General features: G+C 72.8%; 52 protein-coding genes, 7 tRNA genes and 2 pseudogenes (1 of these 61 cut by a window edge). 38 read left to right on the top strand and 23 right to left on the bottom strand.

Annotated features, from left to right (window positions below):
- A protein-coding gene (locus AB0M76_RS24130) for a 3-hydroxybutyryl-CoA dehydrogenase (RefSeq protein WP_266668698.1) crosses the window boundary here: on the bottom strand, positions 1 to 816 show its 5' portion. 78 nt of this gene lie to the left of the window's left edge; only the first 816 of its 894 coding nucleotides appear in the window; its start codon is at positions 814 to 816; its stop codon lies off the left edge, out of view.
- 154 nt (positions 817 to 970) lie between these two features.
- Here AB0M76_RS24130 and AB0M76_RS24125 point away from each other — a divergent pair, with 154 nt between their 5' ends.
- The gene (locus AB0M76_RS24125; RefSeq protein ID WP_365954824.1) at positions 971 to 2,227 is read left to right on the top strand and encodes a family 10 glycosylhydrolase; all 1,257 of its coding nucleotides are present in this window, start codon (positions 971 to 973) and stop codon (positions 2,225 to 2,227) included.
- A gap of 30 nt (positions 2,228 to 2,257) precedes the next feature.
- On the opposite strand, the gene AB0M76_RS24120 is transcribed toward AB0M76_RS24125, so the two are convergent.
- Together AB0M76_RS24120 and AB0M76_RS24115 are read right to left on the bottom strand one after the other, a co-directional pair.
- The gene (locus AB0M76_RS24120) at positions 2,258 to 2,455 is read right to left on the bottom strand and encodes a DUF1918 domain-containing protein (RefSeq protein ID WP_266630889.1); all 198 of its coding nucleotides are present in this window, start codon (positions 2,453 to 2,455) and stop codon (positions 2,258 to 2,260) included.
- A gap of 61 nt (positions 2,456 to 2,516) precedes the next feature.
- Positions 2,517 to 3,494, bottom strand: a complete 978-nt coding sequence (locus AB0M76_RS24115; protein WP_365954823.1) for a DMT family transporter — start codon at positions 3,492 to 3,494, stop codon at positions 2,517 to 2,519.
- Between AB0M76_RS24115 and AB0M76_RS24110 the strand changes: the two genes are divergently transcribed.
- The 3 genes from AB0M76_RS24110 (at position 3,493) to AB0M76_RS24100 (ending at position 6,370) form a co-directional block, all read left to right on the top strand.
- Positions 3,493 to 4,938 carry a PLP-dependent aminotransferase family protein gene (locus tag AB0M76_RS24110; protein WP_266668701.1) on the top strand — a complete coding sequence of 482 codons (1,446 nt, stop codon included), beginning with the start codon at positions 3,493 to 3,495 and terminating at the stop codon, positions 4,936 to 4,938. The genes AB0M76_RS24115 and AB0M76_RS24110 overlap by 2 nt on opposite strands.
- 31 nt (positions 4,939 to 4,969) lie before the next feature.
- A complete protein-coding gene (locus tag AB0M76_RS24105; RefSeq protein ID WP_365954821.1) occupies positions 4,970 to 5,545 on the top strand; it encodes a histidine phosphatase family protein in 576 nt (191 codons plus the stop codon).
- A gap of 66 nt (positions 5,546 to 5,611) precedes the next feature.
- On the top strand, positions 5,612 to 6,370 hold the full coding sequence (locus AB0M76_RS24100) for an N-acetyltransferase (protein ID WP_365954820.1): 759 nt from the start codon (positions 5,612 to 5,614) through the stop codon (positions 6,368 to 6,370).
- A gap of 80 nt (positions 6,371 to 6,450) precedes the next feature.
- Here AB0M76_RS24100 and AB0M76_RS24095 read toward each other — a convergent pair.
- Positions 6,451 to 6,695 (bottom strand): annotated as a pseudogene (locus tag AB0M76_RS24095) (MBL fold metallo-hydrolase); the annotation flags it as partial.
- Positions 6,696 to 6,987: 292 nt separating this feature from the next.
- On the opposite strand from AB0M76_RS24095, the gene argC reads away from it, so the two are divergent.
- Genes argC through AB0M76_RS24070 form a run of 5 tightly spaced genes read left to right on the top strand, consistent with a single transcriptional unit; the run spans position 6,988 to position 11,893 of the window.
- Positions 6,988 to 8,016, top strand: a complete 1,029-nt coding sequence (argC, locus tag AB0M76_RS24090; protein WP_365954819.1) for an N-acetyl-gamma-glutamyl-phosphate reductase — start codon at positions 6,988 to 6,990, stop codon at positions 8,014 to 8,016.
- Positions 8,013 to 9,173: a bifunctional glutamate N-acetyltransferase/amino-acid acetyltransferase ArgJ gene (argJ, locus tag AB0M76_RS24085; protein ID WP_365954818.1), complete on the top strand. Its 1,161-nt coding sequence runs from the start codon at positions 8,013 to 8,015 to the stop codon at positions 9,171 to 9,173. Before argC ends, argJ begins: the two co-directional genes overlap by 4 nt.
- A complete protein-coding gene (gene argB, locus AB0M76_RS24080; protein ID WP_266630902.1) occupies positions 9,170 to 10,108 on the top strand; it encodes an acetylglutamate kinase in 939 nt (312 codons plus the stop codon). Before argJ ends, argB begins: the two co-directional genes overlap by 4 nt.
- Positions 10,105 to 11,349 carry an acetylornithine transaminase gene (locus tag AB0M76_RS24075; RefSeq protein ID WP_365954817.1) on the top strand — a complete coding sequence of 415 codons (1,245 nt, stop codon included), beginning with the start codon at positions 10,105 to 10,107 and terminating at the stop codon, positions 11,347 to 11,349. The genes argB and AB0M76_RS24075 overlap by 4 nt, the downstream gene beginning before the upstream one ends.
- 7 nt (positions 11,350 to 11,356) lie before the next feature.
- Positions 11,357 to 11,893, top strand: a complete 537-nt coding sequence (locus AB0M76_RS24070; RefSeq protein WP_266668717.1) for an arginine repressor — start codon at positions 11,357 to 11,359, stop codon at positions 11,891 to 11,893.
- Between the two features lie 166 nt (positions 11,894 to 12,059).
- On the opposite strand, the gene AB0M76_RS24065 is transcribed toward AB0M76_RS24070, so the two are convergent.
- Genes AB0M76_RS24065 through AB0M76_RS24055 form a run of 3 tightly spaced genes read right to left on the bottom strand, consistent with a single transcriptional unit; the run spans position 12,060 to position 14,874 of the window.
- Entirely contained in the window at positions 12,060 to 12,737 is a 678-nt protein-coding gene (locus AB0M76_RS24065; protein WP_365954852.1) for a L,D-transpeptidase family protein, read from the bottom strand.
- Between the two features lie 24 nt (positions 12,738 to 12,761).
- Complete coding sequence (locus AB0M76_RS24060) at positions 12,762 to 13,337, bottom strand: pyridoxamine 5'-phosphate oxidase family protein (RefSeq protein WP_365954816.1); 576 nt, start codon at positions 13,335 to 13,337, stop codon at positions 12,762 to 12,764.
- A 43-nt stretch (positions 13,338 to 13,380) separates the two neighbouring features.
- Positions 13,381 to 14,874 carry a hypothetical protein gene (locus AB0M76_RS24055; protein WP_365954815.1) on the bottom strand — a complete coding sequence of 498 codons (1,494 nt, stop codon included), beginning with the start codon at positions 14,872 to 14,874 and terminating at the stop codon, positions 13,381 to 13,383.
- Between the two features lie 16 nt (positions 14,875 to 14,890).
- Between AB0M76_RS24055 and AB0M76_RS24050 the strand changes: the two genes are divergently transcribed.
- The 3 genes and pseudogenes from AB0M76_RS24050 to argH all read left to right on the top strand — a co-directional run bounded on the left by AB0M76_RS24050 (position 14,891) and on the right by argH (position 16,901).
- The gene (locus AB0M76_RS24050) at positions 14,891 to 15,178 is read left to right on the top strand and encodes an argininosuccinate synthase domain-containing protein (RefSeq protein WP_365954851.1); all 288 of its coding nucleotides are present in this window, start codon (positions 14,891 to 14,893) and stop codon (positions 15,176 to 15,178) included.
- Positions 15,168 to 15,362: pseudogene (locus tag AB0M76_RS24045) on the top strand (argininosuccinate synthase); the annotation flags it as partial. The gene AB0M76_RS24050 and the pseudogene AB0M76_RS24045, both read left to right, overlap by 11 nt.
- 108 nt (positions 15,363 to 15,470) lie before the next feature.
- The gene (argH, locus tag AB0M76_RS24040; protein WP_365954814.1) at positions 15,471 to 16,901 is read left to right on the top strand and encodes an argininosuccinate lyase; all 1,431 of its coding nucleotides are present in this window, start codon (positions 15,471 to 15,473) and stop codon (positions 16,899 to 16,901) included.
- 252 nt (positions 16,902 to 17,153) lie between these two features.
- Here the strand turns inward: argH and AB0M76_RS24035 are convergent, their stop codons facing one another.
- Together AB0M76_RS24035 and AB0M76_RS24030 are read right to left on the bottom strand one after the other, a co-directional pair.
- A complete protein-coding gene (locus tag AB0M76_RS24035) occupies positions 17,154 to 18,335 on the bottom strand; it encodes a hypothetical protein (protein ID WP_365954812.1) in 1,182 nt (393 codons plus the stop codon).
- Positions 18,336 to 18,434: 99 nt separating this feature from the next.
- The gene (locus AB0M76_RS24030) at positions 18,435 to 18,950 is read right to left on the bottom strand and encodes an HAD domain-containing protein (protein WP_365954811.1); all 516 of its coding nucleotides are present in this window, start codon (positions 18,948 to 18,950) and stop codon (positions 18,435 to 18,437) included.
- An 85-nt stretch (positions 18,951 to 19,035) separates the two neighbouring features.
- Here AB0M76_RS24030 and AB0M76_RS24025 point away from each other — a divergent pair, with 85 nt between their 5' ends.
- From AB0M76_RS24025 to AB0M76_RS24015, 3 genes are all read left to right on the top strand, one after another.
- Positions 19,036 to 19,587 (top strand): helix-turn-helix domain-containing protein, encoded by a 552-nt coding sequence (locus tag AB0M76_RS24025; RefSeq protein ID WP_365954810.1) that lies wholly within the window; start codon positions 19,036 to 19,038, stop codon positions 19,585 to 19,587.
- A gap of 5 nt (positions 19,588 to 19,592) precedes the next feature.
- Positions 19,593 to 21,140 (top strand): MFS transporter, encoded by a 1,548-nt coding sequence (locus AB0M76_RS24020; RefSeq protein ID WP_365954849.1) that lies wholly within the window; start codon positions 19,593 to 19,595, stop codon positions 21,138 to 21,140.
- 82 nt (positions 21,141 to 21,222) lie between these two features.
- Positions 21,223 to 22,698, top strand: coding sequence for a membrane-associated oxidoreductase (locus tag AB0M76_RS24015; protein WP_365954809.1), 1,476 nt, complete (start codon positions 21,223 to 21,225; stop codon positions 22,696 to 22,698).
- Positions 22,699 to 22,707: 9 nt separating this feature from the next.
- Here the strand turns inward: AB0M76_RS24015 and AB0M76_RS24010 are convergent, their stop codons facing one another.
- Positions 22,708 to 23,337, bottom strand: coding sequence for a lysophospholipid acyltransferase family protein (locus tag AB0M76_RS24010; protein ID WP_365954808.1), 630 nt, complete (start codon positions 23,335 to 23,337; stop codon positions 22,708 to 22,710).
- Between the two features lie 302 nt (positions 23,338 to 23,639).
- On the opposite strand from AB0M76_RS24010, the gene AB0M76_RS24005 reads away from it, so the two are divergent.
- The 3 genes from AB0M76_RS24005 (at position 23,640) to AB0M76_RS23995 (ending at position 26,045) form a co-directional block, all read left to right on the top strand.
- Positions 23,640 to 24,836 (top strand): glycerophosphodiester phosphodiesterase, encoded by a 1,197-nt coding sequence (locus AB0M76_RS24005; protein ID WP_365954807.1) that lies wholly within the window; start codon positions 23,640 to 23,642, stop codon positions 24,834 to 24,836.
- A 149-nt stretch (positions 24,837 to 24,985) separates the two neighbouring features.
- Positions 24,986 to 25,501, top strand: coding sequence for a sigma-70 family RNA polymerase sigma factor (locus AB0M76_RS24000; protein WP_365954848.1), 516 nt, complete (start codon positions 24,986 to 24,988; stop codon positions 25,499 to 25,501).
- Between the two features lie 37 nt (positions 25,502 to 25,538).
- Positions 25,539 to 26,045: a GNAT family N-acetyltransferase gene (locus AB0M76_RS23995; RefSeq protein ID WP_030294460.1), complete on the top strand. Its 507-nt coding sequence runs from the start codon at positions 25,539 to 25,541 to the stop codon at positions 26,043 to 26,045.
- 45 nt (positions 26,046 to 26,090) lie between these two features.
- Here AB0M76_RS23995 and AB0M76_RS23990 read toward each other — a convergent pair whose 3' ends face one another.
- Both AB0M76_RS23990 and AB0M76_RS23985 read right to left on the bottom strand, forming a co-directional pair.
- Positions 26,091 to 26,504, bottom strand: a complete 414-nt coding sequence (locus tag AB0M76_RS23990) for a hypothetical protein (protein ID WP_365954847.1) — start codon at positions 26,502 to 26,504, stop codon at positions 26,091 to 26,093.
- 7 nt (positions 26,505 to 26,511) lie between these two features.
- The gene (locus AB0M76_RS23985) at positions 26,512 to 26,880 is read right to left on the bottom strand and encodes a hypothetical protein (RefSeq protein ID WP_266668746.1); all 369 of its coding nucleotides are present in this window, start codon (positions 26,878 to 26,880) and stop codon (positions 26,512 to 26,514) included.
- A gap of 585 nt (positions 26,881 to 27,465) precedes the next feature.
- Here AB0M76_RS23985 and AB0M76_RS23980 point away from each other — a divergent pair.
- The 8 genes from AB0M76_RS23980 to AB0M76_RS23945 all read left to right on the top strand — a co-directional run bounded on the left by AB0M76_RS23980 (position 27,466) and on the right by AB0M76_RS23945 (position 38,489).
- Positions 27,466 to 28,530: an ATP-binding cassette domain-containing protein gene (locus AB0M76_RS23980; RefSeq protein ID WP_365954806.1), complete on the top strand. Its 1,065-nt coding sequence runs from the start codon at positions 27,466 to 27,468 to the stop codon at positions 28,528 to 28,530.
- Entirely contained in the window at positions 28,527 to 29,195 is a 669-nt protein-coding gene (locus AB0M76_RS23975; RefSeq protein WP_365954805.1) for a methionine ABC transporter permease, read from the top strand. Before AB0M76_RS23980 ends, AB0M76_RS23975 begins: the two co-directional genes overlap by 4 nt.
- Before the next feature lie 127 nt (positions 29,196 to 29,322).
- On the top strand, positions 29,323 to 30,186 hold the full coding sequence (locus AB0M76_RS23970; protein WP_365954804.1) for a MetQ/NlpA family ABC transporter substrate-binding protein: 864 nt from the start codon (positions 29,323 to 29,325) through the stop codon (positions 30,184 to 30,186).
- 154 nt (positions 30,187 to 30,340) lie between these two features.
- Positions 30,341 to 31,033: a GNAT family N-acetyltransferase gene (locus tag AB0M76_RS23965; RefSeq protein WP_365954803.1), complete on the top strand. Its 693-nt coding sequence runs from the start codon at positions 30,341 to 30,343 to the stop codon at positions 31,031 to 31,033.
- 79 nt (positions 31,034 to 31,112) lie between these two features.
- On the top strand, positions 31,113 to 32,327 hold the full coding sequence (gene cbiE / locus AB0M76_RS23960; RefSeq protein WP_365954802.1) for a precorrin-6y C5,15-methyltransferase (decarboxylating) subunit CbiE: 1,215 nt from the start codon (positions 31,113 to 31,115) through the stop codon (positions 32,325 to 32,327).
- 442 nt (positions 32,328 to 32,769) lie between these two features.
- Positions 32,770 to 35,952 carry a nicotinate-nucleotide--dimethylbenzimidazole phosphoribosyltransferase gene (gene cobT / locus AB0M76_RS23955; RefSeq protein WP_365954801.1) on the top strand — a complete coding sequence of 1,061 codons (3,183 nt, stop codon included), beginning with the start codon at positions 32,770 to 32,772 and terminating at the stop codon, positions 35,950 to 35,952.
- Between the two features lie 341 nt (positions 35,953 to 36,293).
- Complete coding sequence (gene cobA / locus AB0M76_RS23950) at positions 36,294 to 37,505, top strand: uroporphyrinogen-III C-methyltransferase (protein WP_365954800.1); 1,212 nt, start codon at positions 36,294 to 36,296, stop codon at positions 37,503 to 37,505.
- A gap of 138 nt (positions 37,506 to 37,643) precedes the next feature.
- Positions 37,644 to 38,489, top strand: coding sequence for an RNA methyltransferase (locus AB0M76_RS23945; protein ID WP_267000418.1), 846 nt, complete (start codon positions 37,644 to 37,646; stop codon positions 38,487 to 38,489).
- Between the two features lie 206 nt (positions 38,490 to 38,695).
- Here AB0M76_RS23945 and AB0M76_RS23940 read toward each other — a convergent pair whose 3' ends face one another.
- Positions 38,696 to 39,943: a serine/threonine-protein kinase gene (locus AB0M76_RS23940; protein WP_365954798.1), complete on the bottom strand. Its 1,248-nt coding sequence runs from the start codon at positions 39,941 to 39,943 to the stop codon at positions 38,696 to 38,698.
- A gap of 563 nt (positions 39,944 to 40,506) precedes the next feature.
- Between AB0M76_RS23940 and AB0M76_RS23935 the strand changes: the two genes are divergently transcribed.
- The 3 genes from AB0M76_RS23935 (at position 40,507) to AB0M76_RS23925 (ending at position 42,344) form a co-directional block, all read left to right on the top strand.
- The gene (locus AB0M76_RS23935; RefSeq protein WP_030294485.1) at positions 40,507 to 40,692 is read left to right on the top strand and encodes a hypothetical protein; all 186 of its coding nucleotides are present in this window, start codon (positions 40,507 to 40,509) and stop codon (positions 40,690 to 40,692) included.
- Positions 40,693 to 40,893: 201 nt separating this feature from the next.
- Positions 40,894 to 41,976: a phosphotransferase gene (locus tag AB0M76_RS23930; RefSeq protein WP_365954797.1), complete on the top strand. Its 1,083-nt coding sequence runs from the start codon at positions 40,894 to 40,896 to the stop codon at positions 41,974 to 41,976.
- Positions 41,977 to 42,041: 65 nt separating this feature from the next.
- The gene (locus tag AB0M76_RS23925; RefSeq protein WP_365954796.1) at positions 42,042 to 42,344 is read left to right on the top strand and encodes a zf-TFIIB domain-containing protein; all 303 of its coding nucleotides are present in this window, start codon (positions 42,042 to 42,044) and stop codon (positions 42,342 to 42,344) included.
- 55 nt (positions 42,345 to 42,399) lie between these two features.
- On the opposite strand, the gene AB0M76_RS23920 is transcribed toward AB0M76_RS23925, so the two are convergent.
- From AB0M76_RS23920 to AB0M76_RS23900, 5 genes are all read right to left on the bottom strand, one after another.
- A tRNA-Val gene (locus AB0M76_RS23920) sits at positions 42,400 to 42,474 on the bottom strand.
- A 40-nt stretch (positions 42,475 to 42,514) separates the two neighbouring features.
- Positions 42,515 to 42,586, bottom strand: a tRNA-Val gene (locus tag AB0M76_RS23915).
- Between the two features lie 19 nt (positions 42,587 to 42,605).
- A tRNA-Val gene (locus AB0M76_RS23910) sits at positions 42,606 to 42,677 on the bottom strand.
- A 1-nt stretch (position 42,678) separates the two neighbouring features.
- Positions 42,679 to 42,752 (bottom strand) — tRNA-Cys (locus tag AB0M76_RS23905).
- A gap of 38 nt (positions 42,753 to 42,790) precedes the next feature.
- Positions 42,791 to 42,863 (bottom strand) — tRNA-Gly (locus tag AB0M76_RS23900).
- Positions 42,864 to 43,043: 180 nt separating this feature from the next.
- Between AB0M76_RS23900 and AB0M76_RS23895 the strand changes: the two genes are divergently transcribed.
- The 3 genes from AB0M76_RS23895 to AB0M76_RS23885 all read left to right on the top strand — a co-directional run bounded on the left by AB0M76_RS23895 (position 43,044) and on the right by AB0M76_RS23885 (position 45,861).
- A complete protein-coding gene (locus tag AB0M76_RS23895; protein WP_365954795.1) occupies positions 43,044 to 44,099 on the top strand; it encodes a chorismate-binding protein in 1,056 nt (351 codons plus the stop codon).
- 16 nt (positions 44,100 to 44,115) lie between these two features.
- A complete protein-coding gene (locus AB0M76_RS23890; RefSeq protein ID WP_365954793.1) occupies positions 44,116 to 44,940 on the top strand; it encodes an aminodeoxychorismate lyase in 825 nt (274 codons plus the stop codon).
- A gap of 96 nt (positions 44,941 to 45,036) precedes the next feature.
- A complete protein-coding gene (locus AB0M76_RS23885; RefSeq protein WP_365954792.1) occupies positions 45,037 to 45,861 on the top strand; it encodes a GNAT family N-acetyltransferase in 825 nt (274 codons plus the stop codon).
- Positions 45,862 to 46,182: 321 nt separating this feature from the next.
- Here AB0M76_RS23885 and AB0M76_RS23880 read toward each other — a convergent pair whose 3' ends face one another.
- Positions 46,183 to 46,686, bottom strand: coding sequence for a DsbA family protein (locus tag AB0M76_RS23880; RefSeq protein ID WP_365954791.1), 504 nt, complete (start codon positions 46,684 to 46,686; stop codon positions 46,183 to 46,185).
- 179 nt (positions 46,687 to 46,865) lie between these two features.
- Here AB0M76_RS23880 and AB0M76_RS23875 point away from each other — a divergent pair, with 179 nt between their 5' ends.
- The gene (locus tag AB0M76_RS23875) at positions 46,866 to 47,342 is read left to right on the top strand and encodes a hypothetical protein (RefSeq protein WP_365954790.1); all 477 of its coding nucleotides are present in this window, start codon (positions 46,866 to 46,868) and stop codon (positions 47,340 to 47,342) included.
- 109 nt (positions 47,343 to 47,451) lie between these two features.
- Positions 47,452 to 47,631: a hypothetical protein gene (locus AB0M76_RS23870; RefSeq protein ID WP_365954789.1), complete on the top strand. Its 180-nt coding sequence runs from the start codon at positions 47,452 to 47,454 to the stop codon at positions 47,629 to 47,631.
- On the opposite strand, the gene AB0M76_RS23865 is transcribed toward AB0M76_RS23870, so the two are convergent.
- Both AB0M76_RS23865 and AB0M76_RS23860 read right to left on the bottom strand, forming a co-directional pair.
- Positions 47,572 to 48,192 (bottom strand): CGNR zinc finger domain-containing protein, encoded by a 621-nt coding sequence (locus AB0M76_RS23865; protein ID WP_365954788.1) that lies wholly within the window; start codon positions 48,190 to 48,192, stop codon positions 47,572 to 47,574. The genes AB0M76_RS23870 and AB0M76_RS23865 overlap by 60 nt on opposite strands.
- Positions 48,193 to 48,457: 265 nt before the next feature.
- The gene (locus tag AB0M76_RS23860; RefSeq protein ID WP_030011909.1) at positions 48,458 to 48,871 is read right to left on the bottom strand and encodes an SsgA family sporulation/cell division regulator; all 414 of its coding nucleotides are present in this window, start codon (positions 48,869 to 48,871) and stop codon (positions 48,458 to 48,460) included.
- Positions 48,872 to 49,048: 177 nt separating this feature from the next.
- Between AB0M76_RS23860 and AB0M76_RS23855 the strand changes: the two genes are divergently transcribed.
- Together AB0M76_RS23855 and AB0M76_RS23850 are read left to right on the top strand one after the other, a co-directional pair.
- On the top strand, positions 49,049 to 49,498 hold the full coding sequence (locus AB0M76_RS23855) for a TIGR02611 family protein (RefSeq protein WP_266668788.1): 450 nt from the start codon (positions 49,049 to 49,051) through the stop codon (positions 49,496 to 49,498).
- 46 nt (positions 49,499 to 49,544) lie between these two features.
- Positions 49,545 to 49,616: transfer RNA gene (locus AB0M76_RS23850), tRNA-Val, on the top strand.
- 64 nt (positions 49,617 to 49,680) lie between these two features.
- Here AB0M76_RS23850 and AB0M76_RS23845 read toward each other — a convergent pair.
- Entirely contained in the window at positions 49,681 to 52,083 is a 2,403-nt protein-coding gene (locus AB0M76_RS23845; protein WP_365954787.1) for a hypothetical protein, read from the bottom strand.
- Positions 52,084 to 52,216: 133 nt separating this feature from the next.
- Between AB0M76_RS23845 and AB0M76_RS23840 the strand changes: the two genes are divergently transcribed.
- On the top strand, positions 52,217 to 52,729 hold the full coding sequence (locus tag AB0M76_RS23840) for an SRPBCC family protein (protein WP_365954786.1): 513 nt from the start codon (positions 52,217 to 52,219) through the stop codon (positions 52,727 to 52,729).
- Between the two features lie 39 nt (positions 52,730 to 52,768).
- Positions 52,769 to 52,840, top strand: a tRNA-Val gene (locus tag AB0M76_RS23835).
- A gap of 61 nt (positions 52,841 to 52,901) precedes the next feature.
- Here AB0M76_RS23835 and AB0M76_RS23830 read toward each other — a convergent pair.
- Complete coding sequence (locus AB0M76_RS23830) at positions 52,902 to 53,627, bottom strand: 3'-5' exonuclease (RefSeq protein ID WP_365954846.1); 726 nt, start codon at positions 53,625 to 53,627, stop codon at positions 52,902 to 52,904.
- Positions 53,628 to 53,816 lie beyond the last annotated feature (189 nt).

Raw genomic sequence — 53,816 nt, 5'->3', positions numbered from 1 at the left:
AGCGGCGTACAGCGGCTCCTTGTACTCCGCGTACATCGAGTCGGCGATCGAGGCGATCGTGTCCAGGCCGATCAGGTCGGAGAGCTTGAGCGGGCCCATCGGGTGGGCGCAGCCCAGCTCCATGCCGTTGTCGATGTCCTCGCGGCTCGCGATGCCGGACTCGAACATCCGGATGGCCGACAGCAGGTAGGGGACCAGGAGCGCGTTGACGACGAAGCCGGACCGGTCCTGGGCGCGGATCGCGTGCTTGCCCAGGACCTTCCCCACCAGGGCCTCGGCCCGCTTGATGGTCTCCTCGCTCGTGGTCAGCGCCGGGATCAGCTCGACGAGCTGCTGCACCGGGGCCGGGTTGAAGAAGTGGATGCCGATGACCTGGTCGGGCCGGGAGGTCGCGACGGCCAGCTTGACCAGCGGGATCGAGGAGGTGTTGGAGGCGAGGATCGCGTCCGGGCGGGTCATCACCTGGTCGAGGACCTGGAAGATCTCCGTCTTGACCTGCTCGTTCTCGACGACGGCCTCGATGACGAGGTCGCGGTCGGCGAACTCGCCGAGATCGGTGGTGAAGGTGAGGCGGGCCAGGGTGGCGTCCCGCTCCTCCTCGCTGATCTTGCCGCGTTCGGCGGCCTTGGTCAGGGAGTTGTGCAGCCGGGTGCGCCCGATCTCCAGGGCCTCGCCGGTGGTCTCGGCGACCTTCACCTCGAGGCCGCTGCGCGCGCACACCTCGGCGATGCCCGCGCCCATCTGGCCACAGCCCACTACGCCGACTCGAGTGATGTCGGAAGGGAGGTCAGTCACTTCGTGCCTTTCGCTGCTCATCCGTCGGCGGGTCCCCCGTGATTCGCAGTGGTAACTGCTTTCCGGCGCCCGCCACGCCCCACGACGTTACCCCCGACCTTGACCATGCCGGGGCGCCGGGGCGGGCATGCTGTCAGACGCAGAGCAATGTCACGCAACGGAACGGAGTCGTCACATGGCGTACATCGGACGGCGGGGGCTGCTGGCGGGGGCCGCCGGGCTGCTGGCCGCGGCGGGTGCGACGGGCGGGGCGGGCCCGGCGCACGCGGTCGAGGCGGCGCGGGGGCGCGGCGGGCGGAGGAAGGCGGCCGCCGAGTTCCGCGCGATGTGGATCGCCTCTGTGGAGAACGTCGACTGGCCCTCCGAGAGCGGGCTGGACGCCGACGACCAGCGGGACGAGCTGACCGGCCTCCTCGACACCGCCGTCGCCCGCCGGCTGAATGCGGTGATCCTCCAGGTCCGGCCGACCGCCGACGCCATGTGGCCCGCCGCCCGGGAGCCCTGGTCGCAGTGGCTGACCGGGGAGCAGGGCGAGGACCCCGGCTGGGACCCGCTGGGTACCGCGGTCGCCGAAGCCCATGCCCGGGGGCTGGAGCTGCACGCCTGGTTCAACCCGTACCGGGTGGCCAACCACACCGACCCGGAGCGCCTGGCCGCGGATCATCCGGCCCGGCGCAACCCCGGCTGGACGGTTCCGTACAACGGGAAGCTGTACTACAACCCCGGTCTGCCCGAGGTGCGCGCGTTCGTGCAGGAGGCCATGCTCGACGCCGTCTCCCGTTACGCGGTGGACGGGGTGCACTGGGACGACTACTTCTATCCGTACCCCGCCGAGGGGCAGTCCTTCGACGACGACGACGCGTACGCGCGCCACGGCGGCGCCTTCGCCTCCCGCGCGGACTGGCGCCGCAACAACATCGACACGCTGGTCCGCGAGATGTCGGAGCGACTGCGGTCGGTCCGCCCGGCGGCGCGCTTCGGCATCAGCCCCTTCGCGGTCTGGCGCAACAGTGGCCGGGACCCCCTGGGTTCGCCCACACAGGCCGGCGTCGAAACGTACGACGACCTGTACGCGGACACCCGCAAGTGGGTCCGGGAGGGCTGGATCGACTACATCGTGCCGCAGGCGTACTGGCAGATCGGCCACCCGGCCGCCGACTACGCGAAGATCGTGCCCTGGTGGGCGGACACCGTCGCCGGAACCGACGTGGCCTTGTACGTGGGTGAGGCGCTGTACCGCTGCGACCGCAACAGCTCCACCGCCGCGTGGCGCGATCCGGCGGAGCTGTCGAAGCATCTGACGTTCGCCCGTGGATACCCCGAGGTCCGCGGCCACGTCTACTTCTCGGCGAAGCAGGTGGTCGCGGACCCCAATGGAGCGATGGCCAGGGTCGTTGCCGACCATTACCCGACGGCCGTGCCGCCGCGCTGAGACTGCGTCGGCCGCGTCGGCCGCGTCGAATCAGTGCGTGGGCTCCGTCGGGTGCTTCACGACGCAGTCGGGCCCCGGGGACATGACTGCCTCATGACCGTCCTGGAAACGGACCCGGTAGGGCGGGGTGCCGTTCTCGCCGAGTACCTGAGTGATTTCACCGACCTTGTCGTGCTGCCCGACGATCCTGCCGTGCTGCACCAACTGGTCGCCCTCGGTCGCGCGCATTGCTGACCTCCTCGGAGGCGGTCTGGATCCGGTGACAGCAGTTTACGGCGGATTGTGCGGTTTAAGCCCGTTGGGTCACGGCGATGCAGACCAGAACCGCGCAGGCGGCGGCCGGGGCGGCGGGGGAAAGGTGCTCGCCCAGCAGCGCCACCGACCAGACCAGGGTCAGCAGCGGCTGGGCGAGCTGGAGCTGGCTGGCCCGCGGGGCGCCGATCTCCGCCATGCCGCGGTACCAGACGTACAGGCCGAGGAAGGTGGAGCCGGCGGCCGCCCACAGCAGACCGGCCAGCCCGTGGCCGGTCAGGTGCACCGGCTCGTACGCGAGCCCCAGCGCGGAACCGGCCAGGCCGAGCGGCAGACACAGCACCAGCGCCCACCCGATGACCTGCCAGCCGGGCATGACGCGGGCGAGGCGCCCGCCCTCGGTGTACCCGGCCGCACAGACCAGCAGGGACCCGAAGAGGTAGCCGTCGCCGGCCGAGAGGGCGCCGCCGCTCTGGGCCAGGGTGAAGCCGAGCACGACGGCGGCGCCGGCGACGGCCGCTGCCCAGAACCGGCGTGAGGGGCGGGCGCCGGTGCGCAGCGCGGACAGGGCGGCCGTGGTGAGCGGGAGCAGGCCGACCACGACGGCGGCGTGCGAGGTGGTGGAGGTGGTCAGCGCCAGGGTGGTGAGCAGTGGGAAGCCGACGACGACCCCGGCGGCGACGACGGCGAGGCCCGCCCGGTGCTCGCGGGCGGGCAGCGGCACGCGGCCGGCCAGCAGGAAGGTGCCCGCGATCAGGGCCGCGAGCACGCTGCGCGCGGCGACGAAGGACCAGGGGCCGAAGCTCTCCAGGCCCCAGGCGGTGGCGGGGAAGGTCAGCGAGAAGGCGATGACGCCGAGTGCGGCGAGTGCGGTGCCTCCGGTGGCCCGGCCGGCGGGAGCGCCCCGGCCGGTGCCGCGGCCGCCGTTGCGACTCAGCCCGCCCCGGCCGAACCGGCGGGGCGAGCGCTCAACCGCTATCGATGTCGGGAGAGTAGCGCTATTCTTTGCTGTCATGTACGAGCGTAGCAGCGTGGCCGAACTGGCAGAATCCCTGCGGTCGGAGCTCAACCGCTACTCGGTGGGTGGAAAGCTCCCGTCGAGCCGAGCACTGGTGGAGCGCTTCCGGGTCAGCCCCGTCACCGTCTCCCGCGCCCTCGCGCAGCTGGCCGCCGAGGGGCTGGTCGTCACCCGGCCCGGCGCCGGGGTGTTCCGGGCCCGGCCCCGGACGGCGGAGCCCGCGCCCGGGGACACCTCCTGGCAGGAGGTCGCCCTCAGCGCGGAGGGCGACGGCGAGATCGTGCCGCGCTCGGTGGACGCCTCGGGGGTGCTGGCCTGTCTGGCCGCGCCGCCGTCCGGGGTGATCGGGCTCAACAGCGGCTACCTGCACCCCTCCATCCAGCCCGAGCGGGCCATGGCCGCCGCGCTCGCCCGCGCCGGGCGGCGCCCCGGGGCCTGGGAACGGCCGCCCATGGAGGGGCTGCCCGAGCTGCGCGACTGGTTCGCCCGGGAGATCGGCGGAGCCGTCGCGGCTGCCGACGTACTGGTCACCGCGGCCGGGCAGAGTGCGCTGACCACCGCCCTGCGGGCGCTGGCCCCGCCCGGGGCGCCGGTCCTGGTGGAGTCTCCGACCTACCCCGGGCTGCTGGCCATCGCCCGCGCCTCCGGATGCAGGCCGGTGCCCGTCCCGGTGGATGCCGAGGGGGTCCGGCCGGAGCTGCTGGCCGCCGCCTTCGAAGCGACCGGGGCGCGGGTGTTCGTATGCCAGCCGCTGTTCCAGAACCCGACCGGTGCGGTGCTGGCTCCCGCGCGGCGAGCCGAGGTGCTGCGGATCGCGCGGGCCGCCGGGGCCTTCGTCGTGGAGGACGACTACGCCCGGGCCCTGGGCCACGACGACGCCGGTCCGCTGCCCCCGACGCTGGCCGCCGAGGACCACGACGGGGTGGTCGTACACGTCCGGTCCCTGACCAAGGCCACCTCACCCAGCCTGCGGGTGGGCGCGCTCGCCGCCCGCGGCCCGGTGCTGGACCGGCTGCGGGCCATCCAGATCGTGGACAGCTTCTTCGTGTCCCGGCCACTGCAGGAGGCCGCCCTGGAGCTGGTCGGGGCGCCCGCCTGGCCCCGCCACCTGCGGGCCGTCGCCGCCGAACTGCGCCACCGGCGGGACGTGCTCGCGGGCGCGCTGCGCCGGGAGCTGCCCGGGCTGACCCTGCCCCATCTGCCCTCGGGCGGATACCAGTTGTGGGCGAGGATGGCCGAGGGCGGCGACGACACGGCCTTCGCGGCGGCGGCCCTGCGCGCCGGGGTCGCGGTCGCCGCGGGCCGCCCGTACTTCTGTGCCGAGCCGCCGGGGCCGTACGTACGGCTCAGCTTCGCCGGGGTGTCCGGCGCGGGGGAGCTGAACGAGGCCGTACGCCGGCTGCGCAGCGGGGCCGGCGACGCCGTCGGTCCAGGCGCTTGACCCCGTGCGGCATGCAGCTCACCATCGCGGCATGAATGTTCGGGTCTCGCTCGTCGCCGCAGCCCGTGGTTCCTCGCTGCTCGCCGAGCGCTTCGACGACGACCGCCCGCTGGACGGGGCGGGCTGGCACGCGGTCGAATCCGCAGCGCGCGGGCTCGTGCCCCTGGGCGCCGCCGAACTCCGCTACTGCTCGCCCAGCCCGCGCAGCCGGGCCACCGGGCAGGCCCTCGGGTACGCGCCGCTCGCGCAGCCGGCGCTGCGCGACTGCGACATGGGCCGCTGGCGCGGACTGACCCTGGCCGAGGTGGCGGAGCGCGAGCCCGGAGCGGTGGACCTCTGGCTCACCGACCCCCTCGCCGCCCCGCACGGCGGCGAATCCCTGCTCGCGTTCATCTCCCGCATCGGCGGCTGGCTGGACACCCGGCCCGCCGACGACGGGGGCGCGATCGTGGCCGTGGCGGAGCCCTCGGTGGTCCGGGCGGCCCTGGTGTACGCACTGAAGGCGGCCCCGCTGACGTACTGGAACGTGGACGTCCGCCCGCTCTCGACGATCACCCTGACGGGCCGCTCGGGCCACTGGCACCTCTCGCTCCAGGCGCCGGCGTAGGGAGTGTCCGGCAAAAAAGCTGGAGCCGCACCGGCCCACTTCCCCGAGACCGCTTAGCCTGCGGCCATGACCGGTATACAGATCACCACCCTCGCGCAGCGCCCCGAACTGGCAGAACGGCTCTGGGACATGAAGGATCCCTGGCCGGAGTTCGCCCAGCACGACTCCGTCGCCTGGCTCCTCTATCCGCGGACGACGCAGGAGCTGTCGGACTACGTCCTGGTCGCCACCGACGGTGATGCGGTCGTCGCCCGCGGGTACAGCGTGCCGTTCGCGCTGCACGCGCCGGGCCGGGACGGGGTGCTGCCCGCGCGGGGCTGGGACCAGGTCCTGATGTGGGCCTTCTCCGACCTGCGGCGCGGGATCGCCCCCGACACGGTGAGCGCCATCGAGATCACCGTCGCCACCGACCGGCAGGGCGAGGGCCTGTCCGCGCGGATGCTGGCCGCGATGCGGGACAACGCCCACGCCCGCGGGTTCGCCGAGGTGGTGGCCCCCGTCCGGCCCAGCGGCAAGCCGGCCGAGCCGGACACCCCGATCCAGGAGTACGCGTACCGCACGCGCGAGGACGGTCTCCCTTACGACCCGTGGCTGCGGGTCCACGCCCGCGCGGGCGCGGTGATCGACTCGGTGGCCCCGCTGTCGATGACGATCACCGGATCGCTCGCGCAGTGGCGGGAGTGGACCGGGCTGCCCTTCGACGCGACGGGCCCGGTCCGGGTGCCCGGAGCCCTGGCCCCGGTCCGCTGCGAGCTCGAACAGGGCTACGCGGTGTACGTGGAGCCGAACGTGTGGGTCCGCCACGCGCTGGACCGGCCGGCGTAGCCCTGGTCCGTCCGGTCAGGGCGTGACGATCGCGAAGTCCGGGTCGGGTTCGGTGAGGTGGTCGGTCAGCTCGGCGAGCCGGGCCGGATGACCAGGACACCGCGCTCGCCCTCCACGAGGGTCATGTTCGAGAGGTCGAACCCGCGCACCTGGTAGACCCCGGGACCACCTCGAACAGCCCGTGCCCCCTGGCCGGCCTGCTCTGGCGCCACAGGCTCGGATGGGCCGTGGGCGGACAGTCCCCGTCCAGGAAGCCGTAGGCGTCCAGATCCCACACCACACGGCCGTCCGCGTCCCGGATCTCGCCCTGTTCGGCCGTTCCCATGAATCCGCGGCGCTCGTTCTCGGGATCGCGGGTGTCGCCGAACGCGAGGTGCCGCAGCGCGGCATCGTTGGCCTCCGCGACGACGGCCTCGGCATCCCCGGACGAAGCGTTCACGGTGCAGTTCTCCCTCTCGGCGGGCCGGGGCCGGCGGACGCCGGTATCGGTGGGTCCTCACCCACCCTCGGCTCCTGCGGCCCGGGGCACCACCGAGCCTGCTCCATTCTTCAGATCCCGGCGCTTTGCATAAAAGTGCGGCGGTACGTATAGTCATGCCATCAAGGAGGAGGGTCCGATGGTGGTACGTGTAGCGGTGGCCGGAGCGAGCGGGTACGCGGGCGGAGAGGTCCTGCGCCTGCTGCTCTCCCACCCCGAGGTGGAGATCGGCGCGCTGACCGGCAACTCCAACGCCGGGCAGCTCTTCGGCACCCTCCAGCCGCACCTCGTGCCGCTCGCGGGCCGGACCCTCGAGGCGACCACGCCCGAGGTCCTCGCCGGCCACGACGTCGTCTTCCTGGCGCTGCCCCACGGGCAGTCCGCCGCCGTCGCCGCCCAGCTCGGCGAGGACGTCCTCGTCGTCGACATGGGCGCCGACCACCGGCTCAAGGACTCCGCCGACTGGGACGCGTTCTACGGCGCCCCGCACGCCGGCACCTGGCCCTACGGGCTCCCCGAGCTGCCCGGTGGCCGCGCCGCGCTGGAGGGGGCCAAGCGCATCGCGGTTCCCGGGTGCTTCCCGACCGCCGTCTCCCTCGCCCTGTTCCCGGCCTACGCCGCGCAGCTGGCCGAGCCGGAGGCCGTGATCGTCGCCGCCACCGGCACCTCGGGCGCCGGCAAGGCGCTCAAGCCGCACCTGCTCGGCTCCGAGGTCATGGGCTCCGTGAGCCCGTACGGGGTGGGCGGCGGGCACCGGCACACCCCCGAGATGGTGCAGAACCTCAGCCCGATCGCCGGGCAGAAGGTCTCCGTCTCCTTCACTCCGACCCTCGTGCCGATGCCGCGCGGCATCCTGGCCACCTGCTCCGCCAAGGCCCTCCCGGGCACCACCGCCGACGCGGTGCGCGCCGCGTACGAGAAGGCGTACGCGGACGAGCCCTTCGTCCACCTGCTGCCCGCGGGGCAGTGGCCGGCGACCTCGTCCGTCCACGGTTCCAACGCCGTTCAGATCCAGGTCGCGTACGACGAGTCCGCACAGCGGATCATCGCGATCAGCGCCATCGACAACCTCACGAAGGGCACCGCCGGCGGCGCGGTGCAGAGCATGAACATCGCCCTCGGCCTCCACGAGGAGCTCGGGCTTTCCACGATCGGAGTCGCACCGTGAGCGTCACGGCAGCACAGGGGTTCACGGCCGCGGGCATCGCGGCCGGGATCAAGGAGAACGGCAACCCGGACCTGGCCCTCGTGGTCAACCACGGGCCCCGGCTGGCCGCAGCGGGCGTCTTCACCTCCAACCGCGTCAAGGCCGCGCCCGTGCTCTGGTCCGAGCAGGTCCTGCGCGGCGCCTCCGTCAGCGCGGTCGTCCTCAACTCCGGCGGCGCCAACGCCTGCACCGGCGCCAAGGGCTTCCAGGACACCCATGCCACCGCCGAGAAGGCGGCCGAGGCGCTGGGCGGCGAGCACAACGCCGGCGAGGTCGCCGTCGCATCCACCGGCCTGATCGGCGTCCTGCTCCCCATGGACAAGCTGCTCCCCGGCATCGACACCGCCGTCGCGGCGCTCTCCGAGGACGGCGGCGAGGCCGCCGCCATCGCCATCAAGACCACCGACACCGTGCACAAGACGGCCACCGTCACCACCCAGGACGGCTGGAGCGTCGGCGGCATGGCCAAGGGTGCGGGCATGCTCGCCCCGGGTCTGGCCACCATGCTCGTCGTCCTCACCACCGACGCCGACCTGGACAGCGGCACCCTCGACAAGGCGCTGCGCTCCGCCACCCGCACCACCTTCGACCGGGTCGACTCCGACGGCTGCATGTCCACCAACGACACGGTGCTGCTGCTCGCCTCCGGGGCCTCCGGCCGGGTGCCGGCGTACGAGGCCTTCGCGGAGGCCGTACGGACCGTCTGCGACGACCTCGCCCGCCAGCTGATCGGCGACGCCGAGGGCGCCAGCAAGGACATCCGCATCGAGGTCGTCGGCGCGCTCACCGAGGGCGACGCGGTCGAGGTCGGCCGGTCCATCGCCCGCAACAACCTGCTCAAGTGCGCCATCCACGGCGAGGACCCCAACTGGGGCCGGGTGCTCTCCGCCATCGGCACCACCCGGGCCGCCTTCGACCCGGACCGGCTGAACGTGGCCATCAACGGCGTCTGGGTCTGCAAGAACGGCTCGGTCGGCGAGGACCGCGACCTGGTCTCCATGAAGGACCGCGAGGTCCGCATCACCGCGGACCTGGCGACCGGCTCCGAGTCCGCCGTGATCTGGGCCAACGACCTGACCGCCGAGTACGTCCACGAGAACAGCGCGTACAGCTCATGAGCGACGAGAAGGCCGGCCAGCCCGGCACCGGAACCGCGCGCAAGCACACCGCGCTGCCCAAGGCGCAGATCCTCATCGAGGCCCTGCCCTGGCTCACCCGCCACAACGGCAAGGTCGTCGTCATCAAGTTCGGCGGCAACGCCATGATCGACGAGGACCTCAAGGCCGCCTTCGCCCAGGACGTGGTCTTCCTGCGCCAGGCCGGCCTCAAGCCGGTCGTGGTGCACGGCGGCGGTCCCCAGATCAACGCCCAGCTCGACAAGCAGGGCCTGGTCAGCGAGTTCAAGGCCGGCCTGCGCGTGACGACCCCCGAGGCCATGGACGTCGTACGGATGGTCCTGGCGGGGCAGGTCCAGCGCGAGCTGGTCGGGCTGCTCAACGAGCACGGGCCGCTCGCCGTCGGCATGACCGGCGAGGACGCCCACACCATCACCGCGACCCGGCACACCCCGGAGATCGACGGCGAGCTCGTTGACATCGGCCGGGTCGGCGAGATCACCGCCATCGACACGGGCGCGATCGAGGCGCTGCTGGCGGACGGCCGGATCCCGGTCATCTCCTCCATTGCGCGCAGCGCCGACGACCACCACGTGTACAACGTGAACGCCGATACGGCGGCCGCGGCGCTCGCCGCCGCGCTGGGCGCCGAGACGCTGATGGTGCTCACCGACGTCGAGGGCCTCTACGCGGACTGGCCCAACAGCGACGAGGTGATCAGCCGGCTCACCGTCAGCGAGCTGGAGAAGCTGCTGCCCGAGCTGTCCAGCGGCATGGTGCCCAAGATGGAGGGCTGCCTGCACGCCGTCCGCGGCGGCGTCAGCACGGCCCGGGTGATCGACGGGCGGGTCCCGCACTCGATCCTGCTGGAGATCTTCACCGACGAGGGAATCGGCACGATGGTCGTGCCCGACGCACAGGGAGGGGTGCGCACATGACGGGCCATCAGGAGACCGGCGGCCAGGGGACCGACGCCCGGGGGACCGGCAATCAGCGGTACGGCGCCCGCTGGCAGGAGACGCTGACCAACAACTACGGCACCCCCGCGCTGGCCCTCGTCCGCGGCGAAGGCGCCCAGGTCTGGGACGCGGACGGCAGGCAGTACACCGACTTCGTCGGCGGAATCGCGGTCAACGCCCTCGGCCACGCCCACCCGGCGATCGTCGAAGCCGTGACCCGGCAGATCTCCACCCTCGGCCACGTCTCCAACCTCTACGCCTCCGAGCCGGTCCTCGCGCTCGGCGAGCGGCTGCTCCAGCTCTTCGGGCGCCCCGGCCGGATTTTCTTCTGCAACTCCGGAGCCGAGGCAGTCGAGGCAGCCTTCAAGATCGGCCGGCTGACCGGGCGGACCCACATGGTCGCCACCGACGGCGGCTTCCACGGCCGGACCATGGGCGCCCTCGCGCTCACCGGCCAGCCCAAGAAGCAGGACCCGTTCCTGCCGCTGCCCGGCGATGTCACGCATGTCCCGTACGGGGACGTGGAGGCCCTGCGAGCTGCCGTCACCGAAGAGACCGCGCTCGTGGTCATCGAGCCGATCCAGGGCGAGAACGGGGTCGTCGTGCCCCCAGCCGGATACCTGACGGCCGCCCGGGAGATCACCCGGGCCACCGGCACCCTGCTCGTCCTCGACGAGGTGCAGACCGGCATCGGGCGCTGCGGCCACTGGTTCGAGCACCAGGCACACGAGGGCGTGGAGCCCGATCTCGTCACGCTCGCGAAGGGGCTCGGCGGCGGTCTGCCGATCGGCGCCGTCGCCGCCTTCGGGTCCGCCGCGGACCTGCTCCAGCCCGGCCAGCACGGCACCACCTTCGGCGGGAACCCCGTCGCGTGCGCCGCCGGCCTCGCCGTCATCGACACCATCGCCGCCGACGGCCTGCTCGACCGGGTCAAGGCGCGGGGGGAGCGGCTGCGCTCCGGAATCGAGGCTGCCGGGCACCCGCTGGTCTCCCATGTCCGTGGTGAGGGCCTTCTCCTGGGTATCGTGCTGACCGGACCGCTCGCACCGCAGGTGCAGCAGGCGGCCCAAGATGCCGGCTTCCTGGTCAACGCGCCCGCCCCCGACGTCGTACGGCTCATGCCGCCGTACGTACTCTCCGAGGCCGAGGCGGACGCGTTCGTCCGGGCCCTGCCCGGCATCCTCGACGCAGCCAACGGGGACGGACACACCGGGGAATGAGACGACGATGAGCCAGGCGCAGGAACACGAGCAGAACGGCCCGTCCGTCCCGCAGACCCGCACCGCCCGCCACCGCCGGATCGTGGACATCCTCAACCGGCAGCCAGTCCGCTCCCAGAGCCAGCTGGCCAAACTGCTCGCCGACGACGGGCTGAGCGTCACCCAGGCGACGCTCTCCCGGGACCTCGACGAGCTGGGCGCGGTGAAGATCCGCAACACCGGCGGCGAGCTGATCTACGCGGTGCCCAGCGAGGGCGGTTTCCGCACCCCGCAGGCCCCGCTCGGCGAGTCGGCGAAGGAGGAGCGCATGCGGCGCCTCTCCGGGGAACTGCTGATCTCGGCGGAGGCCTCCGCGAACCTCGTCGTCCTGCGCACCCCGCCAGGGGCTGCCCAGTTCCTCGCCTCCGCGATCGACCAGGCCGAACTCCGCGAGATCCTGGGCACGATCGCCGGTGACGACACGCTGATGCTGATCAGCCGCGACCCGTCCGGCGGCCAGGCCCTCGCGGACCACCTGCTGAGGCTGGCCCAGAAGGAGAGCTGAGCGGGGACGCCCGGGGCGCCGGAAATCCGGTGCCGGACCCGGCGCCGCCTACGTAGCCTCGGGGGCGTGCTTCGACTCGTCCTCGCCCTATCGGCGTCCGTACACCGCGTACGGGAAGGAAAGGGAGGCCCGGCTGCCCGATCTCCCGCGTATGCCTGACGCGCCACTAGTAGCGCGTGACGGCCAGCGGCCCCTCCTGCGTGCCGATCGCGATGTGCGGGCGTCGGTCCGGGTCCGCCCAGCGCAGGATCGACCGCATGTCCCGCTCGGCCACCGACACGCAACCGGCCGTCGCGCCCTTGCCGTTGACGTGCAAGAAGATCCCGGCGCCGCGGCCGCGCACGGGCCGGTCGTAGTTGAAGGCGATCAGCAGCGCGTGCCCGTACTGCTTCTCGTAGGTGACCAGGTGCTCGGCCTCGGCCGGCGCGCAGTCCGCGGGCAGCGGCTCCACCCAGCGGTTGTACGCGGCCGATGCGTTGTCCTGGCACCACCAGGAGTCCGCGGTCACCCGCCGGTAGCCGTAGTCCGTGCCGGCCGGCGCCCGCCTGATCCCGAAGGCGTACGGCAGCTCGTACAGGCCCGTCGGGGTGGTGTTGGTGCCCTGCGTACGGGTCGCGCCCTCGGTGAGTCCGTTGGCCCCGAATCGGGCGGGCGCGCTGCCGGCCTCGAACCAGTGCCCCGCCCGCCGGTCCCACCAGGTCAGGCTCCCCGTGGTGGATCCGGGCGCGGGCGCGACGGCGGTGATCAGCTGGCTGCCGCCGCCCGTGTCGGCGAGACGGGCCGGCAGCGGCGCAGGCCCGTAGGGGCCTTGCGACAGCAGGCTGGTGACGATCAGTGAGCCGATGACAAGAGCGGTACGCAGCACATGTCAGACGGTACGGGGCGGAAGGGGCAGAGGCAGTGCAGGCAGGCCGTCGAGGCTCACTCCGACCTTCTTCTCGCAGTACTCTCCGAACTCCTCGTCCGTCTTGCGGCCGAAGTACTCCGCGTGGAGGGTGCGCTCGCCCTGGTACTCCATGAAGGGGACGGCGTACCCGCACACATCGGCGATCCGGCGGGCGTGGACCAGGATGACCGCCCGGGCGGACGGCCCGTCGGCATCGCCGAACAGGCCGATCAGCTCACCCCAGCGGGGGTCGTCGCGGAAGACGGCCTCGCCCTCGCCGTGGATGCGCACGATGTTGGGCGGCCCGCTGAACGCGCACCACATCAGCGTGATCCGGCCGTTCTCGCGGACGTGGGCGATGGTCTCGGCGCCGCTGCCGCCGAAGTCCAGGTAGGCGAGGGTCTGCTCGTCGATGACGACGAGCGTTCCCGCGCGGCCCTTGGGGGACAGGTTGACATGGCCGTCACCCGCGAGCGGGGCGGTGGCCGTGAAGAAGACCGGCTGCTCCTCGATGAACTTGCGCAGCCGGCCGTCGATACGTTCGTGAAGCTTTCCCATGATCCGATTATCGGCCGGAACGGCTGGTTCGGGCCGGGGAATCTCAGGCCCACAGGCCTCGGCGCGAGCGCCACAGCCGCCGGTCCTCGTCGTACGACGACCGCGTGAGCAGCGCGTCCAGTTCCGCGCAGTCGTTCTCCTGCAGACCCAGGCGGGCGCGCCACCACCGCAGCCGGTGGACGGGGAGCAGGTGCGCCGCCCTCGCCAGCAGCGCGCCGAGCTCCGCCCGCTCCGCCTGTCCCTCCTGCAGGGTGTGGAGCCAGCCCCACGTGGTCACCGTGGCCGCCGCGACCCGGCGCAGGCCCGGGTCGGGGTCCCCGGACAGGGCCACCGCGGCACGCAGCGCGGCGATTCCGCCCCGGGCGCGCAGCAGGCGGAACGCGGCGCGCCGGGTGTGCACGGGCCGGTCGGGGGCGGTACGGGCGGCCAGCCCCCCGGGGTCCAGCCGCCCGGCCACGGGACGCAGGCAGAGCGCGGCCTCGCGGGCCACCGACGCCGACGGGTCGTCCAGCAGCGGGAGCAGGGCCGCGTCGTCGGGGGTGGCGTCCAGCCGGCGCAGCCCGGTCAGGGCGGCGGCCCGTACCGCCCCGGCGGGATGGTCCAGCAGCTCGCTCAGCAGCGGGGCGTCGGCGCGCGGGGCGCACTCGGAGAAGCCGGTCACGGCATAACGGCTCACGTGCTCCGGGTCCACGAGGAGCCCGAGGTAGTGCGCGTACGGGTCGCCGCCGTCCTGGCGCAGCAGCCGGCGGGCGCAGGCCCGTACGAGACCGGACGGGTCGGTGAGGTGCCGGGAGGCCTCCGCCGCCCGGCCGGCCCGGCGCAGGGCGGTGACCCTGGCGGCCCGGACCATCGGGATGCGTCCGCCGAGCAGGGAGTCGACCGCCTCGTCGTCCGGCCCGTCGGCGGTCATCGCCGCCAGGGCGGCGTCGGTGAACATCCGGCACGTCCACGGGTCGTGCTCCGCGGCGGCCTGCCGGGCGAGCTCCCGTACGCCGAGCCGCCCGTCGGCGAGGGTGAGGCGGACGGCGAACCGCCGGGCCGGCAGGGCCGGCGTCCTGCGCAGGTGGTCCAGGATGCCGGCGCGCTGCTCCCCGGTCAGGGAGCTCCAGCTCCACGTCGTCGAGGGCCGCCCGGGGTGCCACCACGCGGTGAGGAGGGAGTACCTGCCGCTCAGCGCGGCCTCCAGCTGTTCCACCGCCCAGGCGCCGTGCTCGCGCCGGCCCAGTCGCAGGGCGAGCGGGGTGAGGGCGATCAGCATGCGCTCGGGGTCTCTGGCCACGATCCTGCCGAGCACCCGCCGGGCGCGCTCCCGTACCGCCGGGACCCGGTCGGCGCACCGGATCAGGACGAGCAGGAGCGGCGGGTTCCGCCACGAGGCGAGCGCGGACGCGCGGATCCGCCCGTCGGGGTCGCAGAGCCGGGCCTCCAGCCGGTTGTTGCGCAGGGGCTCGTACGGGCGGGAGGCCAGCCGCCGCACCTCCTCGTCGAAGGCGATCCAGGCGTCCGGCCGGTGCCAGAGGAGCCTGCCGGTGAACACGTCGGTATGCCCGCTGATGGTAGGTGGCCGAACACGGGTCCGGCGCCTGATATCCGGGCTGGTCAGCGGCGCGACGACGCAGTCGATTGACGAAACATACGGAGTACTGCATAGTTATGCCTACGAGGATGCACCGTGTAAGGAGAAACCTGTGACCGAGCGCGTCGTACTCGCCTACTCAGGCGGTCTGGACACCTCCGTCGCCATCGGCTGGATCGCCGAGGAGACGGGCGCCGAGGTCATCGCCGTCGCCGTGGACGTCTGCCAGGGCGGCGAGGACCTGGACGTCATCCGTCACCGGTGACATCCGGATGACCCTGCACGGTGGCCGAGCCGTCGTCACCGGCCGTAAGTCGGACGAGTCGCTGTACGACTTCAACCTCGCGACCTACGACTCGGGCGACACCTTCGACCAGTCCAACGCGCAGGGGTTCATCGAGATCTTCGGCCTCTCGTCGAAGATCGCGGCACGCCGCGACCTCGCCTGACGGACCAGCAGTACGAGCAGTACCCGGCTGCCTCCCCGTTTCCTCCGCGGCGGGGAGGCAGTTTCACATCCGAAGCCCATGCACATGCAGTCTTGAGGAGCAGTAGCTGTGAGCAGCAACAACGGTGGTGACGTCCGGCTCTGGGGCGGCCGGTTCGCCGACGGCCCGGCCGAGGCCCTCGCCAAGCTGTCCGCGTCGGTCCACTTCGACTGGCGCCTCGCGCCGTACGACATCGCCGGATCCCGCGCCCACGCCCGGGCCCTCGCCAAAGCGGGCCTGCTCACGGCGGACGAACTCGACCGCATGATCACCGGCCTCGACCAGCTCGAAGCCGACGTCGCCGACGGCTCCTTCACCGGCACCATCGCCGACGAGGACGTGCACACCGCCCTGGAGCGGGGCCTGCTGGAGCGGCTCGGCGCCGACCTCGGCGGCAAGCTGCGCGCCGGCCGGTCCCGCAACGACCAGGTGGCCACCCTCTTCCGGATGTACCTGCGCGACCACGCCCGGATCGTCGGCAGCCTGATCGCGGACCTCCAGGACGCACTGGTCGGCCTCGCCGAGACGCACCACGACGTGGCCATGCCCGGCCGGACCCACCTCCAGCACGCGCAGCCGGTGCTCTTCGCGCACCACGTACTGGCCCACGTGCAGTCGCTGTCCCGGGACGCGGAGCGGCTGCGGCAGTGGGACACCCGGACCGCGGTCTCCCCGTACGGCTCGGGCGCGCTGGCCGGCTCCTCGCTGGGGCTGGACCCGGAGCAGGTCGCCGCCGACCTGGGCTTCGAGCGCGGCTCGGTCGGCAACTCGATCGACGGCACGGCCTCCCGCGACTTCGTCGCAGAGTTCGCCTTCATCACCGCGATGATCGGGATCAACCTGTCCCGGATCGCGGAGGAGATCATCATCTGGAACACGAAGGAGTTCTCCTTCGTGACCTTGCACGACGCCTTCTCGACCGGGTCGTCGATCATGCCGCAGAAGAAGAACCCGGACATCGCGGAGCTGGCGCGTGGCAAGTCGGGCCGGCTCATCGGCAACCTGACGGGCCTGCTGGCCACCCTCAAGGCCCTCCCGCTCGCGTACAACCGCGACCTCCAGGAGGACAAGGAGCCGGTCTTCGACTCCTGCGACACCCTCGAGGTCCTGCTCCCGGCCTTCACCGGGATGATGGCCACCCTCACGGTCAACCGGGAGCGGATGGAGGAGCTCGCTCCGGCCGGGTTCTCGCTCGCCACGGACATCGCGGAGTGGCTGGTCAAGCAGGGCGTGCCGTTCCGGGTGGCGCACGAGGTGGCCGGCGAGTGCGTGAAGGAGTGCGAGGGGCTCGGGATCGAGCTGGACGAGCTCACGGACGAGCAGTTCGCGAAGATCTCGGAGCACCTGACGCCGGAGGTCCGTACGGTCCTCAACGTGCCCGGCGCCCTCGCCTCGCGCAACGGCCGGGGCGGCACCGCCCCCTCGGCGGTCGCCAAGCAGCTCGCGGAGCTGAAGGCCGACCTGGTCATCCAGCACGCCTGGGCGACCCACAAGCACTAGTGCCGCGTCAGGCGACGTTTGCCGGTCAAGGAGCGGCGTCCGGTGCGTGCTCTCGGCGTGCCGGACGCAAGCGCTCGTACTGGACGTACTTGAGCTTTCGGCCGGTGCGGCGAGAGGGCGTGCCGGGCGTCGCGACGGGGCGAACGTCGCCTGACACGGCACTAGCAGCCGACACGCCCGCGGGGGCGGCGGGAGCACAGGCTCCCACCGCCCCCGCGGGCATGTCCGTACGGGCTGGTGCCGCGTCAGGCACTAGCCCACCGGGTGCTCCGGCTCGTAGTTGGTCAGGACGCAGCCCTCGACCTGGGACTTCTCCAGCCGGTACCCGGACGGGGCGGAGAAGCCGGGGACGCAGTTCAGGTAGAGGAACTGCCGCTGGTACAGGTCGAACCGGGACGACGGCTTGTTGGTCTCGACCGCGATGTTCTCCCCGACGAGCAGCATGCTCGCGGTCGCCCTCAGCTTGCCGTCGTCCTTCAGGTCGGCCTGCTGGGCGGCCTTTGCCTTGGTCTGGAGCTTCTTCATGTCCCCGACGGTGTCGAGCCAGCTCAGGTTGACGGCGCGCTGCGCCCCCGCGGGCTGACCGCACAGCGCGCGGCCCGTGATCCCCCAGTCCAGCGCGTTCCCCTTCACCGCGGGCTGGTAGTCGATGGACTCGATGGCCACCGCGTCGGGGTCCGTGGAGAAGTGCTTCTCGCAGTCCATGCTGTTGCCGACGAGCTTGCGCAGCTCGGCGATGCTGCCCGCGCGGGGGAGCCCCAGGCTGCCGGTCTTCGGCTGGCCGAGTTTCTCGCCGCCGCCCGCCGGGTCCTGCGGGGTCTCGAAGTTCGGGCTGCCGGAGCCGTCCTCGGTGGCGAAGAAGTCGGTGAGGCCGCAGCCCTCCACCAGTGGCTTCTCCCGCTTGTATCCCTCGGGCACCCGGCCGCCCGGGTTGCAGACCAGGACGCGCATGTTCCCCTGGAGCAGGGCCATGGCGCTCTTCGAGTTGGTGGGGAAGGCGACGAAGCCCTTGCCGACCAGAACATTGCTGAAGAGCCCGTAGGCCCCGTCACCCCCGGACATCTTGTCCATGACGTACTGCTTGTAGCCCGCCTGGAACGCCTTCATGTCCTTGGGGACGGCGATGGCGATGTTGCCCTGCCGGCGTCCGTCGCGGCAGACGCCGACCTCGGTGACCGACCACTGCCCGACCTTGGGGAAGTCGCCGCTCGGCAGCCTCGGGTCGTCGGGCTTCGAGCCCAGGTCCTCGCACCCGGTGAACTCGCGCATGTACTGCTGGGCCTCGGCGAGCGAGCCCGCGGCGGCGGCGCCGGCCGGGGCCGCGGACGAGGCGGGCGCGCCCGATGGGGCCGCCTGACCGCCTCCCTTGCAGGCGGGGAGGACGGCGAGACAGGTGAGGGCGGCGGTCGTGGCGAGGATCCGCTTGATGCGCATGGGTCGCTTTCGTTGGACGGCAAGATCACGGGGGGTGGCATGCGCATGCTAGTGCCGGGCCGGTGAGCGTGATCAAAACCGCGGTCCGGCGCCGTCCCGTCATGCCACCCAGCCGGCGAGCCGCTCGAAGTCCCCCCGGACCAGCCCGATCCGCTCGTCGATGCGCAGCAACAGCGCCCGAGCCGGGTGGCGCTGGTCCACGTACTCCCGGTCCATCGCCGTGATGTCGTCGTCGATCCACGCGAACTCCCGTGCGCCCGCGTACTCCAGGATGTACTGCGTCTTCCAGAAGGTGCCGCGCGGGGCCCGCCCGTGCATCTGCGGCCAGTCGATGAACGGGAGCCGCGGCAGACCCAGGTGCGGGCCTATCCAGTCGTTCGCCTCGTCCTTCCAGGTGGTGGCCCAGACCAGCTCGTACGAGCGCGCCAGCGCGAGCAGCTGCGCACCGTGGGTGTGGTTCAGCCAGACCCGCAGGGGCCGCCGGCTCTCCGCCTCGGTCCAGCCGGTCGGGCGCATCCGGTGGGTGGAGTACCCCTCGGGGCGGCGCTGGGCCTGGGCCCCGTAGGGGTTCAGCGGGCCGTCCACGTCGATCAGCAGCAAAGCCTTGGGCGCCATCCCGGCAGCCTTCCGTTCCGGGTGCCCCGGGGCACCCCATTTATTGAGTGAGACATGAACGTCTCATTCGGGGTATGCTTGTCTCATGGCCATGGACCGTGACCAGGTGCTCCGCGACGCCGCAGCCCTGCTCTCCCGCAAATCGACCGCCACGATGGACGAGGTCGCCCGCGCCGCAGGCATCGGGCGCGCGACCCTCCACCGGCACTTCGCCGGGCGCGACGCCCTCGTACGGGCCCTCGAGGAACTCGGCATCCGCCAGTTCGAGACAGCCTTCGACAATGCCCGCCTGGACGAGGGCACGGCGGTCGAGGCACTGCGCCGGCTCGTCGCCGAGGCCGAGCGCGATGCCCAGCTGCTGGCCTTCCTCGTCACCGAGAACCAGCTCTTCGAGGGTGACCAGGTCAACGAGGGATGGGCCCGGCTCGACGCCCGCGTCAGCGCGCTCTTCCGGCGCGGCCAGGAAGAGGGAGACATCCGGATCGACCTGAGCCCCGCCTGGCTCACCGAGGCCCTCTACGGCCTCATCGGCACCTGCGCCTGGGCCGTCATGGACGGCCGGGTCGCCGCGAAGGACTTCCAGTACATGATCACCGAGCTGCTGCTCGGTGGCGCCCGACGGAGTGTGGAGAAATGAGCCGCATGGAACAGCTGACCCAGGAGAAGGGAACGGAGGCGATCACGGGCCGGGAGAGCTGGGGCCGCTGGCTGGCGCTCTGCGTGCTCGTCCTGGCCGTTCTGCTGGTCGCGGTGGACGCCACCGTACTCGGTCTCGCCACGCCCTCGCTCAGCGAGGACCTCAAGCCGTCCGGCACCCAGCTGCTGTGGATCGGCGACATCTACTCGTTCGTGATCGCCGGCCTGCTCGTCTCCATGGGCTCCCTCGGCGACCGCATAGGCCGCAAGAAGCTGCTCCTGGTCGGCGCGACCGCCTTCGGCGCCGTCTCCGTCCTCAACGCCTACGCCACCAGCCCCGAGATGATGATCGTGACCCGGGCCCTGCTCGGCGTGGCCGGCGCGACGCTGATGCCGTCCACCCTCGCGCTGATCCGGAACATCTTCCACGACCCCAAGGAGCGCAGCCTCGCCATCGGCATCTGGGGCGCCACCGCCTCGGCCGGTGCGGCCATCGGGCCCGTCGTCGGCGGAGCCCTGCTCCAGCACTTCTGGTGGGGCTCGGTCTTCCTCATCAACCTGCCCGTGATGATCGCCCTGGTCCTCGTCGGCATCAAGCTGCTGCCCGAGTCCAAGAACCCGGTCGCCGGCCCCTGGGACCTGGTCAGCGTCGCCCTCTCGCTCGTCGGCGTCATCGGTGTCGTCTACGCCGTCAAGGAAGTCGCCACCCACGGCGTCACCTGGGGCGTCGGGGCCGCCGCCGTCATCGGCGCCGCGTGCCTGTACGCCTTCGTCCGCCGTCAGTTCAGCCTGCCGTCGCCGCTCCTCGACATGCGGCTCTTCAGGCACCGCGGCTTCTCCGGCGCGGTCCTGGCCGACCTGCTGACCGTCTTCGGACTCTCCGGCCTCGTCTTCTTCCTCTCCCAGTTCCTCCAGCTCGTCCAGGGCCGCGACCCCCTGGAGGCGGGCCTGGCCGAACTGCCCGCCGCCATCGGCGCGGTGGTCACCGGCCTGGTCGCCGGCCGGTACGCCCGCCGGTACTCGGTGCGGTCGATCGTCACCGGCGGCCTCGCGGCCATCGGACTCGCGCTCGGCGCGCTCACCCTGGTCCACAAGGAGAGCGGCTACCCGCTGCTCGGCGCGGCCCTGCTGGTCGTCGGCCTCGGCGCAGGCTTCTCCTTCACCGTCACCGCCGACGTGATCCTCTCCAGCGTCCCCAAGGAGCAGGCAGGTTCGGCCTCGGCCGTCTCCGAGACCGCGTACGAACTCGGCGCGGCCCTCGGCATCGCCCTGCTCGGCTCCATCGTCACGGGCGTCTACCAGGGCTTCACCGCCCCGGCGTCGGTCTCCGGACCGGTCGCCGACGCCGCGCACGAATCGCTGGGCGGCGCCGTCGAGGCCGCCAAGGCCGTGGACCCAGCGACCGCGCAGACCATGGTCGCCGCAGCCCAGGAGGCCTTCGTGGACGGCCTGCGGTTCGCCTCCGGCGTGGGCGCGGCCGTGCTGCTGGCCACCGCGGTGGCGGCCTGGTTCCTGCTCAAGGGGCAGAAGCTCCAGGACGGCGTCGCACACTGACGGCCTCGAGCGCTGCGCCCCCAAGGGGTGGTGTCCTGCACAGAGTTGACAGTCCGTTGACGCGCAGGACACCATCCCCGCGATGGAGATCAACGAGCTGACCCCGGCGGAACGCCGCGTATGGGACGCCTTCCCGCGCGGCGAGGGCGTCGATTTCCGGGACGACCCCGGCGAGAACGGTTTCGACGGCGCGCAGTGGGGGCCCGAGCGGACCGTGCGCGCCGAGGTGCTCAGCGCCCTGCTGCTCAGCGGTGTCACGGCCAACGGGCAGGTCCCCGGGCTCAACGTCCGAGGCGCCCGGATCACCGGCAAGCTGGACCTCAAGTACGCGGTCATCGAGCATGGGATCCGGCTCCGCGCCTGCTGGTTCGAGCGCAAACCCCTGCTCTACGGGGCCCGGTTGCGCGCCCTCGTGCTGTCCGACTCGGCGCTGCCCGGCCTGACCGCCGCCACCCTCGGCGTCGACATCGTCCTGCGGCTGTCCTGCTGCCGCATCACCGGGCCGGTGAGACTCCAAGGGGCCCGGATAGCCGGCGGCCTCTTCCTCCAGCGGGCCGTCATCGGCAACCCGGACGCGCAGCAGGAGGCCGAGGAGCCCTCGCTCCAGATCAACCACGCCTCCATCGGCACCGACGTCATCGCCATGGACCTCATTGTCCACGGCCAGACCCGGATGAACGGCGCCACCGTCGGCGGCCAGATCCAGCTCGACGGCGCCCGGCTGCTCGCCCCGGGCGGCATAGCCCTGCACGCCGAGACGCTGAGCGTCGGCACCGACCTGCGGGCGAACCGGCTGCAGGCCCGGGGCATGGTCAACCTCACCGGCTCCCGCATCCCAGGCCAGGCCATCCTCAGCCGTGCAGACCTCGCCAACCCGGGCGGAACCGCCCTGCGCGCCTCCAGCTGCGCCATGGGCGAGATGTGGCTGCGCCGGTGCCTGCCGATCCAGGGCGAGGTAAACCTGCGTCGGGCCACCTTCGACATGCTCCACATCGAGCCCGGCTCCTGGCCCGGGCAGATCGGCATCGACGGCCTGACCTACCGCACCCTCGCCCCGCACCTGCCGCCCGAGCAGCGGCTGCCCGCGCTCGAGCGCGAGGAGTCCGGGTACCTCCCGTACGCGTACGAGCAGCTCGCCGCCGCCTACCGTACGGCCGGGGACGAGGCGGGCGCCCGGACCGTGCAGCTCGCCAAGCTGCGCGAGCACCGGCGCACCCTGCCCCGGCACGCCAGGCTCTGGGGGCTGCTCCAGGACGCCACCGTCGGCTACGGCTTCCGGCCGCTGCGCGCCGCGGGCTGGCTGCTGGCGCTGCTGCTCGTGGGCTCGATTGCATACAGCCTGCACGCGCCCCGGCCGTTGAAGGCGGGGGAGGCGCCCGACTTCAACGCCGTGTTCTACACCATCGACCTGATGCTGCCGATCATCGGCTTCGGCCAGGAGTCCGCGTACGCGCCGAGCGGCTGGTACCAGTGGCTGTCGTACGTGCTGATCGTGACCGGCTGGGTCCTCGCCACGACGACCGCGGCGGGCGTCAGCCGGTCACTTCAGCGGCAGTAGCGGGCGCGGTCAGGCCGCCTTGGCTTTGGTGGCGTACATGTCCACGTACTCCTGGCCCGAGAGCCGCATGACCTCCGCCATCACCGAGTCGGTGACGGCGCGCAGCACGTAGCGGTCGCGGTCCATGCCCTCGTAGCGGGAGAACTCCATCGGCTTGCCGAAGCGGACGGTGACCCGGCCCGGGCGCGGCATGCCCGCGCCGCCCGGCTGGAGCTTGTCGGTGCCGATCATCGCGAAGGGGATCACGGGGGCGCCGGTCATCAGGGTCAGGCGGGCGATGCCGGTGCGGCCGCGGTAGAGGCGGCCGTCGGGGGAGCGGGTGCCCTCGGGGTAGATCCCGAAGATCTTGCCCTCCTCGAGGATCCGGCGGCCGGTCATCAGAGCGGCAACTCCGCCGTTCGCGCCGTCACGGTCGACCGGGATCATGCCGGCGCCGGTGAAGAACCAGGCCATGGCGCGGCCCTTGATGCCCTTGCCCGTCACGTACTCGTCCTTGCCGATGAAGTGGACCGTGCGGTCGCACACCAGCGGAAGGATCATGGAGTCGATGAAGGTGAGGTGGTTGCCCGCCAGGATCACCGGCCCGGTGCCCGGAATGTTCTCGATGCCCTCCACACGGGTGCGGAACATCATGCGCATGACCGGTCCGACAGTGGCTTTGATGAGCGATGTACGGAACAACGTGAGCCCTCCGGCATCGAAAAGCGGTTTTCGCACCACACGGCGGTAGTGCAGGTGAGGACGATACTCGTGGGTCAGCTCCGAGTGCACATCGGGTTCACGAGGTGGATACGCAGTGTTGACGCACGTTTCCGCCATGTTCCCCGCGGGCCCACCCCCGCGCCACCGGCTGCTGCCTACGATCGCCAGGCCGAACGGGGCCGCAGGAACCCGGAGACCCCGGGTGCCGCCGGCCCTTCCATACGACAGGAGTGGCACTCATGACGCAGGGTGGGGCAGCACGGCGCACGGTCCTGGGGGCGGCCGTCCTGGCAGCGGGCGGCGGCATGGCCGGACTCTCGGCGGGATCCGCCTCGGCGGCGCAGGCGGCGCAGACCGCGGAATCGGCGGAGGCGGCCTTCGCGGCCGACGCGCGCCACGGCGGCGGCTACCGGGACCTCCCCGTCCCGCTGGTCATCGGCCACCGCGGAGCCTGCGGCTACCGGCCCGAGCACACCCTCGGGTCGTACCGGCTCGCCCTCGACCTGGGCGCGGACGTCGTCGAGCAGGACCTGGTGCCCACGAAGGACGGCCACCTGGTGTGCCGCCACGAGAACGAGATCGGTGGCACCACCGATGTCGCCGACCACCCCGAGTTCGCCTCCCGCCGTACGACCAAGTCGATCGACGGGGTCGCGGTCACGGGCTGGTTCACCGAGGACTTCACCCTCGCCGAGCTGAAGACCCTGCGGGCGAAGGAACGTATCCCCGCCGTCCGCCAGCGCAACACGCTCTACGACGGCCGGTGGGACGTGCCCACCTTCGAAGAGGTGCTGCGCTGGGCCGACCGTGAGGGCAAGCGGCGCGGCAAGCACGTCTGGCTGCACGTCGAGACCAAGCACCCCACGTACTTCCGGTCCCTGGGCCTGGGCCTCGAGGAGCCCCTCGCCAAGCTGCTGCGCCGCTACGGCCGCGACGGCCGGAACGCACCGCTCTTCCTCCAGTCCTTCGAGCCCTCCAGCATCCAGCGGCTCTCCAAGCTCGTCTCCGCGCCGCGCGTGGTCCTGCTGTCCGCGGCGGGTACCCGGCCCTGGGACTTCGAGCAGGCCAAGGACCCGCGGACGGTGACGGACCTGGTCAAGCCCGAGGGCCTGAAGTGGATCGCCGGATTCGCCCAGGGCATCGGCCCGACCATGGACCTGATCATCCCGCGCGACGCGGCCGGGAAGCTCGGCACCCCGACGACACTGGTCAAGGACGCCCACGCCCGAGGGCTGGTGCTGCACCCCTACACCGCGCGCAACGAGAACAGCTTCCTGCCGGCCGAGTACCGCAAGGGCACCGACCCGGCCGCCTACGGGGACGCCTTCGGCGCCTTCAAGACGTACTTCGAGCAGGGCATCGACGGCATCTTCACGGACAACGCGGACACCGCACTGCTCGCGGCGGAAGCCTTCCGCCCGGGCCGCGGCCGCTAGGGGGCGTCTTGTCGGTCAGGCCGGGCTCGCGGCGGCCTTTCGGACAACGCCCGGGCCGCCGCGCGTCAACTGATAAGCGGAACATCACGTACGGGTGGGCTGTGCCGGGCGGGGAAACCGCCGGGCACGGCCCGAGCGTCCCGCCCGGCATGGACCTGCTGAAGGACTCCGACCTCCTGAAGGAACTGGGCCCGCTGCTCTCCGCCGAGGCGGCCGCGGAAGCCCCGGGCGCCGGCGTGGAAGCGGCCGACCTGGAACAAGCCGTCTGGGTCAGGCTGCTGGAACACGACCCCGCCCCCGCCGAACCGGCGCGCTGGCTGCGCCGGGCGGTGCGCGCCGAAGCCCGCCTCGCCCGGCGCCGCGCCCGCCGCGAGATCCCGTACGGCGGCCGGCCCGGGAGCGCGGGCGCCGAACCCGAAGACGCCCTGCTGCACGGGGAGGAGAACCGCGCCCTCCGGTCGGCGGTCGCCCGATTGCCCGGACGGTGTCCGGAGCTCATGAGGGCACTTCTTTCGCCCAGAGACCTCACCTACCGTGAAATCGCAGGAGAGTTGGGTATCTCACAAGGAAGTTTGGGACCCGTCCGTTCCCGATGCCTGGGATGTCTGCGCAGAATGCTGGCGTCAGAGGTTGCGGCCCCTCGCCTTCGGGGAAGGGAGCGGTAGACCAATGGGCTACCAGGTGAGCGGGAGGCATGCGCACATGGGCATGAGCGTGACCATTTCGGCGGCAGCTGCCGAGGACACTGAGCAGATCCTCAAACTGCAGTACCTGGCGTTCCAGCGCGAGGCCGAGCTGTACGGCAACTACCGCATCCAGCCGCTCACCCAGACCCTGGACTCCCTCAAGGCGGAGCTGGAGTCGGACACGGTACTGGTGGCCCGGCTCGGCGACGAAGTGGTCGGCACCGTGCGCGGCAAGGTCGACGAGGACGGCACCGGCAAGATCGCCAAGCTCTGCGTCCACCCGCGCCTGCAGGGACACGGGCTCGGCGCCCGGCTGCTGCGCGCCGTCGAGGAGGCCCTCGCGGGCCACGGCGACACCACCCGCTTCCGCCTGCACACCGGCCACAAGAGCGAGTCCAACCTGCGCCTCTACCGCAAGGCCGGCTACGTACAGGTCGGCGGCCGTACGGCTTCCGACGGCGTACGCCTGGTGATCCTGGAGAAGGAGGCCACCGACGCGGCCGACTTCGCGGTCAGCGCCTGACGCTCGGCGCCTCACGCCCGGCGCCTGACGCCCGGCGCAGGACGCTCAGCGCTTGGCGCGCAGCCAGAGCATCCCGGTGATCGGCAGGATCACCGGGATGAACAGGTAGCCCATCCCGAACTGCGACCACACCGTCGCGTCGGGGAAGGACTCGGGCCGCACCAGGGTCCAGGTGCCCACGACGAGGACCCCGGCCAGCTCGGCGGCGCAGCACGCGCGCGCCGCCCTGCGGGCCGTCTCCCCGCCGCGCACCAGTGAGTACGTGATGAAGCAGTAGACGAGTGCGGCCAGGCCGGTCAGCGTGTAGGGCAGCGGGGCCCGGTCGAACTCGGTGGTGATCTGGTAGATCGAGCGCGAGACCGCGCCGACCGTGATCACCCCGTACAGCCAGACCAGCAGCAGCCCGGGCCCGGAGACCAGCCGCTTGCGCTCGGCAGGGGTGGCGGCCGTGTCGTCCATCTGCGTGTCAGGCACCGGGGGTTCCCCAAATGTCATAGAGGCGCACTTCGAGCACGGCGAGGACGAGCGCGCCCGCGGCCACCGTCACCGAGCCCCACTTGGTCCGCTCGCTCAGCGACAGCAGCCCGGCGGCCGGGACCGCCGCGAAGGCGCCCACCAGGTAGGCCACGAAGATCACCGTGCCCTCGTCGGGCTTGCCGCCCTGCGCCAGCTTCACCACGCCGACCACCAGCTGGGCCAGGGCCAGCAGGGTCACCACGCCCATGCCGATGAAGTGCCAGTCCTTGGTCGGCTGGTCCCGCAGGGCGGCGTATCCGCACCAGGCGGCGAGGGCGAGTGCGGCCGCCCCGAGGGCGACGGTCAGGGCGTCGAGCATGCAGCGAGGGTATTACGGGCCGCCGGACCGGCCGCGCGCACCCCTGCGGGCGGGCGGCCCTGCGGTACGCGTACGTCGTGGCCTTGGCCACAGCGGAGGCTCCCGCCCGGCCCCGCGTGTACCACCGCGTACGGGCTTACCGGGCCGTGTCCGCGCAGGTCAGCATGGCCGACAGGGCCTTCGTCGCGGATGACCGGCCCTGAGCGGTGCTGTCCGGAATGCGGGCGGATTCCGTCCGCTATGCGGACATCGTTGATCGGTGAAGGGATAGGTCTGCTTTACTGGGGCCCATGACCACGACGAGCAGCCGCACCCTTGCGACCGAGGCGACGATGACGCCCGGTGCTCGTTGTATGTGTCGAATGTGCGCCTTCTGAGGGCCCCTCTCCTTGCAGTCTCGCGCCCCGAAGCGAGACCGGCCGAGCCCGTCCGTACGCCGCCCCGCAGCAGCACCGGATCGCTCCCTGCCCCGCGCACGCGTCGTCAGCGTCATTTTCCGATGATCTGACCCGTATCGCGTCCCCAGATGTTTGCCCCGTGCCCGGCACCCGCTTGCGCCGCGCACTCGACAGCGACGGAATTCCTGTGATCACCACATCGGGCCTCACGAAGGTCTACCAGTCCCGTGGCCGCGAGGTCACCGCCCTGGACGGCGTCGATCTGCACGTCCGCGAGGGCGAGGTCTACGGAGTCATCGGCCAGAGCGGCGCCGGCAAGTCCTCCCTGATCCGCTGCGTGAACCTGCTCGAGCGCCCCACCACCGGCACCGTGACCGTCGACGGCGTCGACCTCACGGCCCTGGCCGGCCGCGGCCGCCGCGCCGGCAAGGAGCTCCGCGAGGCCCGCAGCCGCATCGGCATGGTCTTCCAGCACTTCAACCTGCTGTCCTCGCGCACCGTGCAGGGCAACATCGAACTGCCCCTGGAAATCCTCGGCGTCTCCGGCCGCGAGCGCTCCCGCAAGGCCCTCGAACTCCTCGACCTCGTCGGCCTCTCCGACAAGGCCAAGGCCTACCCCGGCCAGCTCTCCGGCGGCCAGAAGCAGCGCGTCGGCATCGCCCGCGCCCTGGCCGGAGACCCCAAGGTGCTGCTCTCCGACGAGGCCACGAGCGCCCTGGACCCCGAGACGACCCGCTCGATCCTCCAGCTCCTGCGCGATCTCAACCAGCAGCTCGGCCTGACCGTCCTGCTCATCACCCACGAGATGGACGTCGTCAAGACCGTCTGCGACTCGGCAGCCCTGATGAAGCAGGGCCGGATCATCGAGTCCGGAACCGTCGCCGAACTGCTCGCCACCCCCGGCTCCGAGCTCGCCGGCGAACTCTTCCCCGTCAGCGGCGCCGCCACCGGCCCCGATCGCACGGTCGTCGACGTCACCTTCCACGGGGACGCCGCCACCCAGCCGGTCATCTCCCAGCTGGCGCGGACGTACAACATCGACATCTCGATCCTCGGTGCCGCGATGGACACAGTCGCCGGCCGCCAGATCGGCCGCATGCGGATCGAGCTGCCCGGCCGCTACGAGGACAACGTCGTTCCGGTGGGCTTCCTGCGCGAGCAGGGCCTGCAGGTCGACCACGTCGACGAGCCCGAAAACACAGAAGACGCCGACGCCGAGCTCGCCCAGCTCGTCAAGGATGGTGCCCAGTGACCTGGTCCGAGATGCAGCCCCTGCTCACCCAGGGCACGTACGACACCCTCTACATGGTGCTCTGGTCCACCCTGGTGACCGTCCTCGGCGGACTGCCCATCGGCATCCTGCTCGTCCTCACCGACAAGGGCGGCCTCCTGCAGAACCGGCCGCTCAACAAGGTCCTCGGCGTGATCGTGAACATAGGCCGCTCGCTGCCGTTCATCATCCTGCTGATCGCCCTGATCCCGGTCACCACCGCCGTCGTCGGCACCTTCATCGGCCCCACCGCCATGATCGTCCCGCTCGCCATCGGCGCCATCCCCTTCTTCGCCCGCCTCGTCGAGACGGCCGTCCGCGAGGTGGACCACGGCCTGATCGAGGCCGTCGAGTCCATGGGCGGCGGCGTTCCCACCCTCGTCGGCAAGGTGCTCCTCCCGCAGGCCCTGCCCTCGCTGGCCGCCGGCGTCACCACCACCCTGATCACGCTGATCGGCTACTCCGCCATGGCGGGCGCGGTCGGCGGCGAAGGGCTCGGCTCCAAGGCCATCACCTACGGCTTCCAGCGCTTCGAGACCGGCTTCATGCTCGCCACCGTCGTGGTCCTGGTCGCCATCGTCACGGTGATCCAGCTGATCGGCGACGGCGTGGTCCGCCTCCTCGCCCGCCGCGGCCGGACCGCCTGACCGGCGCAGGCCGACACCCTCAGACTTCTCCACCCCGGAAAGCCCGCACTTGTCGTGCTTGGGCCGCCACCACCCGCAAGAACCGCGCAAGACCTGCGCACTTGCATCGCAATGAAAGGCACTCTTCGTGCGTAAGAACATCAAGGTCACCGCCCTCACCGCCGCCTCCGCCGCGCTCGCCCTCGGCCTCACCGCCTGCGGCAGCTCCTCGGACCCGTCCTCCACCAAGGCCGACGGCGGCAAGGTCGACGAGAGCAAGCCGCTCGTCATCGCGGCCTCCCCGAGCCCGCACGCCGACATCCTGAACTTCGTCAAGGACAAGCTCGCGGCCAAGGAGGGCCTCAAGCTGGAGGTGAAGGAGTTCACGGACTACGTGCTCCCCAACACCGCCACCGAGCAGGGCCAGGTCGACGGCAACTACTTCCAGCACAAGCCGTACCTCGACGACTTCAACAAGAAGAACGGCACCCACATCGTGCCCGTCGTGAACGTGCACCTGGAGCCCCTCGGCCTCTACTCCAAGAAGGTCAAGGCCCTCACCGACATCAAGGCCGGCCAGACCATCGCCGTCCCCAACGACACCACCAACGAGGGCCGCGCGCTCCAGCTGCTCGCCGCGAACAACCTGATCACCCTCAAGGAAGGCGTCGGCACCGCCGCCAAGCTGTCCGACATCACCGACAAGAAGGGCCTGGAGTTCAAGGAGCTGGAGGCCGCCACGGTCCCGCGCGCCCTGAACGACGTGGACGCCGCGGTCATCAACGGCAACTACGCCCTCGAATCCAAGCTCTCGCCCGCCAAGGACGCGCTGGTCCTGGAGAAGGCCGAGGGCAACCCGTACGCCAACTTCCTCGCGGTGAAGGCCGGCAACGAGAAGGACCCGCGGATCGAGAAGCTCGCCAAGCTCCTCAACTCCGACGAGGTCAAGAAGTTCGTCGAGGACAAGTACCAGGGCTCGGTCGTCCCCGCTTTCGGCGCCCCGAAGGCCTGATCGTCCCAGCCGTCCGGCCCCGTACGCCCCGGGTGGGTGTGCGGGGCCGAGCGCTGCCCGCTTCCGGGCAACCCGGCCGCCACATCCCGCTGTCGATGCTGCATGCTGTGCCTACGACCCGCACAAACGGTCCAGCAACGGCATGGAGCTGCGCATGACTACCACGTTCCCGGACGTCACCATCAGCACGGACCGGCTGGTGCTGCGCCCCTTCGACGGGGAGGACGTCACCGCGCTCGCCGAGATGATGAACGACGAGCACGTCACCGCCTGGACCTCCGTACCGCACCCCTACACCCAGGCCGACGCCCAGGCCTGGGCCACCCGGGTCTCCCACGCGGAGCGCACCGAGGGCAGAGGCATCGTCCTCGCCGTCACCGAGTTCCTCACCCAGCGCCTCGTCGGCATCGTGCACCTGCAGAACACCAACTGGCGCATCCGCAGCACCGAGGTCGGCTACGTCACCGCCCCCTGGGCCCGCGGCGAGGGCTACGCCAGCGAGTCCGTACTCGCCGTCGTCCAATGGCTCTTCCGCGACCAGGGCTTCGAACGCCTCGAACTGCGCACCGCCGCCGACAACACCGCCTCGCAGCAGGTGGCCCAGAAGATCGGCTGCATCAGCGAAGGCGTCCTGCGCAACGCAGGGACAGTGCGCACCCAGAACCCCGACGGCTCCTGGGCGGACACCCGCACCGACCTCATCGTCTGGAGCCTGCTCCCCGAGGACATCGACGACATCGCGGACCCGGACGGTTACGACGGCTACAACAGCCACGACGACTACGGATACGGCCGCGGCGCACAGGCGGGCGCGAGCGGCTACGCCATCGGCGCCGACTGGAGCTGACCTGATGACCAGGTAGTCTCACCGTGCCCGCCCCTGCCGACGAAACCTCGCCCGCCCCCACCCCAGGAGACTGACGACGATGGCCGACCGGGTCACGGTGATCGGCTGGGACGGCTCGCCCCTGACCGCGGCCGCCCGGTCCGCGCTCTCCGCAGCCACCCTCGTGGCCGGCGCCGCACACCACCTCGCACTCCCCGAGGTCCCGCCCACCGCCGAACGCATCCGCCTGGGCAGCCTCGGCCTCGCCGCCCGCCGCATCGCCGGCCACCGCGGCACCGCCGTCGTCTTCGCCGACGGGGACCCCGGCTTCTTCGGCGCCGTACGCACCCTGCGCGCCCCGGAGCACGGCCTCGAGGTCGAGGTCGTCCCCGCCGTGTCCTCCGTCGCCGCCGCCTTCGCCCGCGCCGGCATGCCCTGGGACGACGCCCAGGTCGTCGTCGCCCACCCCCGCACCCTGCGCCGGGCCGTCAACGTCTGCCGGGCCCACGCCAAGGTCGCCGTCCTCACCTCGCCCGGCGCCGGCCCCGCCGAGCTCGCCCTCCTGCTCGGCGGGGTCCACCGCACCTTCGTCATCTGCGAGGAGCTCGGCACCGCCAAGGAACAGGTGACCGTCCTGACCTCCGACCGGGCCGCCGACCACAGCTGGCGCGACCCCAACGTCGTCATCGTCATCGGCGGACAGGCCTCCGCCCTCTCCTCCTCCGCCACCGCCGAACCGGCATGGCTGCTCGGCCAGAGCCCCGCCCAGACCGGCGCCCGCGGCTGGGCCCGCCCCCTGGCCGACGCCGGGGAAGGCGAGTCGGCCCAGCTGCGCGCCGCCCAGCTCGCCCGCCTCGGCCCGCGTACCGGAGACCTCGTCTGGGACATCGGTACCGGCTCCGGCGCCTTCGCCGTGGAGGCCGCCGCGTTCGGCGCCGCCGTCATCGCGGTGGACGCCGACCCGCGCGCCTGCGAACGCGCAACTGCCGCCGCCCGCAAGCGGGGCGTACAGCTCCAGGTCGTCGCCGGCCGCGCACCGCACGTACTGGAAGACCTCCCCGAACCCGACGTCGTCCGCATCGGCGGCGGGGGAGCCGAGGTCGTCGCGGCCGTCGCCGACCGCCGCCCCGAACGGATCGTCAGCCACGCCTCCACCCGCGACGAGGCGGAGGCGATCGGCCGCGCGCTCACCGAGGGCGGCTACACCGTCGAGTGCGCGCTCCTCCAGTCCGTGGGCCTGGACACCCGTACGTGGGGTGAACAGGACCGTTCCGTCGTATTTCTCCTGGCAGCCGAACGCCCCGTGAACCGCTAGTGCCGCGTCAGGCAACGTTCGCCCCGTCGCGACGCCCGGCACGCCCTCTCGCCGTGCCGGCCGAAAGCTCAAGTACGTCCAGTACGAGCGCTTGCGGCCGGCACGCCGAGAGCACGCACCGGACGCCGCTCCTTGACGGGCAAACGCTGCCTGACGCGGCACTAGCTCAGACGCCGCGGTAGGCTGGCCGATCGTCGTACCGCCCTGCTGTGTCCGGGGGTGACGGCACCGCCCGATGCGCGACGTGGCGCAGTCCACAGCGGACCATGGCAGTTATGGCTGCCGTGGTGGCTAACGGGCGCGACAATGCTTACTGGTTGTCGCGCAGGGCGTGCGAGAGACGAAACGCATCGCACGGCAACCCCACGCGGCAACGCCGCCCGGCGGGCTTCGTGGGCGACCGGGCGATCGAAGAGGCACAACCGATGGGCGAGGGGTACGCATGACTGACACCGGCCAGGTACCGGGCGAGGGTCTCCCGGACAACGCGGGCATGGTGGATCAGCAGGGCATTCCCGCTCCGGTCCAGAACCCGGGCCCCGTCCCCGCTCCCGTCCAGGGCTACGCCTTCCAGGACCTCGTGGACAACCCGGCCGAGCCGGAGGACGAGGAACTGCTGCTGATGCCGAGCGGCCAGGGTGCGTGGAGCGACCCGCAGGTCGTCCCGCCGGCGCCCGTCTTCCCCGTCGAGACCTCGTACGGCGACGCGCCCTACGCCGAGTACCCCGAGGCGCCGGCCGCGTACGCGGAGCCCGGGTTCCCCGCACAGCCCGCGTTCCCCGATCCCTCCTACGGCGACGCGTACAGCGCGGGTGCGCACGAGGCCGGCGGCCGCGACACCGGCGCGCTCGACCTCGGCGGCCTCGTGGTCCCGCCGCAGGCCGCCGCCCCGATGGCCACGGCCGCGCCCGTCGCCCCGGCCGTACCCGCCCGTCGGCCGCTGCACATGGGTCCGCCCGTGCCCGAGGCCACCGGCGGAGTCGTACGCTCGCTCGCCGACCGGGGTCCGGCGGCCGCTCCCATGGCTGCCGCGGCGCCCGTCGCACCGGTCGTGGCCGTCGTCGCCGCTGCCGTGAGCGCCCCGGCGGCTCCGATTCCGGTGCAGGTGGCCGGGCCGCCGACCGCCGGTCCCGAGTACCTGGACGTCCCGCGCCCCGAGGCCGCCGCCGTACCGGCCGCGCCGCAGCCGGGCGAGACCCCGCCGCAGGCCGGCGAGCCGTGGACGGCGGAGCCGGCGCCCGTGGCAGCTCCGGAGCCCGTGGTGGCCGCCGAGCCCGTGGCCGCGCCGGAGCCCGTCGTGGCTGCCGAGCCGGTCGTGGCCCCTGAGCCCGTCGTGGCCCCCGAGCCCGTCATGGCACCCGTGGCCGCCGAAGTCCCCGAAGTCCCCGAAGTCCCGGAAGCCCTTCAGCCGGAGCCGGTCGCCGTGCCGGAGCCCGCCCCGGTCGTGGAGGCCGCGCCGGAGCCCGTCGCCGAGACGCCTGCGCCTGTTGCCGCGGAGCCTGCCGAGGCCCCGGTGGCGCCCGCCGTCGAGCCGGAGCCGGTCGTGGCCGAGGCCGCGCCGGTGGACGTACCGGTGGCGCCCGCAGCCGTGGTGGAGATGCCGGCCGCCGCGCCGGAGCCGGAGGCCCTGCCTGCAGAAGCGGTGGTTCAGGCCCCCGAGGCCGTCGAGCCCGTCGCCGAGGCGCCCGTCGCCGCCGAGCCGGTCGCTCCCGAGGCCCCGGCGGCTCCCGTCGCGCCGGAAGCCGTACCGGAGCCCGCTCCGGAGGCCGTGGCGGTGCAGCCCGAAGCGGCTCCCGAGACCACCCCCGCGCCGGTTGCCGAGCCGGAGGCCGAAGCAGTGGCCGAGCCGGTCGCCGAGGCCGCGCCCGAGCCCGTCGTGGAGCCCTCCGCCGGCGAAGCGGCCCCCGCGTACACCGACGCCGAGCGCGAGGCCGTCCTGCGCGTCATGCGCGAACGCCGCGACATCCGCAACGGCTTCCGCACCGACCCGATCCCGCACGAGGTGCTGCTCCGCGTCCTGGAGGCCGCGCACCACGCGCCCAGCGTGGGCCACTCCCAGCCCTGGGACTTCGTCGTCATCCGCTCGGCCGAGACCCGCCGGTCGATGCACGAGCTCGCCCAGCGCCAGCGCGAGGCCTACGCGAAGTCGCTGCCCAAGGGCCGGGCGAAGCAGTTCAAGCAGCTCAAGATCGAGGCCATCCTCGACACCCCGGTGAACATCGTCGTCACCGCCGACCCCACCCGCGGCGGCCGTCACACCCTCGGCCGGCACACCCAGCCGCAGATGGCCCCGTACTCCTCGGCCCTCGCCGTCGAGAACCTCTGGCTCGCCGCGCGCGCCGAGGGCCTCGGCGTCGGCTGGGTCAGCTTCTTCGACGAGCGCGAGATGGTCCGCGAGCTCGGCCTGCCGGAGCACCTCGAGGTCGTCGCGTACCTGTGCGTCGGCTACGTCGACGAGTTCCCGGAGGAGCCGGAGCTGGCGCAGGCCGGCTGGTCGCAGCGCCGGCCGCTGGCCTGGGTCGTGCACGAGGAGACGTACGGCCGCCGCGCGCTGCCCGGCGAGGAGCCGCACGACCTGCTCTCGGAGACCGTCGCCAGCATCCGCCCGCTCGACGCGAAGGCGCTGGGCGAGGCCTGGGAGCGCCAGAAGCGCATGACCAAGCCCGCCGGAGCCCTGGGCATGCTCGAAATCATCTCCGCCCAGCTCAGCGGCCTCTCCCGGGTCTGCCCGCCGCCGATCCCGGAGCCGGCCGCGGTCGCGATCTTCGCGGGCGACCACGGGGTCCACGCCCAGGGCGTCACCCCGTGGCCCCAGGAGGTCACCACGCAGATGGTCGCCAACTTCCTGGGCGGCGGCGCGGTCTGCAACGCGTTCGCGAACCAGGTGGGCGCCGAGGTCTGTGTCATCGACGTCGGTGTCGCCGGCGACCTCCCCGCCACTCCGGGCCTGCTCCCGCGCAAGGTCCGCCCGGGCACGGCCGACCTCTCCACGGGCCCGGCGATGACCCGCGAGGAAGCGATCGCGGCCATCGAGGTGGGCATCGAGACGGCCCGCGACCTCGTTGCAGCAGGCAACAAGGCCCTCCTGACCGGCGAGATGGGCATCGCGAACACGACGGTCTCCGCAGCCCTGATCTCGGTCTTCACCGGGGTCGACCCGGCGGAGGTCACCGGCCGCGGCACGGGCATCAACGACGAGACGCACGCCCGCAAGGTCGAGGTCGTACGCCGCGCGCTGGAACTGCACCAGCCGGACCCGGCGGACCCGATCGGCGTCCTGGCGGCCATCGGCGGCCTGGAGCACGCGGCCATCGTCGGCCTGCTCCTCGGCGGAGCGTCCCTGCGCACTCCCGTCATCCTGGACGGCGTGAGCGCGGGCGCGGCAGCCCTGGTGGCCCGGGCCATCGCCCCCGAGTCCCTCTCGGCCTGCATCGCGGGCCACCGCAGCGCGGAGCCGGGGCACGTGGCGGCCCTGAACAAGCTCGGCCTGCGCCCGCTGGTCGACCTGGACCTCCGTCTCGGCGAGGGCACGGGCGCCCTGCTGGCCCTCCCCTTGGTCCAGAGCGCGGCCCGCGCGATGCACGAGGTGGCCACGTTCGACGCGGCGGGCGTCACCGAGAAGTAGCCACGGTCCGCTGCGCGGGGCCTTTCCCCCACCCCACCCCGCCCCTTCCCGAAACCGGGGGCAAGCCCCCGGCCCCCCGACGGGCGCTCCGCGCCCGTTCGCTCAAACGCCGCGCGGGTCCGGGCGGAGCCCGGGGAACAGGCGAAGGACGGGTAGAGGACAAGCCCCGCGCAGCGGTCCCACCGTCCGGGGCCGGGGGAGTCCGGGGGCGGAGCCCCAGGGGTGGGGGCACGGGTCGTATCGTGGACCCGGACAGGGAAAGCGCACGTCACCCCACCCGACCCAGCCGCTCCAGCGCAGCAGCGGCCTGCAGACACCGCCGCATCAGGAGCCGCACCGCTATGGCCGAACACCCCGCGTACCCCGTAGGACTCCGCCTCGCCGGCCGCCGCGTCGTCGTCATCGGCGGCGGCCAGGTCGCCCAGCGTCGGCTGCCCGCGCTGGTCGCGGCCGGCGCCGACGTCCTGCTGATCTCCCCCTCCGCCACGCCCTCCGTGGACGCCATGGCGGAGACCGGCGAGATCCGCTGGGAGCGCCGCCGTTACCAGGACGGCGATCTCGACGGCGCCTGGTACGCGCTGATCGCGACCCGCGACCGGGCCGCCAACGACGCGGCCTCCGCCGAGGCCGAGCGCCGCCGGGTCTGGTGCGTGCGGGCCGACGACGCCGAGGCGGCCACCGCCTGGACCCCGGCCACCGGCCGCGTCGAGGGCGTGACCGTCGCCGTCCTGAGCGGCAACGACCCCCGCCGCTCCGCCGCCGTCCGTGACGCCGTCGTCGAGGGGCTGCGCGACGGCTCCCTCGCCACGGCCCGCACCCGCACCACCGGCGTCTCCCTCGTCGGCGGCGGCCCCGGCGACCCCGACCTGATCACCGTCCGCGGGCGCCGCCTCCTCGCCGAGGCCGACGTGGTCATCGCCGACCGGCTCGGCCCCCGCGACCTGCTCGACGAACTCCCGCCGCACGTCGAGGTCATCGACGCCGCGAAGATCCCGTACGGCCGCTTCATGGCCCAGGAGGCCATCAACAACGCCCTGATCGAGCACGCCAAGGCCGGCAAGGCCGTGGTCCGGCTCAAGGGCGGGGACCCTTACGTCTTCGGCCGCGGCATGGAGGAGCTCCAGGCCCTCGCCGAAGCCGGCATCCCCTGCACCGTCGTCCCCGGCATCTCCAGCTCCATCTCGGTCCCGGGCGCCGTCGGCATCCCGGTCACCCACCGGGGAGTGGCGCACGAGTTCACCGTGGTCAGCGGCCACGTCGGCCCGGACGACCCGCGTTCCCTCGTGGACTGGGCCTCCCTCGCCAAGCTCACCGGCACCCTGGTGATCCTGATGGGCGTCGACAAGATCGGCCTGATCGCCGAGGCCCTGGTCCGCCACGGCCGCTCGGCCGACACCCCGGTCGCGGTCGTCCAGGAGGGCACCACCGCCACCCAGCGCCGCGTGGACGCCACCCTCGCCACCGTCGGCGAGACCGTACGGGCGGAGGAGATCCGTCCGCCCGCGGTCATCGTGATCGGCGAGGTCGTCAACGTCGGTACCCCGACCGCCTGAAGCATGGGGGGTGTCGTGCCGATCAGACCGGGCTCGCGTCGCCCTCCCTGATCCGGCCCGACCGACAAGACACCAAGACACCCCCCAACGCCCGGCAGGGCCGTTGGCACCACACCCCGGACAAGGCAGTATCACCCTGTGGCTGATCTCATCACCGTCGAAGACCCCGACGACCCGCGCCTGCGCGACTACACGGGCCTGACCGACGTCGAACTGCGGCGCCGACGCGAGCCCGAAGAAGGCCTGTTCATCGCCGAGGGCGAGAAGGTCATCAGACGCGCCAAGGACGCCGGGTACGAGATGCGCTCGATGCTGCTCTCCGCGAAGTGGGTCGACGTCATGCGCGACGTCATCGACGAGCTCCCGGCGCCGGTCTACGCCGTCACCCCGGAGCTCGCCGAACGCGTCACCGGCTACCACGTGCACCGCGGCGCCCTCGCCTCGATGCAGCGCAAGCCGCTCCCGACCGCCGACGAGCTGCTCGCGGGGGAGGGGGCGGGCAGCCGCATCGCCGTCTTCGAGGGCTTCGTCGACCACGCCAACCTGGGGGCGGCGTTCCGCAGCGCCGCCGCCCTCGGCATCAGCGCGATACTGCTGTCCCCGGACTGCGCGGACCCGCTCTACCGGCGCGCCATCAAGGTCTCGATGGGGTCCGTGTTCTCGGTACCGTACGGGCGCCTCGACAAGTGGCCCGCCGACCTCGAGAAGGTCCGCGAGGCGGGCTACCGGATCCTGGCCATGACGCCGAGCCCGAAGGCCACGCCGCTGGACCAGGTCCCGCCGGAGCGCTTCGAGCGCTCCGCGATCATGCTCGGGTCCGAGGGGCACGGCCTGTCCACGTACGCGCTGCGGGCCGCCGACGAGTGGGTCCGCATCCCCATGGCGGAGGGGATCGACTCGCTGAACGTGGCCGCGGCCTCGGCGGTCGCCTTCTACGCGACCCGCCCGCCCCAGTCCCCGGCGCCCACCCCGCCCGAGCTCTGAGCGGTTTCGGGGAAGTGGGGCACGCCCCCGCGCCGCCCGGCACGGCACCTCGCCGCGTTGTCTCGGCACCCGAGTACGCCCGGTACGGGGGCGCCGCTCCGCCGTGCGATCCACCGCGCCGCACGACGCGGAAACGCCCCCCACTTCCCCGAGCCCGCTTAGAACCTCAGGACGTCAGAACTCCACGAAGTCCGAACTCCAGTACGTCAGAACTTCTGGGCCGCGGCGATGCCCAGCGCGACGATCAGCGTCACCACGACGAACACGATCAGCCGCTGACGCATCAGTCTGGGGTCCGGCCGCGACGGCCGCCGCCCCGTGCCCGTCGTACGCGGGGCCGGGCGGCCGCCCGTACGCCCCGCCGTCGGCCGGGACGACGGGCCGCCCGGGTTCCGTGAGGACGAGGGCCGCGAGGACGGAGGCCGTGCGCCGGAGGGCCGGGCGTGCGGTCCGCTGTCCGGGCCCTGGCCGCGGCCCTGTCCCTGGCCCTGGTTCGGCGCCTGGGGCACGGGCGTACCGCCCGTACGGCGCTCCGTGCGCTGGTCGGCGTACGCATCGCCCCGCTCCGCCAGCCGCCCGGTGGGCCGCTCGGTCCGCGCGCGCTGCACCGGCGGCCGCCCGTCGGACAGCCCCTGCGCCTCGCGGGCCGCGATCTCCTTCAGCCGCATCGACAGCTGCAGCGTGCTGGGCCGCTCCTCGGGATCCTTGGCCAGGCAGGCCTGGACGAGGGGCGCGAGCGCGTCCGGGACCCCGACCAGATGCGGCTCCTCGTGCACCACGCGGTAGAGCATGACCTCGGAACTGCCGTGCCCGAAGGGCGAGTCGGCGGTCGCCGCGTAGGCGAGGGTGGCGCCCAGCGCGAAGACGTCGGTGGCCGGGGTGACGGCCGCCCCGCGCACCTGCTCGGGCGCGAGGAAGCCGGGGGAGCCGACGGCCGTGCCCACATGGGTGAGGGTGCTCGCACCGGTGGCCCAGGCGATCCCGAAGTCGATGATCCGGGGGCCCTTGGGAGACAGAAGAATGTTCGAGGGCTTGAGATCGCGGTGGACGACCCCCGCCTCGTGCACGGCGACCAGTCCCTCGGAGAGCGCGGCGCCGATCGCGGCGATCTGCGCGGCCGTGAGGGGACCCTCCTCGGCCACCTTGTCGTGCAGGGACGGGCCGGGCACGTACTGGGTGGCGAACCACGGCCGCTCCGCGTCCAGGTCCGCGGCCACCAGGCGCGCGGTGCACCCGCCGCGGATCCGCCGGGCGGCGGACACCTCGCGCGCGAAACGCGAGCGGAACTCCTCGTCCTCGGCCAGATCCGGCCGGATCACCTTGAGCGCGACACGCTGGCCACGCCGGTCGGATCCCAGGTAGACCACGCCCATACCGCCGGCACCCAGCCGTCGGTGCAGCCTGAATGAGCCGACGACACGCGGGTCCTCGCGCCGGAGCCGCATCATCGCCATGTCCACCCCGCTGACCGGTCGTCCTGTTGACGTGCCACAGCTTACGGACCATCCGCCACGCGCGCTCAGAGGCCGCGCCCTCGCCCGAGGATTCGATTGTCAGTGCGGCACAGCCCACTTGAGGGTTCCTCACCCACACGGACCCATGTCCGTACGGCACTTGCCGGTACGGCCAAACGGCCCTGGCGCCAAGGGGATTGAGGCACTCGGAAGGGTGGTGCGCCAGGCACACGGCGGGCGGGGGGCGCGTGCGCGGGGCCGGCGGGCAGGGGGATCTTGTGCGTACCCCGTCGGCGGACACGCATGCGCGGGGAGTGACGGAAGTGAGCGAACTCACTACCCTCCGGTCATCCCCTCCGGGAAGACCCCCAGTACGGGGGAGCGGTCTCCACCCAGGGGAGTACACGAGAGGTGGCCCCGTCATCCTCCTGGAGGCCTGCCAAGGGGTACGAGGGCAGGAGGCCAGGGGCCGTGCGCCCGCCTAGTGTTGAAGACAAGCGGCGGGTGGCGCACTCGTCCCCCGAGGTCACGAACCCGCCGCTGCAACCGACAGGGAGAGGACCATGGCGGACATCGCACGGCAAGGACGCAAGGCATTCGCGTTCAACGGCCATGAGTCCGGCACGCGCCATCCACTGGTGGCCGCGGCCATGGTGCTCCCCCTGGCCGCCCTCCTGCTCTTCCTCTTCGGAGGGTTCGACCAGGTGGCGGTACAGGCGTCGTCCGTGGGCGTGATGCTGGGGCGCTGAGCGGCGCCCCGGGTCCGGGAGAGCGGCCCGGACCGGGACATCGGCCTGTTGCACCCCGTGGGGACGGGGGCGCGACGGACGGCAGGAGAAGGGTGCTGCCCGTCCGACTGGGGAGTCGGACGGGCAGCACCCTTTTTCATGCCGTCCCGCAGTTCCGTAACCTGCTCCCGAGACGCCAGCGACGGGAGCCGTGGAGCCGCGATGAACCAGGAGCCACTGCCCGCCGCCCTCGCGGCGTACGCCGGCGCGGGGGAGCAGGACGCCCCGTACGAACTCCTCGCCGAGCGGGAGGACGGGACCGTCGTGCGCTGCGGCGAGATCGTGGCCAAGGCGCACGCCGGGGACAGCGACCGCGAAGGCCTCGCCGTGCGGATGCGGATCGCCGCGGACGAGGCGCTGGCCGGGGTACTGCTGGCCCCGCTGCGCCCCGAGGTCGGCTACCTCGGGGGCCGGCCCGTGTCCCTGTGGCCGTACGGGGCCCCGGTCGACCCGGAGCGCCCCGAGGACGCCCCCTGGGAGGCCGCCGGCCGACTGCTGGCGGCCCTTCACCAGGTGCCCGTGCACCGGCTGCCGGGCCCGGTCCCGCCGATGCGCGGTCCGGCCAAACTGGCCCGGGCCCTGCGCCGCCTGGCGCGGGCGACGGCTCCCGGCCGGGCTGCCGGTGCCGCTGCCGTCGGTTTCGCCGGGGCGGCCGGGCCCGTGGGCGTCCCCGCTGCCACCGGTGCGGCCGGTTCCGGAGGCGCGGCCGGGTCCCGTACCGGTTCCGCCCTCGTGCCCAGCCCGGCCGAGGGCCGTCCCGCCGGCGACCTCGTACGGGCCGCCGCGCGGACCCTGCCCGCCTGGGTGCGGGGGGAGGCGCCGGCGCCCCGGGGCGGGGCGCTGTGCCACGGGGACCTGCACCTCGGGCAGTTGGTCCGGGGCCCCGGACCCGACGGGGGCTGGCGGCTCATCGACGTCGACGACCTCGGGATCGGGACCCCCGCGTGGGATCTGGCCCGGCCCGCCGCCTGGTACGCCGCCGGGCTGCTCGACACCGGCACCTGGGTCCGCTTCCTCGACTCCTACCGCGCCGCCGGAGGCCCGGCGGCCGGGCCGGCCGGCTCCGACCCCTGGCCGGAACTGGACCTCGCCGCCCGGGCCCTGACCGTGCAGACCGCAGCTCTGGCCCTGGCCAAATCGGTAGAAAACCACCGTCGACTCGACGACCTGGAACGGCTGATGGTGGACTCCTGTGCCCGAATCGCCACCCTCCCGCCCGACTTGGAGCCGCAGGCTCCGTCGTAGGGTGAGGCTCACGCCACCGGGCATGCATCCGGTGTCGAAGCAGACGGCGAGGAGTTGATCCGGTCATGCAGTGTCCGAAGTGTCACGCGATGATGCACACCTACAACCGCAACGGTGTCCAGATCGAGCAGTGCAGCAACTGCCGCGGCATCTTCCTCGACTACGGCGAGCTGGAGGCGCTGACCCGCCTGGAGTCCCAGTACACCGGCGCCCAGTACGGCCAGGTCCCGCCGCCCGCCGCGCCGCCGGCCCCGTACCCGGCCGCTCACGCGGCGCCCGCCCCTGCCTGGGGCGCCCCGCACCACGGCGGCCACGGTCACCACGGCCACCACAAGGGCGGCTTCGGCCGGATGCTCTTCTCCTCCTGAGCCGCCTCGACAACGCGGAAGCCCCGGCCGTCGAAACGGCCGGGGCTTCCGGGGGTGGTGCGCGATACTGGGATTGAACCAGTGACCTCTTCCGTGTCAGGGAAGCGCTCTCCCGCTGAGCTAATCGCGCGGGACCGCGGTACGAAACCGCAGGTGGTGCGTGTACTGCGTGCGCGATACTGGGATTGAACCAGTGACCTCTTCCGTGTCAGGGAAGCGCTCTCCCGCTGAGCTAATCGCGCGGGGATCCTTGCGGACCAGTGGACGATACTGGGATTGAACCAGTGACCTCTTCCGTGTCAGGGAAGCGCTCTCCCGCTGAGCTAATCGTCCTTGGAGGTGGAGACGGGATTTGAACCCGTGTAGACGGCTTTGCAGGCCGTTGCCTCGCCTCTCGGCCACTCCACCTGGAGCTGCAGGGGTTCTCGGGAAGATCCCCCACTTCGAGCGGACGACGAGACTCGAACTCGCGACATCCACCTTGGCAAGGTGGTGCTCTACCAACTGAGCTACGTCCGCAGGTCACCGTGTTCGCTCCGGGGTTCTCCCCCTTCGCTCCCTGGCGACGTGTTGAACTCTAGCGGATTCCCGGGCCAGCTCAAAAACGCGTTTCCGCAGCGTGCTGCCGCTCGATCACCACCGGTCACCCGGCAGTCACCTCACCGGCGCCGCGGCGTCACCGGTCATAGACTCGCAGCCGTGCACGACCTGCTCCCCCTGGCCCGCTTCGGCGGCCTCCTCGCGACCGACCTCCGAGACGTCACCAGCGACCCCTCCGCCCTCGACTCCACCGGCTTCTGGGCGGTGTCCGCAGACTTCGAGGGGCGTCTGGTCTGCGCCCGCTTCGGCGACATACGCCCCGACCCCGTCCCGGCGCCCGTCGCGGGAGCCTGGCGCGGCCCCGCCGCCGACCGGTGGTCCTCCTCCCTGGACCGCGCCGCCTACACGGCCGGCGTACGCCGCATCCGCGAGTACATCGCCGCCGGCGAGGTCTACCAGGCCAACCTCTGCCGCGTGATGTCCGCGCCCCTGCCCGACCCGGACCGCGCCGACGTCGACGCCCTCACGGCGCTGCTCGCGCGCGGCAACCCGGCCCCGTATGCAGGAACGATTCGCCTCCCTGCTCACGGCGTCGAGATCGCCACCGCGTCCCCCGAGCTGTACCTGCGCCGGGCCGGTCGCCACGTGGAGTCCGGCCCCATCAAGGGCACCGGCCGGACCGCCGCCGACCTCCTGCCCAAGGACCACGCCGAGAACGTGATGATCGTGGACCTCGTGCGCAACGACCTCGGCCGGGTCTGCGCCACCGGCTCCGTCGCCGTCCCCGAACTGTGCGCCGTCGAGGAGCACCCGGGCCTGGTCCACCTCGTCTCCACCGTCAGCGGCGAACTCGCCGACGGCGCCGGCTGGCCCGAGCTGCTCGCCGCCACCTTCCCGCCCGGCTCCGTCACCGGCGCCCCCAAGTCCTCCGCGCTGCGGATCATCGAAGCCCTCGAGACCGCCCCCCGCGGCCCCTACTGCGGGGGTATCGGCTGGGTCGACGCCGACCGCGGCACCGCCGAGCTCGCCGTCGGCATCCGCACCTTCTGGATCGACCGCCAGGGCCCGGGCGGCCCGCGCCTGCTCTTCGGCACCGGAGCCGGCATCACCTGGGGCTCCGACCCCGAGCGGGAATGGGCCGAGACCGAACTGAAGGCCGCCCGGCTGCTCCGGGTAGCGTCAGGAGCCCATGAGGTGACTGGTACCCATGGGTGAGCGGAGGGATCGTACGGTGAGGATCTGGCTCGACGGCGCGCTGCGGGACGCCGACAGCGCACAGGTGTCCGTGTTCGACCACGGGCTGACCGTGGGCGACGGTGTGTTCGAGACGCTGAAGGCGGAACTCGGCACGGCCTTCGCGCTCACCCGGCATCTGGAGCGGCTGACCCGCTCGGCCCGCGGTCTCGGGCTGCCCGATCCCGACCTGGACGAGGTGCGCCGGGCCTGCGCGGCCGTCCTGGAGGCCAATCCGATGCCGCTCGGCCGGCTGCGCATCACGTACACGGGCGGCGTCTCCCCGCTCGGCTCCGACCGCGGGGAGTCCGGCCCCACCCTGGTCGTGGCCCTCGGCGAGACCGCCCGCCGGCCGGACACCACGGCCGTGATCACCGTGCCCTGGGTGCGCAACGAGCGCTCCGCCGTGACCGGCCTGAAGACCACCTCGTACGCGGAGAACGTCGTCGCGCTGGCCGCCGCCCACCGGGCCGGGGCCTCCGAGGCCCTGTTCGCGAACACCGTCGGGCGGCTCTGCGAGGGCACCGGCTCCAACGTGTTCGTCGTACTCGACGGGGAGCTGCACACGCCTCCCGTCGCCTCCGGCTGCCTGGCCGGCATCACCCGCGCCCTCGTCGTGGAGTGGGCCGGGGCCAAGGAGACGGACCTGCCCTTCGAGGCGCTCGAGCAGGCCGAGGAGATCTTCCTGACCTCCACGCTGCGCGATGTGCAGGCCGTCCACCGGGTCGACGACCGTGCGACGGGCGCGGCCGTGCCCGGACCGGTCACGGCCGAGGCGATGCGGATCTTCGACGCGCGCTCCGGCGAGGACCTGGACCCGTGAGCCCCGTGCCGTCTGTGACGCCGTGAGGTTCGTGGCACCCGGACTGCCCCGTTAATGGCTGTCGCACGGGCCGCAGGGCGGGGTAGAACTCGACTGATGACCACCACCCTGCGGCCGAGCGGGCCGCTTCAGCAGAGCACCGGGGGCGCGCGGTCGCGCCCGTACGAGATCCGGGTCAACAGCAGGCGCGTCGGCGCGCTGCTGGTCGCCTGCGACACGCCCTTCGGGCCGACGGTCGGGGAGATCCGCGACCTCGCCGTCGACGAACCCGACCGGCGGCGCGGTCGGGCCACGGTCGGGGCGCTCGCCGCCGAGGAGGTGCTGCGCGGCTGGGGCTGCCGCCGCGTCCGGGTCTCCGTACCCGCCGCCTCGGCGGGCGGCCTGCGGATGGCGCAGGCGCTCGGGTACGCCGAGTACAGCCGCATCATGGCCAAGGAGCTCCCCGCGGAGCCGCCCGGGCTCCGGGAGGGGGTCCTCGGCCGCCCCATGACGGAGGCCGAGTACGAGGTCTGGCTCGTCGACGCGATCGACGGCTACACCGCCGACTGGACCAGCCGGGGCATGCCGGAGGAGGCCGCGCGGGCGAAGTCGGTGGCCGACCACGAGCGCCAGCTCCCCCACGGACTGGCCACGGAGGGCACCACCCTCGGCGTCCTGGAGGCGGCGGGCGCCCCGGTCGGCCACGTGTGGGTGGCGCTGGCCGGGGAGGGCGCGTACGTCTTCGACGTCGCGGTCGCCGAGGAGCACCGGGGCCGTGGATACGGCCGCGACCTGATGCTGCTCGCCGAGCGCGAGGCCCTCGCCGCGGGCCACCGCACCCTCGGCCTCCAGGTCTTCGCCGGCAACACCCCGGCCCTGCGGCTCTACGAGTCCCTCGGCTACCGGACGACCGGCGTCAACTACGCCAAGGACCTGCTCTAGTGCCGCGTCAGGCGACGTCGCCCCGTCGCGACGCCCGGCACGCACTCTCGCCGCGCCGGCCGAAAGCTCACGTACGTCCAGTACGAGCGCTTGCGGCCGGCACGCCGAGAGCACGCACCGGACGCCGCTCCTCGACGGGTAAACGTGGCCTGCCGCGGCGCTAAGCGGCCTCGGGGAAGTGGGGCACGCCCCCGCGCCGCCCGGCACGCCGCCTCGCCGCTGGTCGCAGCGCCCTGGTACGTCCAGTACAAGCGTGCCGCTCCGCCTTGCGATGCACCGCACCGGACGACGCGAAAACGCACCCCACTTCACCAAGGCCGCTTAGCCGTTGCCGGCGGCCAGCAGGCGGTCCGCGATCTCCTCGATGCGGGCGCGCAGGCCCTCCTGGCTCTTGCCGCCGTCGAGGCGCTCGCCGCCGATCACGTACGTCGGGGTGCCGGTCACGCCGATCGCCTTGCCCTCGGCCTGGTCGGCGTCGACGATCAGGATGTGCCGGCCGTCGATGAGGGCGGTGTCGAACTCCTCGGCGTCGAGGCCGAGTTCACGCGCCACGTCCAGCAGTACGGCCTCGCCGCGCTCGCCGAGCTCCGCGGTGCGGGCCAGTACGGCCTCCACGTACGGCCAGGCCCGGCCCTGCTCCGCGGCCTCCTCGGCGGCCTGCGCCGCGGCGAAGGCGTGCTTGTGCTTCTCCAGCGGGAAGTGGCGCAGCCGGATGTCCAGCCGGTCGCCGTAGCGGGCCCGCAGGGCGTCTACGTCGCCCAGGGCGCGGTGGCAGTCCGGGCACTGGAGTTCGCACCAGACGTCGAGGATCACGGAATCGGTCATGCGGACAGTCTCCCAGCCGCCGGGCGCGGCCACCGCAACGGACCTCCCGACGCCCCTGAGGAGGAGGCGCGACCCCGAGATCTCCCGGAGATCGGTCCGGGATCCGCTCGGGACATGGCCGCTGCGGCGGTGCCCGGTGCAGGATGGAAGGGACAGTTCGCCCACCCCTGGAGGACCGCATGCTTGCCGAGACCATATGTTCCGCGGTGTCCGCGGCGGGCCTGGGCGTCGCCGCGGTGACCGCGTACCGCAAGCGCTTCCTCGCCGCCGCGCGCATCGCGGCGTACGCGCTGGTGCCGGTCGCCCTGGTGATGACGGGCTTCGTGGAGTGGGTGTCCGGGATGGTCTTCAACCCGACCGTCTGGGCGGGCTTCGGACTGCTCGGGCTGTCCTGGGTGCTGTTCATGACCACGCGGGCCGTCGAGCGCCGCAGCCTCGGTGCCGGGGAGAAGCCGGCCAAGGCGGTCAAGCCGGCGAAGGCCGCGAAGGCCGCGAAGGGGCGCCCCTCGCAGGAGGCCGTGGCCCCGGCCGCGTCCGCCCCCTCGCTCGGCCCGGGTGCCCGTCCGCAGCCGGAGCCCCGCAGCAGCGCCGCCCCCGCCACTCCTGCGGATGACTTCTCCGACATCGAAGCGATTCTGAAGAAGCACGGCATCTGAGGTCCGCGCACGAAATTCCCGCGGGCTTGACGAGAAGGGGTGAACTCCCGCGTCAACGCTGGCGTGTTGAAGGCCCGATCGGTGCACCTTGGGCCATCATCGCCCCGACATGCTCGAGACATCGCAGGGTGAGCCGACGATTCCCGCGTCGGCCCCGGTCCCCGCCCCCGTTGCCGAGGAGCCGCGAGGCTGCCTCTTCGCGCTTTCCCAGCCGCCCCTGATGATCTTCCTAGGGGTGATCGGCACCCTGTTGCTGCTGGCCGCCGTGCATGACCTCTTCCTGCTCTGACGGTCCCGCGTCGGCCTCCTTGCGCCGGGCCCGGTACGCCGCCACGTGCAGCCGGTTCCCGCAGGTCCGGCTGTCGCAGTAGCGGCGCGAACGGTTCCGCGAGAGGTCCACGAAGGCCCGCCGGCAGTCGGGGGCCTCGCAGCGGCGCAGTCGCTCCTGCTCCCCGGAGACCACGATGAAGGCCAGCGCCATGCCGCCGTCGGCCGCGAGGTGGTCGCCGAGCGAGGCCCCCGGCGCGAAGTAGTGGACATGCCAGTCGTAGCCGTCGTGGTCGGTCAGCTGCGGGGTGGTGCCGGCGGTCGCCACCAGCTCGTTGATCAGTCCGGCCGCGGTCCGGGGGTTGGCCGCCCCGAACACCTGGGCGAATTTGCCGCGGACCGTCCGCACTCCGGCGAGGTCGCGGACACCGAGATCGCCGACGTCGCTGATTTGGTACTCGCGTACGAACTCGCGCAGCGAGCCGACGTCCGCCAGCCCGTCGGGGTGGTCCGTCTCGGCCGTGGTGTTCACCAGCGCGACGACGACGTCGAGCGCGCGACGGGTGTCGTGGGGAATCTGCACGGTGGTCGCTCCCTGGGGGCCGGGCCTGCGGCGACGGACCAGTGCCGCCGCTGGGGGCCGACTCTAGTCGTCCCCGGGCGGCACCGGGAGGTGCCTCAGCTGCGACTGCGTCACGCACACCGGCGCCGTCCTCGCGGGTGGCTTCCGCAAGAACAGCGCCGGCACTGCCGTATGTGGTTTTTGTCCAGCCCGCACCGTCGCCCCGAGTCGGACGGTGCGGAGTGGCTCCCGGCGCAGGCCGGGAGGTGCTCCCTGCGAGCCTGGTTCAGCTTTCGGCCAGGATGTGGGAGAGCTCTTTGTCGAGGTCGAAGTGCCGGTGTTCGGTCCCGGGTGGAACCGCTGCGTCCGTCCGCTTGAGGAACGACTCGAGTGCGCGGGCGGGTGCTTCGAGCAGTGCTTCTCCCTCCGGTGAGCTCAGGGCGATGCAGACGACGCCCTGACCGTGGCTGCGGGACGGCCAGACGCGGACGTCTCCGGTTCCGGTGGGCCGGTGGAGGCCCTCAGCGAGGAGGTCTCGGGCGAATACCCACTCGACCGTCTCCTCGGCGCCGGTGTGGAAGGTGGCGTGCACGGCGTAGGGATCGGCCGTGTCATACCGCAGGCCCGCCGGGACAGGCAGTGAGGACTCGCTCGACACAACGAGGCGCAGGTGCAGCTCGCAGCTGACCGTGGTGTTCATAAGCGCCAGGGCCTTTCGCTCAGTGTGCGCTCGGGGATTCGCACGTCGGCGAAATCGACATGCCACCTACGGTGCCGTTGTAAACCCCTCTGACCGTTTTGCGGACCTCTGGGTCCCTCGGACGGCGGATCCAAACCACCATTCACGTGTGCTTCCGGCTCCGGTAGATTCGGGCCCATGAATACGGGGAGTGACCGCGGGACCGAAGCGTCCGCAGCCGACGACACCAGCACTCAGCAGACCACGGAAGAAGCGCCGCACGTATCGAAGGCTCCCGCCTTCATCAAGTCGCGTCGCACCCTGCACCTCAGCTGGCAGGTCGGCGTCTTCATCGTCGGCCTCGCCGTCATCGGTGCCGGTGTCGCCATGCTCGTGCTGCCCGGGCCCGGCTGGGTCGCGATCTTCGCGGGCCTGGCGATCTGGGCCACCGAGTTCGCCTGGGCCCACCTGGTGCTCCGCTGGACCAAGCGCAAGGTGACCGAGGCCGCGCAGAAGGCGCTGGACCCCAAGGTCCGCCGCCGCAACATCATCCTGACCAGCGTCGGACTCTTGATCGCGGGCGCGCTGATCGGCTTCTATCTCTGGAAGTACGGGCTCACGCTGCCCTGGGACCTCAAGGACCAGTGATGGTCGGGAACCACCGCTGACATGGGGTAATGTTTGCGGTGCGTCCGGGCGATTAGCTCAGTGGGAGAGCACTTCGTTCACACCGAAGGGGTCACTGGTTCGAACCCAGTATCGCCCACCCGGACCAAGGGCCCGGAGACTTTCACCGTCTCCGGGCCCTTGGCGTTTCCTCGTTCCCGCCGCTACCTCAGCCGGCCGAGGGCCGCCCGCAGCCGGCGCGCGTCCCGCAGCCGCTTCTCGTACGTCGCCCCCACCACCAGGAGCAGCAGCCCCGCCAGCGCCGGCGGCAGCCAGCGCGGCAGCGCGTCGACGACCTGGACCACGTACGGGGCCAGCTCGTGCAGGGCCACCGCCGCGAGGGCGGCGCCGCCGAGCAGCAGCGGGGCCTGGAGCCGCCGGCGCGCGCCGAGCAGCGTCACCGCGAGCGCCGCGAGGCCCAGCAGCAGCGGCCGCAGCCAGTAAGGGTCGCCCCAGGCCGCGACCAGGCTCGGCAGCAGCGTCGCCCCCAGCCCTGGCCCGTACGCCGTCCACGACGAGGCTTCAGGGCCCGTCTCGCCGATCAGGCCGGGCCCGCGGCCTGCAAGACGGGCCCTCGCATCCCTCCGGCGGCGCACGAAACCCACCGCGAGGGCGAGCGCCGTCACCGGCAGCGTGTACGCCTCCGGCGCCGCCACCCCGGACGCCGCGAGCCGGATCCAGGTCGCCGCCACGAACAGGGCCCCGGCCGCCCAGCCGAGCCCGCGCCGGTCCGCCCGTACCGCCGCGCCCGCGCAGACCACCCCGGCCAGCGCGCACACCAGTGCCGACAGCGCCGGCTCCCGGACGGGGAGGAGCAGCGCCACCGCGCCGACCACGGCCGCCGCGATCTCCGCCGGGATCCGCACCCGGCCCAGGCGCGGGCCGAGCGCCGCCACCGCGGCCGGGACCGCCAGCAGGGGCAGCGCCCACCAGGACACCGCGAGCCCCCGCACCGCCCCCAGCGCCGCCACCGTGCCCGCCGCGTACCCGACGGCCAGCACCGCCCCGCCGGCCCGTGTGGGCAGCGCGGCGGGCCCGTACGCCGCCCCTGCCGCGCAGCCCGCGCCCAGCAGCCCGAACACCGCGAAGGTGGCCGTACGGCCGTCCAGCGCGGCCACCGACAGGTTCAGCGCCCCCACCGCGGCACACACCGCAGCCGCGTACCCCGGGCCGCGCGCGATCCGCAGCGCGCACACCCCGGCCGCCGCCGTCACCGCCAGCTGGGCCGCGAGCACCGCCGCGACCGGCAGCCCGTACGCCATCGGCGCCGTGAACAGCCCCGCCCAGGCCAGGACCACCGCGATCATGCCCGGCTCCGGGCGGGGCAGCACCCGCGCCAGCCACCCGGCGGCCCCCGCCGCGACCAGCAGGGTCACCGCGGCCGCCGGGCCCGGCCCGTACGCGTCCCGGGGCGGGGTCGTCGCCGCCCACACCTCGCCCAGCACCCCGACCCGGAACACCAGCGAGCCCGCCGCGGGCAGCAGCGCCGACACCGCGGCCGGGGCCGCGACCCCCGCCCCGGCCCGGGCCAGGCCGCGGCGGACCGCCGCCGGGAGCGTGCCGGCCCGTACCGCCGCCAGCAGCGGCAGGGCGAGCAGCAGGAACACCACCACGGTCCACTCCCGCGACAGCACGGGACGGGCCAGGTCGCCGAGCGCCGCCACCGCCGCCAGAGCGCCGGCGATCGCGGCCGCCATCGCCGAAGGCTCCCGCCAGGCCACCCCGACGCCCAGCACCGCGCAGGCCGCCAGCAGCAGCGCAGGACCGGCCGCCGCAGTCGCCGAGCCGGCCTGCAACGACTCCGACAGCCCGGCCAGCAGGGCCCCCGCCGCGAGGACGGCCGCGCTCGCCGCCGCCGGACCGAACACCGACGCCCGCGCGCGGACCCCCGGCGCCGACAGCACAAGCGCCGCGTCCAGCGCCGCCGTCGCCAGCAGCGCCCAGCCGACCCCCACCGGGTCCGCCGCCGAGGCCACCGCCGCCAGCGGCAGCGGGAGCTGCGCCGTCAGCACCGCCGCCGGCAGCGGGATCAGCAGCCCCGGCAGCACCCGGGCGTACCCCGCCCACAGTGCCGCCAGTACGGCCGCCGCCCCCGCCGCGTACGCCGTGCCGTCGGTGTCCGGCGCGGCGACCGCGTACACCGCGTACGCGTCCAGCACCGTCAGCAGCAGCCCCACCGCCGCCACCGACTCGGCCGTCGACCGCAGCCCCCGGCGCAGCAGCAGCGCCGGCGCGCCCAGCGCGGCCGCCGTCACCACGGCCAGCACCGCACCGCGCCCGGCGATCCCCATGGACCCCCAACTGACCAGCGTGAACGCCAGCGCAGCCACCGCCAGCAGCACCGCGCCCAAGGTCAGCAGCACGTTCTGCGCACTCGGGGCCGAGGCCTCCTGCGGACGGGCGGGGACGCCCGGCGTCACCCACCCGCCCGGTGCCGGAAGCCGCAGCAGCCACTCCCGGCGGGCCAGCAGATATCCGCGCCGGGCGTCGAGTTGGGCCAGCTCACGGTCGATGAGCACGAGCTCCCGGTCGGGCGGGAGGGGGGTGCCGGGTGGTGGAGTCGCCATGTTCCGGAGTGTGGTGCCCGTCACGCCGTCAGGACATGGGTGTGCGTACTCAGATCCGCCCTGAGTACGCACGGAAGGAGTGGATGTACGAGAGCGGGGCCCGCGCGAAGGTCCGCCGGTCCAGACTGGAGGCATGGACCGCAGCCGCGCAGGGAACACGGACCGCCGCCACCGGGACCGCTGGAACCGCTACCGCTTCCGCAGCGTGTGGGACCTCGACGCCCCGCCCGCCCGGGTCTACGCCGTGCTCGAACAGACCGGGGACTACCCGCGCTGGTGGCCCCAGGTCCGTGCGGTCGAGCAGATCGACGGACACAGCGGCACCCTGCACATCCGCTCCGTCCTCCCGTACGAGATCCGCATGACCGCCACCGAACTCCTCCGCGACCCCGGCCGGGGCCTCCTGGAGGCCGCCCTGCACGGCGACATCGAGGGCTGGGCGCGGTGGACCGTACGAGCCCGCCGAGGCGCCGGCGGGCGCGCGACACGGGCCCTGTACGAGCAGGAGGTCGAGGTGCGCAGCCCCCTGCTGCGCCGCCTCGCGGTCCCCGCGCGGCCCGCGTTCCGGCTCAACCACGCCCTGATGATGCGGGCCGGCCGGCGCGCCCTCGCCGCCCGTCTGGCGGCCTCACCGGAAGCGGTTTGAACCAGACCCCGTGCCTCTTGTATGGTTCAACTCGTTCCCGGGCGATTAGCTCAGCGGGAGAGCACTTCGTTCACACCGAAGGGGTCACTGGTTCGATCCCAGTATCGCCCACCGGGTCAGGCCGGTCCGTCACGCGACGGACCGGCCTTCCGCATCTCCGGGGGCCGTTGCCCTACGCGGCCGCCGGCAGCTCCGGCCGCAGCGGCCAGTGCGGATCCACCGACTCCGGCGTCCCCTGACGGGCGAACCACGCCTGCAGCCCGCGCGCCTGCGCCGCATGCCACACTGCCTGCAGCGTGTGCAGCTCCGCCGGCGTCAGCCGCTCCAGCCGCGCCGCGAACCGGCGCCCCACCGCCCGTACGACCTCCAGCGAGGCCAACGCGTCCGCACCCGCGTCATGTGCCCCCTCCAGCTCTATCCCGTAGTGCGCGCACAGATCCGTCAGCGTCCGGCGGCCCTTGCGGTACCGGTCCAGGTGCTTGTCCAGCACCCGCGGATCCAGCACCGTCAGCGGCCGGTTGTCCAGATAGCGCGCCAGCGTCGACGCCCGGTGCCGGCGCAACTCCCGGTCCAGCAGCGTCAGATCGAACGGCGCGTTCATCACCACCACCGGCCGGCCCGCCACCTGCTGCTCCCCGAGCGCACGGGCTATCTCCTCCACGACCGGCGCGGGCCACCGCCCGTTGCGCTGGAGGTGGTCATCGGTCAGACCGTGCACTTCCGTGGCGCCCGGGGGCACCGGAATCCCGGGATTGACCAGCCAGCGGGTGGAGCGGACCCGGCCGCCCGCACACTCCTGCACGACGAGAGCGGCGGACACGATCCGGTCCTGCTCCACGTCCACCCCGGTCGTCTCCGTGTCGAAAGCGGCCAGCGGGCCCTCATACCAGCGCGTCATGGCGAACTCCTCGTCCCCGATCAGCAGTTGGGTGCAACCGGGCGCCGCCGCCTCGGAACGTGCCACCCTTGCCCGCATCGGTGATACCCGGCCTGTTTGCGCCGTACGCCGTTTGCGGGCCCTCTGGTACGGAGACAACTTCCCTGGGGGACCGCACACATGACCGGTCATCACCCCGTCCACCCACAT

Source organism: Streptomyces sp. NPDC051364, from assembly GCF_040682115.1.
GTDB lineage: Bacteria > Actinomycetota > Actinomycetes > Streptomycetales > Streptomycetaceae > Streptomyces.
This window is presented reverse-complemented; position numbering and strand designations above follow the sequence as displayed.

Excerpts from the sequence above, each read along its gene's own strand:
- AB0M76_RS24115 (WP_365954823.1), bottom strand. The coding sequence starts at position 3,494 with ATGACAGCAAAGAATAGCGCTACTCTCCCGACATCGATAGCGGTTGAG.
- cobT (WP_365954801.1), top strand. The coding sequence starts at position 32,770 with ATGACTGACACCGGCCAGGTACCGGGCGAGGGTCTCCCGGACAACGCG.
- AB0M76_RS23885 (WP_365954792.1), top strand. The coding sequence starts at position 45,037 with ATGACCACCACCCTGCGGCCGAGCGGGCCGCTTCAGCAGAGCACCGGG.
- AB0M76_RS23855 (WP_266668788.1), top strand. The coding sequence starts at position 49,049 with ATGAATACGGGGAGTGACCGCGGGACCGAAGCGTCCGCAGCCGACGAC.
- AB0M76_RS23985 (WP_266668746.1), bottom strand. The coding sequence starts at position 26,880 with ATGCTCGACGCCCTGACCGTCGCCCTCGGGGCGGCCGCACTCGCCCTC.
- AB0M76_RS24060 (WP_365954816.1), bottom strand. The coding sequence starts at position 13,337 with ATGGGAAAGCTTCACGAACGTATCGACGGCCGGCTGCGCAAGTTCATC.
- AB0M76_RS23925 (WP_365954796.1), top strand. The coding sequence starts at position 42,042 with ATGCAGTGTCCGAAGTGTCACGCGATGATGCACACCTACAACCGCAAC.
- AB0M76_RS23830 (WP_365954846.1), bottom strand. The coding sequence starts at position 53,627 with ATGACGCGCTGGTATGAGGGCCCGCTGGCCGCTTTCGACACGGAGACG.
- AB0M76_RS23845 (WP_365954787.1), bottom strand. The coding sequence starts at position 52,083 with ATGGCGACTCCACCACCCGGCACCCCCCTCCCGCCCGACCGGGAGCTC.
- cobA (WP_365954800.1), top strand. The coding sequence starts at position 36,294 with ATGGCCGAACACCCCGCGTACCCCGTAGGACTCCGCCTCGCCGGCCGC.
- AB0M76_RS24005 (WP_365954807.1), top strand. The coding sequence starts at position 23,640 with ATGACGCAGGGTGGGGCAGCACGGCGCACGGTCCTGGGGGCGGCCGTC.
- AB0M76_RS24010 (WP_365954808.1), bottom strand. The coding sequence starts at position 23,337 with ATGCGCATGATGTTCCGCACCCGTGTGGAGGGCATCGAGAACATTCCG.
- AB0M76_RS24000 (WP_365954848.1), top strand. The coding sequence starts at position 24,986 with ATGGACCTGCTGAAGGACTCCGACCTCCTGAAGGAACTGGGCCCGCTG.
- argC (WP_365954819.1), top strand. The coding sequence starts at position 6,988 with ATGGTGGTACGTGTAGCGGTGGCCGGAGCGAGCGGGTACGCGGGCGGA.
- AB0M76_RS23880 (WP_365954791.1), bottom strand. The coding sequence starts at position 46,686 with ATGACCGATTCCGTGATCCTCGACGTCTGGTGCGAACTCCAGTGCCCG.
- AB0M76_RS24015 (WP_365954809.1), top strand. The coding sequence starts at position 21,223 with ATGGAGATCAACGAGCTGACCCCGGCGGAACGCCGCGTATGGGACGCC.
- AB0M76_RS23840 (WP_365954786.1), top strand. The coding sequence starts at position 52,217 with ATGGACCGCAGCCGCGCAGGGAACACGGACCGCCGCCACCGGGACCGC.
- AB0M76_RS24030 (WP_365954811.1), bottom strand. The coding sequence starts at position 18,950 with ATGGCGCCCAAGGCTTTGCTGCTGATCGACGTGGACGGCCCGCTGAAC.
- AB0M76_RS24105 (WP_365954821.1), top strand. The coding sequence starts at position 4,970 with ATGAATGTTCGGGTCTCGCTCGTCGCCGCAGCCCGTGGTTCCTCGCTG.
- AB0M76_RS24025 (WP_365954810.1), top strand. The coding sequence starts at position 19,036 with ATGGCCATGGACCGTGACCAGGTGCTCCGCGACGCCGCAGCCCTGCTC.
- AB0M76_RS24100 (WP_365954820.1), top strand. The coding sequence starts at position 5,612 with ATGACCGGTATACAGATCACCACCCTCGCGCAGCGCCCCGAACTGGCA.
- AB0M76_RS23930 (WP_365954797.1), top strand. The coding sequence starts at position 40,894 with ATGAACCAGGAGCCACTGCCCGCCGCCCTCGCGGCGTACGCCGGCGCG.
- AB0M76_RS23965 (WP_365954803.1), top strand. The coding sequence starts at position 30,341 with ATGACTACCACGTTCCCGGACGTCACCATCAGCACGGACCGGCTGGTG.
- AB0M76_RS23940 (WP_365954798.1), bottom strand. The coding sequence starts at position 39,943 with ATGGCGATGATGCGGCTCCGGCGCGAGGACCCGCGTGTCGTCGGCTCA.
- AB0M76_RS24110 (WP_266668701.1), top strand. The coding sequence starts at position 3,493 with ATGTACGAGCGTAGCAGCGTGGCCGAACTGGCAGAATCCCTGCGGTCG.
- cbiE (WP_365954802.1), top strand. The coding sequence starts at position 31,113 with ATGGCCGACCGGGTCACGGTGATCGGCTGGGACGGCTCGCCCCTGACC.
- AB0M76_RS23995 (WP_030294460.1), top strand. The coding sequence starts at position 25,539 with ATGGGCATGAGCGTGACCATTTCGGCGGCAGCTGCCGAGGACACTGAG.
- AB0M76_RS24050 (WP_365954851.1), top strand. The coding sequence starts at position 14,891 with ATGGTAGGTGGCCGAACACGGGTCCGGCGCCTGATATCCGGGCTGGTC.
- AB0M76_RS23860 (WP_030011909.1), bottom strand. The coding sequence starts at position 48,871 with ATGAACACCACGGTCAGCTGCGAGCTGCACCTGCGCCTCGTTGTGTCG.
- AB0M76_RS23870 (WP_365954789.1), top strand. The coding sequence starts at position 47,452 with ATGCTCGAGACATCGCAGGGTGAGCCGACGATTCCCGCGTCGGCCCCG.
- AB0M76_RS24020 (WP_365954849.1), top strand. The coding sequence starts at position 19,593 with ATGGAACAGCTGACCCAGGAGAAGGGAACGGAGGCGATCACGGGCCGG.
- AB0M76_RS24070 (WP_266668717.1), top strand. The coding sequence starts at position 11,357 with ATGAGCCAGGCGCAGGAACACGAGCAGAACGGCCCGTCCGTCCCGCAG.
- AB0M76_RS23875 (WP_365954790.1), top strand. The coding sequence starts at position 46,866 with ATGCTTGCCGAGACCATATGTTCCGCGGTGTCCGCGGCGGGCCTGGGC.
- AB0M76_RS24075 (WP_365954817.1), top strand. The coding sequence starts at position 10,105 with ATGACGGGCCATCAGGAGACCGGCGGCCAGGGGACCGACGCCCGGGGG.
- AB0M76_RS23990 (WP_365954847.1), bottom strand. The coding sequence starts at position 26,504 with ATGGACGACACGGCCGCCACCCCTGCCGAGCGCAAGCGGCTGGTCTCC.
- AB0M76_RS24120 (WP_266630889.1), bottom strand. The coding sequence starts at position 2,455 with ATGCGCGCGACCGAGGGCGACCAGTTGGTGCAGCACGGCAGGATCGTC.
- AB0M76_RS23935 (WP_030294485.1), top strand. The coding sequence starts at position 40,507 with ATGGCGGACATCGCACGGCAAGGACGCAAGGCATTCGCGTTCAACGGC.
- AB0M76_RS24125 (WP_365954824.1), top strand. The coding sequence starts at position 971 with ATGGCGTACATCGGACGGCGGGGGCTGCTGGCGGGGGCCGCCGGGCTG.
- AB0M76_RS24035 (WP_365954812.1), bottom strand. The coding sequence starts at position 18,335 with ATGCGCATCAAGCGGATCCTCGCCACGACCGCCGCCCTCACCTGTCTC.
- argB (WP_266630902.1), top strand. The coding sequence starts at position 9,170 with ATGAGCGACGAGAAGGCCGGCCAGCCCGGCACCGGAACCGCGCGCAAG.